Origin of the sequence: Membranihabitans marinus (assembly GCF_019802045.1) — a bacterium.
GTDB lineage: Bacteria > Bacteroidota > Bacteroidia > Chitinophagales > Saprospiraceae > Membranihabitans > Membranihabitans marinus_A.
This window is the reverse complement of record NZ_JAHVHU010000025.1, coordinates 1-44,391: the sequence shown is the minus strand read 5'-3', so window position 1 is coordinate 44,391 and position 44,391 is coordinate 1. Positions and strand designations below refer to the sequence as shown.

Annotated in this window: 38 protein-coding genes and 1 pseudogene; 14 read left to right on the top strand and 25 right to left on the bottom strand. The window is 43.1% G+C overall.

Translation table 11 applies throughout. The features are described from left to right. Window positions 1-137: 137 nt before the first annotated feature. Window positions 138-1,253, bottom strand: a complete 1,116-nt coding sequence (locus KUV50_RS18710) for a DUF4221 family protein (RefSeq protein ID WP_222581740.1) — start codon at window positions 1,251-1,253, stop codon at window positions 138-140. A gap of 155 nt (window positions 1,254-1,408) precedes the next feature. On the opposite strand from KUV50_RS18710, the gene KUV50_RS18705 reads away from it, so the two are divergent. Continuing rightward, window positions 1,409-1,612: a hypothetical protein gene (locus KUV50_RS18705; protein ID WP_222581739.1), complete on the top strand. Its 204-nt coding sequence runs from the start codon at window positions 1,409-1,411 to the stop codon at window positions 1,610-1,612. A gap of 41 nt (window positions 1,613-1,653) precedes the next feature. On the opposite strand, the gene KUV50_RS18700 is transcribed toward KUV50_RS18705, so the two are convergent. The 7 genes from KUV50_RS18700 to KUV50_RS18670 all read right to left on the bottom strand — a co-directional run bounded on the left by KUV50_RS18700 (window position 1,654) and on the right by KUV50_RS18670 (window position 9,074). Continuing rightward, window positions 1,654-2,589, bottom strand: a complete 936-nt coding sequence (locus KUV50_RS18700; RefSeq protein ID WP_222581738.1) for an aspartate carbamoyltransferase catalytic subunit — start codon at window positions 2,587-2,589, stop codon at window positions 1,654-1,656. After that, complete coding sequence (gene pyrR, locus KUV50_RS18695) at window positions 2,589-3,140, bottom strand: bifunctional pyr operon transcriptional regulator/uracil phosphoribosyltransferase PyrR (RefSeq protein WP_222581737.1); 552 nt, start codon at window positions 3,138-3,140, stop codon at window positions 2,589-2,591. Before pyrR ends, KUV50_RS18700 begins: the two co-directional genes overlap by 1 nt. Window positions 3,141-3,445: 305 nt before the next feature. Further along, window positions 3,446-5,119: a glutamine--tRNA ligase/YqeY domain fusion protein gene (locus tag KUV50_RS18690; protein ID WP_222581736.1), complete on the bottom strand. Its 1,674-nt coding sequence runs from the start codon at window positions 5,117-5,119 to the stop codon at window positions 3,446-3,448. 7 nt (window positions 5,120-5,126) lie between these two features. Next, window positions 5,127-6,965: an arginine--tRNA ligase gene (gene argS, locus KUV50_RS18685; RefSeq protein WP_222581735.1), complete on the bottom strand. Its 1,839-nt coding sequence runs from the start codon at window positions 6,963-6,965 to the stop codon at window positions 5,127-5,129. A gap of 241 nt (window positions 6,966-7,206) precedes the next feature. Next, window positions 7,207-7,755: an RsmD family RNA methyltransferase gene (locus tag KUV50_RS18680; protein WP_222581734.1), complete on the bottom strand. Its 549-nt coding sequence runs from the start codon at window positions 7,753-7,755 to the stop codon at window positions 7,207-7,209. 4 nt (window positions 7,756-7,759) lie between these two features. After that, window positions 7,760-8,476, bottom strand: coding sequence for a hypothetical protein (locus KUV50_RS18675; RefSeq protein WP_222581733.1), 717 nt, complete (start codon window positions 8,474-8,476; stop codon window positions 7,760-7,762). Window positions 8,477-8,483: 7 nt separating this feature from the next. Further along, window positions 8,484-9,074 (bottom strand): hypothetical protein, encoded by a 591-nt coding sequence (locus KUV50_RS18670; protein WP_222581732.1) that lies wholly within the window; start codon window positions 9,072-9,074, stop codon window positions 8,484-8,486. 133 nt (window positions 9,075-9,207) lie between these two features. On the opposite strand from KUV50_RS18670, the gene tsaD reads away from it, so the two are divergent. The 4 genes from tsaD to cysM all read left to right on the top strand — a co-directional run bounded on the left by tsaD (window position 9,208) and on the right by cysM (window position 12,683). Further along, complete coding sequence (gene tsaD / locus KUV50_RS18665; RefSeq protein WP_222581731.1) at window positions 9,208-10,209, top strand: tRNA (adenosine(37)-N6)-threonylcarbamoyltransferase complex transferase subunit TsaD; 1,002 nt, start codon at window positions 9,208-9,210, stop codon at window positions 10,207-10,209. A 183-nt stretch (window positions 10,210-10,392) separates the two neighbouring features. Beyond that, complete coding sequence (locus KUV50_RS18660; RefSeq protein WP_222581730.1) at window positions 10,393-10,815, top strand: hypothetical protein; 423 nt, start codon at window positions 10,393-10,395, stop codon at window positions 10,813-10,815. A gap of 179 nt (window positions 10,816-10,994) precedes the next feature. Next, a complete protein-coding gene (locus KUV50_RS18655; protein ID WP_222581729.1) occupies window positions 10,995-11,792 on the top strand; it encodes a serine O-acetyltransferase in 798 nt (265 codons plus the stop codon). 3 nt (window positions 11,793-11,795) lie between these two features. Then, on the top strand, window positions 11,796-12,683 hold the full coding sequence (gene cysM / locus KUV50_RS18650) for a cysteine synthase CysM (RefSeq protein WP_222581728.1): 888 nt from the start codon (window positions 11,796-11,798) through the stop codon (window positions 12,681-12,683). Between the two features lie 14 nt (window positions 12,684-12,697). Here the strand turns inward: cysM and KUV50_RS18645 are convergent, their stop codons facing one another. From KUV50_RS18645 to KUV50_RS18620, 6 genes are all read right to left on the bottom strand, one after another. Next, a complete protein-coding gene (locus tag KUV50_RS18645; protein WP_222581727.1) occupies window positions 12,698-13,138 on the bottom strand; it encodes a hypothetical protein in 441 nt (146 codons plus the stop codon). A 12-nt stretch (window positions 13,139-13,150) separates the two neighbouring features. Next, window positions 13,151-13,501 (bottom strand): hypothetical protein, encoded by a 351-nt coding sequence (locus KUV50_RS18640; protein WP_222581726.1) that lies wholly within the window; start codon window positions 13,499-13,501, stop codon window positions 13,151-13,153. Window positions 13,502-13,557: 56 nt separating this feature from the next. Then, window positions 13,558-13,950: a YtxH domain-containing protein gene (locus tag KUV50_RS18635; RefSeq protein WP_222581725.1), complete on the bottom strand. Its 393-nt coding sequence runs from the start codon at window positions 13,948-13,950 to the stop codon at window positions 13,558-13,560. Window positions 13,951-14,306: 356 nt separating this feature from the next. Then, window positions 14,307-15,116, bottom strand: coding sequence for an orotidine-5'-phosphate decarboxylase (pyrF, locus tag KUV50_RS18630; protein WP_222581724.1), 810 nt, complete (start codon window positions 15,114-15,116; stop codon window positions 14,307-14,309). Beyond that, window positions 15,113-15,367, bottom strand: coding sequence for a NifU family protein (locus KUV50_RS18625; RefSeq protein WP_261395433.1), 255 nt, complete (start codon window positions 15,365-15,367; stop codon window positions 15,113-15,115). Before KUV50_RS18625 ends, pyrF begins: the two co-directional genes overlap by 4 nt. A gap of 23 nt (window positions 15,368-15,390) precedes the next feature. Continuing rightward, window positions 15,391-16,470, bottom strand: coding sequence for a P-loop NTPase (locus tag KUV50_RS18620; RefSeq protein ID WP_222581722.1), 1,080 nt, complete (start codon window positions 16,468-16,470; stop codon window positions 15,391-15,393). A gap of 111 nt (window positions 16,471-16,581) precedes the next feature. Between KUV50_RS18620 and KUV50_RS18615 the strand changes: the two genes are divergently transcribed. The 4 genes from KUV50_RS18615 (at window position 16,582) to lepB (ending at window position 20,681) form a co-directional block, all read left to right on the top strand. Then, window positions 16,582-17,541: a bifunctional riboflavin kinase/FAD synthetase gene (locus KUV50_RS18615; RefSeq protein WP_222581721.1), complete on the top strand. Its 960-nt coding sequence runs from the start codon at window positions 16,582-16,584 to the stop codon at window positions 17,539-17,541. Further along, a complete protein-coding gene (locus KUV50_RS18610; RefSeq protein ID WP_222581720.1) occupies window positions 17,513-18,607 on the top strand; it encodes a glycosyltransferase family 2 protein in 1,095 nt (364 codons plus the stop codon). Before KUV50_RS18615 ends, KUV50_RS18610 begins: the two co-directional genes overlap by 29 nt. Beyond that, the gene (locus KUV50_RS18605) at window positions 18,570-19,304 is read left to right on the top strand and encodes an RluA family pseudouridine synthase (protein ID WP_222581719.1); all 735 of its coding nucleotides are present in this window, start codon (window positions 18,570-18,572) and stop codon (window positions 19,302-19,304) included. The genes KUV50_RS18610 and KUV50_RS18605 overlap by 38 nt, the downstream gene beginning before the upstream one ends. Before the next feature lie 279 nt (window positions 19,305-19,583). After that, a complete protein-coding gene (lepB, locus tag KUV50_RS18600) occupies window positions 19,584-20,681 on the top strand; it encodes a signal peptidase I (protein WP_222581718.1) in 1,098 nt (365 codons plus the stop codon). 306 nt (window positions 20,682-20,987) lie between these two features. Here the strand turns inward: lepB and KUV50_RS18595 are convergent, their stop codons facing one another. From KUV50_RS18595 to KUV50_RS18565, 7 genes are all read right to left on the bottom strand, one after another. Continuing rightward, window positions 20,988-21,308 carry a heavy metal-binding domain-containing protein gene (locus KUV50_RS18595; protein WP_222581741.1) on the bottom strand — a complete coding sequence of 107 codons (321 nt, stop codon included), beginning with the start codon at window positions 21,306-21,308 and terminating at the stop codon, window positions 20,988-20,990. A 56-nt stretch (window positions 21,309-21,364) separates the two neighbouring features. After that, a complete protein-coding gene (locus tag KUV50_RS18590; protein ID WP_222581717.1) occupies window positions 21,365-22,081 on the bottom strand; it encodes a hypothetical protein in 717 nt (238 codons plus the stop codon). 210 nt (window positions 22,082-22,291) lie between these two features. Then, window positions 22,292-23,366 (bottom strand): peptide chain release factor 2 gene (gene prfB, locus KUV50_RS18585; protein WP_222581716.1). Its coding sequence is split into 2 segments (ribosomal slippage): window positions 22,292-23,305 and window positions 23,307-23,366, totalling 1,074 coding nucleotides; the frame shifts between segments, so codons are not numbered across the junction. Window position 23,367: 1 nt separating this feature from the next. Then, the gene (locus tag KUV50_RS18580; RefSeq protein WP_222581715.1) at window positions 23,368-24,279 is read right to left on the bottom strand and encodes an FKBP-type peptidyl-prolyl cis-trans isomerase; all 912 of its coding nucleotides are present in this window, start codon (window positions 24,277-24,279) and stop codon (window positions 23,368-23,370) included. Further along, a complete protein-coding gene (locus KUV50_RS18575) occupies window positions 24,272-25,288 on the bottom strand; it encodes a DHH family phosphoesterase (RefSeq protein WP_222581714.1) in 1,017 nt (338 codons plus the stop codon). The genes KUV50_RS18580 and KUV50_RS18575 overlap by 8 nt, the downstream gene beginning before the upstream one ends. Window positions 25,289-25,297: 9 nt before the next feature. Then, window positions 25,298-25,720, bottom strand: coding sequence for a nucleoside-diphosphate kinase (locus KUV50_RS18570; RefSeq protein ID WP_222581713.1), 423 nt, complete (start codon window positions 25,718-25,720; stop codon window positions 25,298-25,300). A 307-nt stretch (window positions 25,721-26,027) separates the two neighbouring features. After that, window positions 26,028-28,421, bottom strand: a complete 2,394-nt coding sequence (locus KUV50_RS18565) for an endonuclease MutS2 (protein ID WP_222581712.1) — start codon at window positions 28,419-28,421, stop codon at window positions 26,028-26,030. Window positions 28,422-28,842: 421 nt separating this feature from the next. Here KUV50_RS18565 and aroC point away from each other — a divergent pair, with 421 nt between their 5' ends. Continuing rightward, window positions 28,843-29,925 carry a chorismate synthase gene (aroC, locus tag KUV50_RS18560; protein WP_222581711.1) on the top strand — a complete coding sequence of 361 codons (1,083 nt, stop codon included), beginning with the start codon at window positions 28,843-28,845 and terminating at the stop codon, window positions 29,923-29,925. Between the two features lie 271 nt (window positions 29,926-30,196). Continuing rightward, window positions 30,197-31,861: an amidohydrolase family protein gene (locus tag KUV50_RS18555; protein WP_222581710.1), complete on the top strand. Its 1,665-nt coding sequence runs from the start codon at window positions 30,197-30,199 to the stop codon at window positions 31,859-31,861. Between the two features lie 108 nt (window positions 31,862-31,969). On the opposite strand, the gene KUV50_RS18550 is transcribed toward KUV50_RS18555, so the two are convergent. The 4 genes from KUV50_RS18550 to folP all read right to left on the bottom strand — a co-directional run bounded on the left by KUV50_RS18550 (window position 31,970) and on the right by folP (window position 40,771). Beyond that, window positions 31,970-34,387 (bottom strand): TonB-dependent receptor, encoded by a 2,418-nt coding sequence (locus KUV50_RS18550; RefSeq protein ID WP_222581709.1) that lies wholly within the window; start codon window positions 34,385-34,387, stop codon window positions 31,970-31,972. A gap of 107 nt (window positions 34,388-34,494) precedes the next feature. Then, the gene (locus tag KUV50_RS18545; RefSeq protein WP_222581708.1) at window positions 34,495-34,893 is read right to left on the bottom strand and encodes a hypothetical protein; all 399 of its coding nucleotides are present in this window, start codon (window positions 34,891-34,893) and stop codon (window positions 34,495-34,497) included. Window positions 34,894-35,152: 259 nt separating this feature from the next. Further along, window positions 35,153-39,931 (bottom strand): translocation/assembly module TamB domain-containing protein, encoded by a 4,779-nt coding sequence (locus KUV50_RS19620; RefSeq protein ID WP_222581707.1) that lies wholly within the window; start codon window positions 39,929-39,931, stop codon window positions 35,153-35,155. 9 nt (window positions 39,932-39,940) lie between these two features. Beyond that, complete coding sequence (folP, locus tag KUV50_RS18535; protein WP_222581706.1) at window positions 39,941-40,771, bottom strand: dihydropteroate synthase; 831 nt, start codon at window positions 40,769-40,771, stop codon at window positions 39,941-39,943. Between the two features lie 86 nt (window positions 40,772-40,857). Between folP and KUV50_RS18530 the strand changes: the two genes are divergently transcribed. The 3 genes and pseudogenes from KUV50_RS18530 to KUV50_RS18520 all read left to right on the top strand — a co-directional run. Beyond that, window positions 40,858-41,436, top strand: coding sequence for a methyltransferase domain-containing protein (locus tag KUV50_RS18530; RefSeq protein WP_222581705.1), 579 nt, complete (start codon window positions 40,858-40,860; stop codon window positions 41,434-41,436). 16 nt (window positions 41,437-41,452) lie between these two features. Then, on the top strand, window positions 41,453-42,754 hold the full coding sequence (locus tag KUV50_RS18525) for a peptidoglycan DD-metalloendopeptidase family protein (RefSeq protein ID WP_222581704.1): 1,302 nt from the start codon (window positions 41,453-41,455) through the stop codon (window positions 42,752-42,754). Window positions 42,755-43,018: 264 nt separating this feature from the next. Further along, window positions 43,019-43,441: pseudogene (locus tag KUV50_RS18520) on the top strand (1,4-beta-xylanase); the annotation flags it as partial. Window positions 43,442-44,391 lie beyond the last annotated feature (950 nt).

Sequence of the window (44,391 nt, the reverse complement as noted above, 5' to 3'; positions counted from 1 at the left end):
GAAGTGGCTGGAATAAAATTTATAACCAATTGTACATTTATTTTGAAGATCGAATAAAATAAATCATTTTTGAAACTATTGATTCCCTATGATTCATACACAAAATTCTGCATAGGCTCTGAAATCTGAAATCTCCTTCACTCCATCTCCACTTTATACCGCTCCATCGATTGATATTCAGTCTCTTCTTGAGGGATGGGATAATAGAAATACTCCCCTCCAAATGATATGGGAGCCTCATTTTTATCGATGACATGGTATTTTGTGAAATCGTGATTGTAGATAATCGTAAAGTTAAAAATTTCACTTTTCGGATCTTCCGGAAGCGGTTCACGTCCGAGCTGAACATAATAACTCCCGTTCTTCAATGGCTGTACGTTATAATAATAAGGATTGCTCATCGCATGTGCTCTTCTACCTTGAGCGGGTTCCGCAGCCTTCCCTACCTCAAACCTGGAGGGGCTTTGGATGGTTTTTAGAAGGTTTATATTCTGATCATAGACAAAAGTTTCAGTAGAATAGGGATAGGTGATCAAGAAGTTATTCTCGTAAAATTGGATACCCGGAAATCCATAGGTACCGACGTTCTCATTCTTGGTGTAAAACGCCGGGTAATGAATATCCAGGGTTTTGATATGATCTGATCTAAAATCATAATACCCAATCATCGGCGTCAGAAAATCTTGTTCTGCCTGTTCTTGGCGTATGGCAAAGTATAATTTATCATTTTCATAATACGTTCCAATGCGGTCAAACCAACCAACCGGCATTAAACCATCTGGAAGCGAATCCCGTTTAAATGCCTCCGTCACATCCACCTGCCACTGAATCACCGCATCATGATCTATTAATAACAGCCGCTTGGGAATATGCTGCAATATGAATATAGAATCTTGATTATGATAATAAATGGCACCGACCATATTCTTTTGAATGGTATTGGGCCCTTCCTGATAAAGCTGTATAGTATCGATTAATTCCAACTCCGGCAGCTTAAAAACATTGATCTTGCCGGTCCGTTCATCCAATCCTGCAAAGGTATTACCTGAAAAATCAAGTGAAGGAAAGTAATAAGGAAATTCACGGGTAGTGCCCGGTGTGTTGACTCGAATGGTATCAATGGTGATAGATATTTCGTCGGTTTCTTCAGGCATTACGGTTCTTACCTCATTATCCGGTGGATTCGTGCAGGCAAGCAAAATTAGGATCGAAGGAAATAAGTAGAATAAAGGCTTCATAAGGTTGATACTCATCTATCTTAATTGTTAGTTATATTCTCATAGATGTACGTTGTAATGGTTTTGGTGTATGCTGTTCGCATATAATAAGGACTTCTATAACAGTACCTTATCTTGGAAATTATTTCGTTTATCTAATTGATTTATTTGATGAAGATAAAAGAACATTTATGAAACACATTGAAACACTGGAACCACCTACCCGGGATAAAACTAAAAATTTCCTTCTGCAAATGATTGAAGAAGGTCGGGATGAACAATTATATCAAGTAGCTATGAAAATGGTGATCAGAGGGGATAGTAATGAAGAGATCTGTGATCTGCTTGAAGTGAGTGAAGACTATGTGAATCATTTACGAGATGAAATCAAATAGTCATCGAAGAGGGAGTAGATTTGACTTAAATCATTTTTTGACTACATCGGACTATTTCCGGCCAACAAATAAAGTACTGCCATCCGGACTGCCACCCCATTCTCTACCTGCTCCAGGATAATGGACTGACTGGAATCCGCCACATCACTATCCAGTTCCACGCCTCGATTGATGGGCCCGGGATGCATGATCACTACTTCCTTCTTGAGACTGTCGAGCAGTTCCCGGTGAATCCCATAATACAGCGCATATTCCCGCAAAGACGGGATATACTTCACGTCCTGACGTTCTAGTTGGATCCGGAGCACATTGGCGACATCGCACCATTCCAGGGCTTCCTTTACCCGGTAAAACACCTTCACGCCGAGGTCATCCAAAAACTTAGGAATCAACGTTGGCGGTCCACATACGGCCACCTTAGCGCCCAGTTTCTGCAGGCAGAATATATTACTCAGTGCGACCCGACTGTGGGCGATATCCCCGAAAATACAAACGTGGAGACCTTGAAAACTGTTGAATTTTTCTCGTATGGAGTAGGCATCCAGTAATGCCTGTGTGGGGTGTTCGTGGGTCCCATCACCGGCATTGACAATATTGGCATCGATGTGCTGTGATAAAAACGAAGGCGTACCCGCTATAGAATGTCGGACAACGACCATGTCCACTTTCATCGAAAGTATATTGTTGACTGTGTCAAGCAGCGATTCGCCTTTTTTGACACTGGAGCCGCCGGATGAAAAATTCAGTACATCTGCTGATAGTCGCTTTTCGGCGAGTTCAAAGGAGATTTTCGTCCGGGTTGAATTTTCAAAAAACAAATTGGCAATCGTCACATCCCGCAGTGTGGGAACTTTCTTTATCGGACGATTGATCACTTCCTTGAAGTTGTCCGCGGTCTGAAGAATTAATTCAATGTCTTCTTTGGTGATGTATTTGATTCCCAGGAGGTGCGGCTGACTCAGGTAGGAATTGATCATTATTTTTCAGGTTTTGAATCAAACAATAAGACCTGGTGATCTTTCGCCGCTCCCCAGTTCACCTGGACGTAGGCATTGTCTACAGCGTCCACCTCCATGCCTTTGTAATCACATTGTATGGGCAGATGACGATTAAATCGACGATCAATCAATGTCATAAGCTTTATCGTAGCCGGTCGCCCATAGTGCTGCAGCGCATTGAGTGCCGCTTGAATCGTACGACCGGTATACAAGACGTCATCGATCAGAACCACATCCCTGCCTTCGATAAGAAAATCCATTTTGTTGTAATCCGGCATTAACATCTTCTCGCGACGTCGAAAATCATCGCGGTAAAAAGTAATATCCAGATGGCCTTCAAAGATTTTGAATTTGACTTTTTCCGTATCAATGAGTTGAAGAATATGCTTCATCAAAATCGTACCACGAGGCTGAATCCCAATCAGACATACCTCCTCATTTTCACCGAAGTCTTCGATAAGTTGTTCTTTCAGGCGTCGGAGGGTCAACCCAAATCGTACTGGTGACATTATTTCACGTCCTTTCTTCATGGCATCGCAAAGATATACTAATTCACTTGAAAATTGAAAGGGTAAAATTGAAAATTGAAAAGAGTAAATTGCAAGCTCATAGACGGAAGGATAATTTGTATTAAATGTTGGTTTTATACAAAGTAATCATGGCCTTCCGAGGGAGTGTTTTAACATGAAATCAGTACCCCGGAAAATTGCGTCACCGCCATACCACCTTTGTCATAAATCCAAATAATGCAACCCAGATCCAACCAAAGAAGGACCGGGGTTGCGGGCTTCATTTAGATTTTTCGATATGAGCTTAATAAAGAAACTCGGGCTTATTACTTCTTCTTTTTTTGCATTTTAGCCCAAGAGTCACGCAAAGCTACAGCCTGGTTAAAAATGAGATGTTCGTCTGTTGAATCCGGATCCAATATAAAATATCCTTTACGGAAAAACTGGAATATCTCACCTGGTTGGGCATTTGCTAATTCAGGCTCGACCATCACCTCAGTTAATACTTTCCGGGATTCGGGGTTGATGTGAGTGGTGTAATCCACGTCCGGGTTTTCATCCGGAATCGGCACATTGAACAGACGGTCGTACAAGCGAACTTCTACCTGGCGTGCATGGGTGGCTTCTACATAATGCAAAGTCCCCCTAACTTTGATACCTGAAGTATCTTCACCGCTTTTACTATCGGGTGCATAGGTGCAATGCACTTCAACCACCTCCCCGTTTTCATCTTTGATGGCTTTCTCACAGAATAAAATATATCCATGTTTCAAACGGACATGCTTACCGGGAGTCATGCGAAAATACTTCTTCGGAGGATCTTCCATAAAATCTTCCCGTTCGATATAAAGCTCTCGTGAAAAAGGCATCTTTCGAATTCCAGCTGCTTCGTTTTCCGGATTATTCTCGGCCTCCATCCATTCTACCTTGTCTTCCGGATAATTGGTGATGACTACCTTAAGCGGATGAAGAATAGCCATCATTCGGTTGGCCTTGGCATTCAGATCATCCCGGAGACAGTGCTCCAGCAGAGAAATATCAATTACGTTATCTCTTTTCGCTACCCCTACCTTACCTGCAAACTGACGTATGGATGCAGGCGTAAATCCACGTCGTCGCATTCCACTCAAAGTAGGCATCCTCGGATCATCCCATCCATCTACAAAACATTCTTCCACCAACCGGCGTAATTTCCGTTTACTGGTGATCGTGTAATTGACATTGAGTCGGGCAAACTCGATCTGCCGGGAAGGAAAGGTTCCCAACTTTTCCAAAAACCAATCATAAATGGGTCGATGATTCTCAAATTCCAACGTACACAGAGAGTGTGTAATGTTCTCTATCGAATCTGATACGGGATGCGCAAAATCATACATCGGATAAATATGCCAGGTGTCTCCGGACTGATGATGCGGCACATTTTTAATTCTATAAATCAAAGGATCCCGCATATTCATATTCGGATGGGCCATATCAATCCTGGCTCGAAGTACCCGGCTTCCTTCCTCAAATTCACCGTTCTTCATACGCTGGAATAAGTCCCGGTTTTCTTCAATCGTTCGTTCCCGGTAAGGGCTGTTTATCCCGGGCGTCGTGACGGTTCCTTTCTGTGCTGCAATTTCTTCCGAAGAAGAGTCATCAACATATGCATCCCCTTGTTCGACCAATTGCATCCCATAATCATACAACTGCTGGAAATAATCGGAAGCAAAATAAAGCCGATCATCCCAATCGTACCCCAGCCATTGGATATCCTTTTTTATACTTTCTACATAGTGTTCCTCTTCGGTGGCAGGATTTGTATCATCGAAGCGAAGATTGGTTGTTCCATTATAGTCATTTGCTACGCCGAAATTCAAACAAATGGCTTTCGCATGACCGATATGCAGGTATCCGTTTGGTTCTGGAGGGAATCGCGTCCGGACTGCACCGCCGTGTTTGCCTTTCTGAATATCCCCTTCAATAATTTGTTCGATAAAATTTTTAGACTTTTCTGACATATAGATGTTACATTTTGTCAGGCATTTGAATGCCTAGTAAATTCATAGAACTTGATAACACATTGGCCACGCCTTGACTCAAACCAAGTCGAAATTCTTTTGCTTCGTCTGATTCGGCAGAAAGCACTCGGTGCTCATTATAAAATTTGTGATACAATTTTGCTAGTCGGTATGCAAAGTTAGCAATTATGGACGGATCATAAGCTTCTGCAGCCTTGCCGATCTCCTCAGGATATTCTGAAAGCTGAACCAGCAGGTCCATTTCGTGTTTCGACGGACTATACTTGTAATAATCAACCCGGTCCTCAGAGGCACTTCGTCGAAGAATAGATTGAATTCGCACATAGGCATTTTGGATATAAGGTCCTGTTTGACCCTGCATATCCACAGATTCTTCCGGATCAAATACCATGCGCCGCTGAGGTTGCACCCGTACCATATGATATTTCAATGCGGCCATACCTATTTTTTCTACAATGGATTGCTGCTCGGTCTTAGACAGGCTGTTAACTTCACCTTTTTCTAATGCAATTGCACGGGCTTCAGAAATCACCTCATCCATCAAATCATCTGCATCAACAACGGTTCCCTCCCGTGACTTCATCTTACCATGGGGCAGCTCGACCATCCCATAGGACAAATGGTGCATACCACCTGCATAGGGTCTTTTTAACAACTCGCTTATAGCAAACAACACATCGAAATGATAGTTTTGTTCATCAGCCACCACGTAAACCATTCGATCTGCATCGTGATCTTCATAGCGTTGCTCGGCCGTACCAAGATCCTGGGTAATGTATACAGAGGTTCCATCACTCCGTTGAAGAATTTTATGATCCATTTTTTGCTCTTCTAAATCTACCCACACAGAACCATCGTCTTTTTTATAAAAAAGATTTTGATCCAGGCCTTTCGCAACAATGGATTTACCCAAAAGATAGGTCTCAGATTCATAATAAATATGGTCAAAAGAAACGCCCAGGCGTTCATACGTCTTTTCAAAGCCGTCGTATACCCATTGGTTCATCCTTCGCCACAATTCCACCACATAGGGATCATCTTCTTCCCACTTACGCAGCATTTGCCGAGCTTCTGCGCCCAAAGTACTATGGCTGTTAAAATATTGGTTTTTATATCGTCCAAAAAATGCTTCCGCGCTCTCGCCTTTGTCCGAATCAATTTCAAATATCCTCTGCGATTCCCTGGTTTCCTGCCAACTCATATACTCTTTCCGGAATTCGGTTTCGAACAATACATAGAACTCACCGACGAGGTGATCCCCTTTCATATTTGCACTTTCGGGTGTCTTACCGTTTCCCCATTTTTCCCAGGCGAGCATAGACTTACATATGGCTATCCCCCGATCATTGATGATCTGGGTTCGGAGAACCTGGTAACCGGCTGCCCTTAATATTTCATACATGGACCATCCCAGTAATATATTACGTACGTGCCCCAGATGCAGGGGTTTGTTCGTATTGGGCGACGAAAATTCTACCATAACAGTTTCTTTCCGACTACTTAATTGCCCATAGTCTTTAGTGTACCTTACCTCTTCCAGCAGTTCCATCCACAGCGTTGAATCGATAGTCAGGTTAAGAAAACCTTTTACCACATTATAAGCGGTAAATCTATAGTCTGCTAACAGGGCCGCTCCGATTTTTTCCGCTGCCGTCGGTGGAGGCATTCTCATACGACCCGCCAACGGAAAAACAACCAAAGTATAGTGACCCGCAAATTCTGGTCTGGTTACATTAATCTGAAGTTCATCGATTCCTACCTCCAGAGAGAAAACCTCGGACAGAACCTTCTGAATACTTTCTTCTAAATAGTGTCTTATCTTCATAAATCAATCCGCATTCTGCTATTTCTATTAACATAAAGGTCAAACTTTATCTTTATTTGACTATCAGTTCCAGTTCCAACTAATCTTAGGTTAGCTAAATCTGCATCATCAAATAGTTGGAATATTTATATCCCGGTCTGACCATTTCTTCAATACTGCACACCACCCACCTACGACTTCATCTCACGTCCTATATATATATATGATTATTTACCGAGCCAAAGGTAAGATAATCCGTCGGCTAAATGGAATTTTTAGTAAAAAACGAAAACCAGGTATCGCCATAATTGCGACTTTCTGTACACTTTGGATGATGAGAAAAAGTATGCTCACTATTGTGTTCCAAAATAAACAATCCATCCTCCCGGAGTAACGACCCAGCAAGCACTAAATCGGGTATCTCCGGGATTCGCTGCAACGGATACGGAGGGCCGGCAAAAATAACAGAGAAGGTCTCCGTGGACTTTTTTATGAATCTGAACACATCATCCCGATAGATTTTCAAATATGTGTCAATTGCTAATTCGACAGCCATTGATCGAACATAACCAACTGCCGGCCCATGGCGATCAACGTAGGTCGCATTGGTGCATCCTCTTGAAATAAATTCATAGCAATGATTCCCAGTGCCCCCAAACAAATCCAGAAAAACAGCCGATTCGAAGTTAATTTTATTCTGAAGCATATTGTACAATCCCTCTTTTGCCATGTCCGTCGTCGGCCGGGTAGGCCATTTTTTAGCTGGCGGAGAAAATCGTCTTCCTTTGAATCGTCCACTAATGATACGCATAATCTTAGATATTGACCTCGGGGAGATACTGATTGAATAAAGGATGTGGTCGTCCCAACAATCCTTTCCATTGCCAGAACGTCATCAATTCCATGTCATTTATATTTTCCGAGAAAAAATTGTGCATTTTATCCAGGTTCAAAAGTTCTCCACTCACCGTAATTTGGCGAAGGTCCGGAATGACGGGACGAAGTGTCTGGACGTTGAACAAGATATAATAATGTACATCCAGTGTTTTTCGAACTTCAAAGGCTGAAATTGAACTATCCCCTTCTGCAGTACTAAACAGAACATATAAGACTTTTTCACGCAAATGAAACCACAATACCGGTTCAGCGTGATTTCTTTGCCATTCCGACATATGAAAAGTGAGTCGATGCGCGATGTGATCATGACCAACAGGTACATCAAAAAATTCATTGTGGTACAACAGAAATGCGGGCAATCTGTTTTTAAACGTTTCCAGCTTGCCATGCCCCGTTTTATGGAAAATAGAGTTTACGAACATCAACTCTACGCTTTCAACTCTGGACTGATCAATTTGATTTTGATTGTAAAATTGATCCAACGTAGACTGCACCTCATTTTCATTACTGCTTATACTTCCAAAGGAAAGGGAAGCCACGGAATGTACAGTCCGATCTTTAGTAAGAACTTTACACAAGCCGTCCATGTATATAAGCAGCGTTAGTTTTGCACTGCCCAATTCAGACTGGTTCATCTGCATACTATCGATCCCAACTTCCTGCTGTCGAAGGTTTGGTCAAATCACCGAACTGAATCCGCTTATTTGGATCGTATCTTTTATCGTACTTCGCATAGGCGGGATCACCGAACTTACCCATGAAAACCTTATAATCCGTTCCGACTTCGACCACATTGACTAGAGTAGACTGATAGGTCAGTGTGTCTGCAGCAATGTCAAACTTTGCGCCTTGGGAATAAGGTACATACTCCAGTGAATCCAGATTAATTCCCATCGCATGAATGGTATCAATTGCGGGTTTGTATGTGGTATCGCGGCTTAGGTTTTTGGGATCAAAATTGGGATCATCCGGATCCCCAACTATACTGATAAACATGAGGTTCTCATTTTCAAGCACAGTCTTTAATGTATCCCAGGATCCGGCGAATTCACCACCAGTAACATCACGGTAGATCGATTGGGCATCCCGGACTTTGTTTAGCTTTTGAATGACAGCGCGTTCCCGCTTATCAAGTTCCTGCTTGAAATTAATGGGTGCTTTAATACTGGCATAAGTCATGTAACCCAATGCCAATATGGCCAGAAAAAGAAGTAGATTAATAACAATTCTCATTACAGATAATTTTTAGACGGTTTATACGTATGCAATAATAACATTTTTATTAAAAGTATCTAAAAATGTTTCGATCCATTGTAATTTTATTTTCTTGAGATCCGTTTTGCAACACGCTATAAATTCATTACATATGTCTGAAACACTCCTGGCCATTGAATCTTCATGCGATGACACTGGTGCTTCTATTATCATAGATGCAGAAATAGCATCAAATGTTGTATCCAGTCAAATAGATCATCAAAATCTTGGCGGCGTAGTTCCAGAACTGGCCTCCAGAAAGCACATGGAATCAATTGGATGGGTGGTCGAGGAAGCTGTAAAAAATGCCCGGATCGAAAAGAAAGATATCGACGCCATCGCTTTTACCAGAGGCCCCGGACTTATGGGGTCGTTATTGGTTGGTGTTTCATTTGCAAAATCTATGGCTCAAGCGCTGGACATCCCCATCATTGAGGTCAATCACATGGAAGCGCATATTCTATCTCATTTCATCGATGATCCGGTACCTGATTTCCCATTTCTATGTCTTACCGTGTCCGGCGGTCATACCCAGATTGTAAAGGTTTTTGATTACAACAAAATGGAGGTACTTGGTCAGACGTTGGACGATGCTGCGGGAGAAGCTTTTGATAAAGCAGGGAAAATCATGGGATTGCCCTACCCTGCTGGTCCGCACATAGATCGGTTAGCCCAAAAAGGTCAGGCCGTTTTCCCATTACCTCACCCGACCGTTGATAAATATCATTTTAGCTTTAGCGGGTTGAAAACAGCATTTTTATACTTCCTCCAGAAAGAGATGAAAAAAGACCCCGGTTTTATCGATAACAATATTCACGATCTGGCTGCCAGTCTTCAATCTACAATAGTCCACATCTTATTGAAAGAACTCAAGCAGACAAGTCAGGATACCTCTATAAATGAAATAGCTATTGCCGGCGGAGTAAGCGCAAACAGCGCACTTAGGAGTCAATTATCCAAAGTCGGTGCAGAATTGGGATGGAATGTATATATTCCCAAACTCGAATATTGTATTGACAACGCAGCTATGATTGCCCAGGCTGCTTGGTTCAAATACCTTCATCAGGAATTTTCTTCCTTCAACATCACAGCAGATCCCCGACTTAAAGTCTAAAAGGGGAGCAAAACACGCGTTTTTACATCGTAACCAGGCAATTCTTAATTCAAACGAAACATTTTTTACTCTTATCCAGTCATTAACAATAATTTAAATCGAACAACTTCATTATTCAGAGTCAATAAACTATATTAATGTTCTTATTAACGGATAACCGAATAAATAAAATTAAATTTAGTTATGAAAAAGAATGCATTAATGTTAGTCAGTATGTTCGTAGTGTTATTCACGTTGAGCTTTAGTTGCAACAATGCCAACGATGCAGACACCACCAGTGAAGAGTTCGAACAAGAGCGGATGGACCTTAGAGCGGATCTAAATGATGCCAGAGCAAATATCAATGCCAAAATTGATGAGGTTCAGACGGAACTTGACAATTTAAGAGATCAGATGGCAAACAATATGGAAAATGCCAATGATGAACTCAAAGAAAAGTGGAACAATGCCGAGGATGAGCTGGAAGATCAGCTCGATGAACTTGAAGATGAACGAGATGATATCTCAGAACGTCTGGATGAAATCGGAGATGCCACCGAAGAAAACTGGGAACAGTTTAAAAATAATGTCAGGGATCTGCTCGATGATATAGATGATAACTTCTAAGCAGGCCCTTTGCATGAACGAGGGTTTCAAAAGGCATGTCGTCTTAGGGCGGTATGCCTTTTTTTATGACAGGTAAATTGATTACACGACGGTTTTTTTAAACCAAATCCTAAACAAATTAGCTGATGTGGTGTAATTTTTGTATTCTTTCTCATTGAATTACAACAATCGCCCCCAATATGCAAGATGAATTTTTAAGAGCATTGTATCAAGAACATCAGAAAGCACCGTTTTTACCAGCTACTGATCATGTTTGCCAGTTATTTCACCGACATCTTGAAATGCTGTTTCCGGAATTTACACTGGATAAATTTCATAGTTTGCAGGGTTTTAAAATCCAGTGGAACAAGCTCAAACAGGATTATATTGATCTTTTTCAAAAACTGGACCTAAAAAACAAACCGGTGCACGTGGTTAATCAATTCTTTGACCAAATCCCGGAAGTAAAACGTAAACTGGAACTGGATGCACAGGCTATTTATTCTGGCGATCCGGCGGCTGTGAATATTTACGAAGTAAAGCGCTCCTATCCCGGCTTTCTGGCAATTGCTTATTATCGGTTTGCCCATCTGATGCACCACCTTGGTGTGCCATATTGCCCACGAATTCTGACGGAAGAGGCACACAGCAGAACAGGAATTGATATTCACCCCAATGCCAAAATCGGTCTTCATTTTTGCATCGATCATGGAACTGGCGTGGTCATTGGAGAAACAACCCAGATCGGGGATCATGTCAAAATATATCAAGGGGTTACATTAGGGGCACTCAGTGTAGATAAAGAAATGGCTTCTATAAAACGGCACCCTACCATCGAAGATCATGTGGTCATTTACTCCGGCGCAACCATCTTGGGTGGTGGAACCATCATAGGCCAATCCAGCGTCATTGGAGGAAATGTGTGGCTTACAAAGAGCGTTCCTTCAAATTCAAAAATTTATTATCAACCATCTATTTCCGAATTAAAAGAAATCTGAACTATGCAAGATATATTGGACCTGATAGGCCAGACTCCTCTGGTGCAAATCCACGACGATCAAATCCCTGCTGAGGTTAATCTATTGGCAAAGCTGGAATCAGCCAATCCAGGGGGAAGTGTAAAAGATCGCACAGCATTGGGGATGATTCGTGGAGCTATGGAAAGAGGAGCACTTCACGAAGGCGATAAAATCATAGAAGCTACCTCAGGAAATACGGGTATAGCACTAGCAATGATTGCTCGTCAATTCGGACTATCTATGACGCTGGTCATGCCCGAAAACTCTACCCAAGAACGAATCGATACCATGAAAGCTTATGGTGGACGAGTCATACTTACGCCAGCTGAGAAAACCATTGAATACAGTAGGAAGCTGGCTGAAGAAATGGCCGAGGAGGAGGGTTACTATATTTTGAATCAGTTTAACAACCCCGACAACTATAAGATTCATTATCAAACGACCGGACCCGAAATATGGGAGGCCACCAGCGGGGACGTCACACATTTTGTAAGCAGCATGGGCACCACCGGTACGATTATGGGGGTGTCCCGTTACCTTAAAGAAAAAAACAAGGCTGTGAAAATTATTGGAGCACAACCTTCTGAAGGAAGTAACATTCCTGGGATTCGCAGATGGTCGCCGGAGTATCTTCCAAAGATTTTTGAACCAGACCGAGTCGATTATACGCGCGAAGTCAGCAGAAGGAATGCCATCGAACATATGAAAACCCTCGCCAGAGATCATGGAATCTTTGCCGGAATGAGCTCCGGGGGTGCATTTTCTATTGCACGGGATCTGGCACTCACTTTAACCAACCCGGCCACTATTGTATTTATAGTCTGCGATTTAGGAGACCGGTATTTATCAAGCGGGATTTACTCTGAATAACCGGATTTCACCGTTTACTTGTGATCTGAGGGTGGTTCCAGAAATGGGAGGTGCCCTTCTTCATAAAGCTTTTTACCGACACTCAAAACAAAAGGCAGCATTTTTAATGCGGTTGCAGACCAATCCACATTTGATAAAAAGCCATTCTTAGATTGAGCTTCAGTCGCTGCCGGCCGATGATAAACAGGCGGATCATGATCCGGTCCGGCCATAGGTAATACATCGTGCGTAGACTGATCATCTGATTGAAACGTATCGATTAATTTTTTAACCCCGTATCCCACAAGTATTGCTGTTCCCACCGGAATCAGAATCTTATTTAGAAGGACATTTTTACTCTCTATTTTCACTGATTTTAGGTTGGATTTCATCGCTTTGAGTTGTTCTTCACCAAGTTGCTTCAGTTTGTCCTTTTCTTCCTGGAGTTCTTTAACTGTATTAATTCTATTTGCCATTTGTCTTCTCTTTTATTCATTGATATCCTTAAGTATTACATCGATTAACGGACGCATGATCAGTAATTTCCGGAAAACAATAACCAGAATGATCAATATTAAATATATGCCTGATACAATTCCAAAACCTGCGAGAAACGAGCTAAAATACATCGATAGGCCGATCGCCAATGTCAGCGAAGCAAACAAAATAAAAAATATGACAAATATAAAGATCACTACGCGGCTAATCAATTTGGATAAAATACCCGCTGCGCGTTCGGTCAGATCCAGTTTAAGAATTTGTTTCTTACCGTGTATATAATGCCGGGCGTATTCGCTTAGCTGTCCCAGGGCATATAGTAAACTGTCAAAGTGTTTCATTCAATATAATACATAAAAAGGGCTTGCTACAAAGCAAACCCTTAGCCATAAGCTAATTAACCTTTCTTTGTTTCCAGTAAGTCTTCGATTTCAGAGGCTTTCTGATTGATACGAGACCGGGCTTCTTCAGCACCTCTCTGGTATGCATTTTCTGCTGTTTCCAATATATTTTCGGATTTACCTTCGAGTCTGGCTAGTCGCTCTTTTACTGTTTCGGATGCTTCAGAGATAGCTTCTTTACTTTTCTCTACTGCAGAATCAAAACCTGATTTGAATTGGTGAATTCCTTCTTTGGTTCTGGCTTCCGCTTTTTCAGCCAATTCATTGGCTTTGTTGGAGGTCTCTGTCCGAAGCTTTCGTCCACTTTCAGAGTTGAGGTAATAGCCTGCAGCTGCTCCTACAGCAGCTCCCAATAAAAACAAAATTCCTGATTTTTTCTTCTGTGCCATAATGGTAAGATTTTAATAGTTAGATTTTCAAAGTTATGATCCAAAGTCGACGGATATCTTCTATTAATATAACCACGCACCATAAAAATGGTTCGTGGATGATACAATCAATCTATCGATGATCAATAATATTAATATAAGTAATAGAACGGACATTATCTAATTAACATCATCAAAGCGCTGTTAAACTAGCATTAAAGAATAAAAATATAGTGTTATTCAGTGTATTGTCATCAATTCCGTTAATAATAATGTGAAAATTGATCTTTGAAATCAACAAGACTTTGGGTGATTAGAAAACACCAATATCAAAAGGAAGTCATGGCCAGACGAAATTGGTCCAGATCAATTTTTCATCATAGATAGGCTGCCATTTCTTGCTGTAGTTCCATAGCAGCTGCTCTGGATTTTTTAGCAAAATCCTCATCATCGCCCGCATAAATCACCCCTCTGGAACTATTGATCAGAAGTCCACATGCGTCAGGAACATGTGCGTTCTTCATGACTTCGTCAACCGTGCCCCCCTGGGCACCCACGCCCGGGATCAACAAAAAATGATGCGGAACCAATGCCCGAATTTCTTTTAATTTCTCAGGATGAGTTGCACCCACCACATACATCATCCGGTCTGACTCCGCCCAGGTCTGGGATTCACGTATTACCTTTTGATATAAAGCTTCACCTTTTCGATCCGTATGATGCTGGAAATCCCGGGATCCTACGTTGGATGTCAGCGCCAATAAAATAACCCATTTCTCCTTGAATTCTAAAAAGGGCGCCACACTATCTACCCCCATATATGGTGCCACAGTAATCGAATCAAAGTCCATGTGATCAAAAAATGTACGGGCGTACATTTTCGAAGTATTGCCGATATCTCCGCGTTTGGCATCTGCAATGGTGAAAATATCTGCTGGAATATATTCCAGTGTTTTGGCTAAGGAGGACCACCCTTCCACACCAATAGATTCATAAAATGCAATATTGAGTTTGTAGCACACACATAAATCCATGGTGTGATCGATGATCTGTTTGTTGAATTCAAAAACCGGATCATCATATTTCTCGATCAGATGTGAAGGGATGCGATTAATATCCACATCCAATCCAATAGACAGACAGGATTTTTTCCGGTAAATCTGATTGATCAGCTCTTGCCTGGTCATGCTATATTCACTCCGTTTACTGCAACAATAGATTTGATTTGTGGCACTTTGGAGATCACAGATCGTTCGATCCCTGCTTTCATGGTCATGGCAGACATGGAACACCACTCGCAATTCCCCAACCATTTGACATATACTGTAAAATCGTCCGTGATTTCAACCACTTCGACATCGCCTCCGTCAGCCTTTAGATGGGGTCGGACGGAGTCCAGTGCACTTTCCACCTGCTGCATTAATTCCTCTTTGTTCATAACCATTCGATTTAAGGGTAAAATTACGATTTTATTTTAACTATACGGGTAGGATCGGATTGCTTATTTCTTAACTGCGTATAGTACACTGTTCGTTCGATGATATTGTCCAGATAGGAGGACAATATCTTATCTTCGGCCTGCCAGGCAGGTTTTCCTTCATCCGCTAATTCACCGACACTGGCTATCAAAGGGAGTTGCCCCAGCAAAGGTACTTCCAGGTAGGCTGCCAGTTTCTGACCACCGCCATTTCCAAACAGATAATACTTATTCTCCGGCAATTCAATCGGACTAAACCAGGCCATATTTTCGACCACACCAATAATAGGTACATCAATGCTTTCCAGACGAAACATATTGGAAGCTTTGATCGCATCATCCACAGCGACCGCCTGTGGGGTTGTTACGATCACTGCACCCGTAATCGGCGCCGTCTGAACCATCGTAAGCTGAATATCTCCAGTACTGGGCGGCAGGTCTATGATCAGGTAATCCAACTCAGGCCACAACACATCATTTAAAAACTGTTTGATCACGCCCGATAATCTGGGGCCACGCAAGACAACAGCCTGTTCCGGATCCAGTATAAACCCGATCGACATCAACGGAATATCATAGGCAGTCAATGGGACCAACAGTTGCCGACCATGAATTTCTTTGACCCGGGGCCGCTTGTTTTTCAATCCAAACATGGTGGGTATGGACGGTCCATACAGATCCGCATCCAATAATCCAACGCTGTGTCCCTTTTTCTGCAATCCAACCGCCAGGTTAGCGGCTACCGTTGATTTACCAACACCACCCTTTCCCGAGGCCACCGCGATGATATTTTTGATGTGCGGGTAGGGATTCTCTGGTTTTGGTGCCTGATTTTCAAAGTGGATATTCACATTAGCTTCAGGAATAATCTCATACAGCGCTTCCAATATCGTAAAGTTCAGCTTATTCTTTATGTCCGGATCCAGGTTGTTGTATGCCAATACAATATTTACCTCATTATCGCCTATTTCCAACTTCTGCAGATGCGGTGTATTTACAATAGACTGGCCATTAACAGGGTCCTTTATTTGTGAAAGTGTTTCTTTAATCTGCTTTTCATTCATATCATCATGATGTTTTTGTAAATTTGCTGTTCTTAGACTAACAAAAGTAGTACATCTTCGTTTAGTAAACGAGAGACTTCAGTCGAATTAAATAGTATTTTATCCTTTTCTATGAAAATATACCGGTCGATTCAAGCATTTCGAAAGGAGCACATCCCCCACCCAGTCATCACTTTCGGTTCTTTTGACGGCGTTCATCGGGGCCATGCATTTATTTTTGAAAAAATGGCTGAATATGCACAATCCATAAACGGTGAAACCATTGTGACCACGTTTCATCCGCATCCCCGAAAAGTTATTTATCCCAATGACAAATCCATGAAGTTGCTGACGCCCATCGATGAAAAGATTGCGCTTCTCCAAAAACTTAACATTGACCATTTGCTCATTATCCCATTTTCTATTGAGTTCTCACAGATGTCACCCAAGGAATACATTGAATCTTTTATCATACGGTATTACAAACCACACACCGTAATGATCGGATATGATCATCGGTTTGGCCTGAACCGCTCCGGGGATATCAACACCTTGCGTATGTATCAGGACGAGGGCGAATTTCTGGTCACAGAACTTCCACAAAAGAAGATCGAATCGATGAAAATAAGTTCAACCCGGATACGACAAGCCCTCAACAATAAAAACGTCAGTGAAGCCAACAAATTGCTGGGCTATTCCTACCGACTTAAAGGGCAAGTAATTCATGGTAAGAAAATTGGTGGTCAGATAGGGTTCAAAACAGCCAATATAGCGATTAATGATCCGGATAAATTAATCCCCGGCACTGGAATTTATGCGGCATGGGTTTATGTACATGGCCAGAAGTATCAGGGCATGCTTTACATTGGCACCAAACCATCAGTGCCTTCCGATGGAGAAATAGCCATCGAGGTCCATCTTTTTGATTTTAACAAAGACATCTACCACGAAGAAATTATCATCGAGTTGGTCGCTTTTGTACGTAAAGATGCTACTTTTGAGTCGCTGGAAGAATTGACACAAAACATTCAGGCGGATCAGGAAAAGACATTGAAAATACTCGATGGAGAAAAGGCCGACATACAATCTTAAAGTCGCCGTTGTCATACTCAATTACAACGGTCTGGAACACCTTCAAAATTACCTGTCTTCGATTATTGATTACCTTCCCCCTTATGCCCGATTGTTCATCGCGGACAATGGAAGTACGGATCAATCCGTACTATACCTTGAAAACCATTTTAAAGAAGTCACACTGATCCGACTGGACCAAAACACGGGTTATGCCGGGGGATACAATAATGCATTGGACCAAATCAAAGCGGAATATTACTATCTTCTAAATTCGGATGTAGAACAGGAAAGCGACGGATTAACTGCCTTGGTTGATTTTTTGGACACGCACCCCAAATACGCTGCTTGCCAACCGAAAGTTCGTTCTCTGACCCGGCGAAATGAATTTGAATATGCCGGGGCAGCCGGCGGATGGCTGGATCAACTAGGATACCCATTGTGTAGAGGCCGCATTCTGGGAACCAATGAAGTGGACCACGGACAGTATGATCAAGTAGAAAAAGTTTTTTGGGGAACCGGTGCTGCTCTATTAATACGATCTGAAGATTTTCATTTTGCCGGCGGATTTGACGCTGATTTTTTCGCCCATATGGAAGAAATTGATCTTTCCTGGCGGTTGCAGCGGATGGGAAAACACATCGCCGTTATTCCGCAATCAGTCATCTACCACCTTGGAGGCGGCACGCTGAATTATTCCAGCCCGAGAAAAACATACCTCAATTTTCGCAACAGTCTTTTTATTTTACTTAAAAACGAACGAGGTCATGTCCTGCTCTGGTTGTTGGTAGTCCGTTTTTTCCTAGATGGGGTTGCGGCTTTACGATTTATTGCTTTGAGAGATACCGGCAACTTTATGGCGGTTTGGAAGGCGCATATGAGTTTTTACAAATCATTTCAAAAAATGTGGAAAAAACGAAAAAGTTTTTTACAATTACTAAAAGACCACCACATTCAAGAACGAATTGCCCTGGACGGTCGTTATCGGGGAAGTATTGTGTGGGATTATTACATCATGGGCCGTAGACGGTTCAGCGAACTCAACATTAATGAAAAAAGGGAAAAAAAGCTATCAAAAAATCTTTGAGCATTCGGAATACGTCATCGTATCAAAATCAGCGGGGGTATTGTCCGTACCCGAACGATTTACGGATGAAACCAGCTTAAAACGTATGCTGCGGGACAAATATGGCGAGATCTATACAGTTCATCGGCTGGATCAGTATACATCCGGTCTGATCATATTTGCGCGTAATATGGAAAGCCACCGCATTTGGAATCAAATGTTTGAAGAACGACGAATAACTAAAAAATATCTGGCGATCGTGGAAGGAAGATTATATGAAACAGAAGGTGAGATCGATCACCCCATTTTGAGATTACCAAATCAAAACCGCGTGGTCATCCACAAGCAAGGCAAAGAATCACTGACTTCCTACAAAGTAAAAGAACAATTTGGATCTCATGCCTTGCTGGAACTCGAACTCCACACAGGCCGAACGCATCAGATCAGAATTCATCTCAAAGCATTGGGTTTCCCCCTGATGGTGGATCCCGTCTATGGTCGTCACGAAGAGTTTATGGTTTCCTCAGTGAAAGGAAAAAATAAATTCCACCTGGAAAAAGGAACCGTTGAGCGTCCGCTCTTGACACGGACCCCGCTTCATGCGAGTTATCTCAGTTTTGAAGATCCTTTCGATAAAGAACACAGGGTATTTGAATCACCCGTACCCAAAGATATGCGGGCTACCTTACATCAATTGCGGAAATGGGATAAGTATTAATTATTCATGGTGAATGATGAATTGTGAATGGAAGATGGTAGGAGCCTGGCCTTGTGGGAAACTTAAGGTGGGTGCGTTACACCTGATGAATTATTGATCGTTTGCAGAATCTTATCGGGTGCGTAAGGGTTGATGGAGTTTAGAGGGTTTAGAGGGTTTAGAGGGTTTAGGAAGATCTGAAACTAAGAGATTACGTAATAAATAAATGTTGTGCGGATTTTCGTTAAGTTGGTGAGCCAACTCAGTAACGAATAACCCAACAACGAATAACAAATATCCATGGCCGGTGCGGATAAAAAAGAGAAAAGCAATAAATTGACCTGGAAGGATTTTCTGCCGATCATCCTTGCTTTTCCTATGGCTTTGTTGGTTAAGATATTTATTTTCACCACATACCACGTCCCTACAGCTTCTATGGTTCCTTCGATTATTCCTGGCGATCACATTCTGGTTGAAAAGTGGGTTTTCGGCCCCCGAATATTCATCAAAGGGAAGAGCTACCGGCTGCCGGGGTGGCGATCGATCCGCCGAAATGATATTTTGGTCTTTAATGTGCCCAAAGAAGACAGCATTTTTCAACATCATCGGGAGATCAATTATTACAACTGGAAGCAAAGCCAGGCAGCTTCACAATCCCTGGAAGTTCAAAAAGACAGCTTTCAGTTTATGCCTATCCCGGGCAGAACTCCATTCGTAAAAAGAGTGATCGGATTACCGGGAGACACCCTTTTGTACACATCCAATATGATATATATTAACGGTCACCCCATGGAAACAGGTTCCAGCTCTTACCAGCATTTTGAGATCACTTTTAACCATACCTCAGACTACGATCACCATAAGGATTCGCTCTATAGCCTGGGAGAAAACATTCAAATGATTCGTTCTCAAAACCAATTAACAGGAATTTTCAAATCCAGTGATCTGGGATTTTTAGATTCGATCCAAGCAACAATCCAGCCGCGTTGGCATCTGCCTAAATTCAACCATATCCCTGAAGATTTCCGATGGGCGCGTACGCTGGCCCGATCATCACAACCGGTTCGCATCCCTTATAAAGGGTGGACCGCTCCCGTAGACAGCTTATTTTTGGATCGCTACAGTCAGATTATTCGCCGATTTGAAGGATTTAAGGGGGTAGCAGACCTCAATCAATTATTAGACAGGGAAGGACACGAAATCGAGGAATATACCTTTTCCAAAAATTATTATTGGGCACTGGGTGACAATCGGCCCTATTCTGTCGACTCCCGCGCTTGGGGAATCATTCCTGAAGATCACGTTATCGGAATCACACGACGTACTTTCTGGTCCAAAATACCCGAGAAGTCATTCAAAGAGGGATTTCGATGGGAACGTTTTTGGGAGCGTCTATAAAGCATTAATGAGCTAAATACAGAATATTTTATTGCCCGCTAATCTCGTAGATTTTTACAGAACTTGTGCATATGTATTGTCTTGATAATTTAACCAAGCCGTGGTACCTTATTAAGGGAGAAAGTAATTCTTGATTCATCAGTCTGCCAGGACACATCATGTTAACCCGATTCATTCACCACGTTAATCTATTATGATGTGTAACATGCAGTGCATCAATTGTTTAAACTCTTAAATTGGACAAATCATCTAGCCCTAGTTTGGGGGACGTTTGACTTTTCCGGGGTAACTTACCATTGAGTCATTTCACTCCACAATCACCGCTGTACCACTTGCAGAGACCATCAGCATTCCGTTGGACTCACCAAGCACCTCATAGTCGAGATCAATGCCCACTATAGCATTAGCACCCAATTCAAGTGCACGATCCTCTAGCTCTTGCAGTGCAATCTCCCGGGCGCGCCCAAGTTCATTTTCATAGGCTGCAGATCTTCCACCAACCAGATCCCGAATACCTGCAAAGAAATCTTTAAAAATATTGGCTCCAAGAATCGCTTCACCTGATATTATACCACAATATTTGGTGATCTGCTTACCCTCAATGTTTGGTGTCGTTGTTAATTCCATTTCTATTTGACTTTTATCGAAATACTTCAAATAAAGTATCTAATAGGGGAATGAAATCAATACTCCGTCTCCTTGCTCCACACCTCATAGATCGGATCCCCTTTGGAGCTTTTACCGCTGTGGTGCCAGTCGCCACCTTTTAGTTCCCCATCAAAAGAAAGGGACACCCCCACCCGACTGTCATCGCGCGAGAAGAACTCAATATGTTCGGTGTATTTTCCATTCTTAAAGGTATAAGAGCCTCCTCCGGTGCCAAAAAACTCACCAGTGTCTTCATTCATAGCAATCCACTGAAAATGGCCCGGTGTGAGTAACTTGTATGTTTTCCGAGGAGAACGGCCGATACTATTCATCTTACCATCAACTTTTCGTCCGGAGATACGCCACACACCTGCCAACCCCTGATCTTTCTCTGGTATTCGTTCCCAAATCAAGTCATATCCCTGCGGATGCCGAGTGGTCAGGACATTTCCCTCCAATGTAAACGGTGTAGTAATTGATTCCCCAACGAGGTATCGGTCTCCTGAATTGAATTCGATTTCTATATCCAGTTCATCTCCGTCTACTTCCATTTCTCCGCCCAACGTATTGACAAACTTGTCATCGTCTGTGGTTTCTGTCCAGGAAAAGTAGTCGTCCTGAATAAGAAGCAAATGGTTGTCAGAACCCTTCAGCGACCAGGCGCCATCTAGTTTTTGGGCCGTGACCATCGACTGGATATTGATCGTGAAAAATAAAGTAATGAGTAGTGAGAAAAATTTGAATTTTATCATCGTAATAAAACTTAGAGGGTGATTCGAAAATACTTGATCATTCTAAAGATAATCAAATATTTGAATTTTCAAATCTGCAATTGGCAATACTCAGGCTATCGTAAGAATTTAAAGAACAGCTGTTTTCAAACCGATCGGTTTTCTAACTAAAAAAGCGCAGCGTTGCAAAGCGAAGTTTACCTCCTGCCGTGAAACAGGGGGGCGACCTTACTAATTGTTCATCAGGAAGGCTTTGATAAAACCATCGAGCTCACCATCCAACACCGTTTCCGGGTGGCGGGTTTCATAACCGGTCCGGTGATCTTTCACCCGGCGGTCATCAAGTACATAGCTTCGGATCTGTGATCCCCACTCATTTTTTTGCTTTCCGGACTCGATCTTGTCTTTCTCTGCCCGTTGCTTTTCCAGTTCCTGTTCATAGATCCGGGACCGGAGCATCTGCAAGGCTTTCTCCCGGTTCATATGCTGAGATCGTTCCTGCTGACACTCGGCGACTATCCCCGTAGGCAAGTGCCGCACCCGAACCGCAGATTCGGTCTTGTTGACGTGCTGCCCTCCGGCGCCACTGGCCCGAAAGGTATCCCACTCCAGATCGGCTGGATTGATTTCGACCTCGATATCATTATCAACCATGGGATGAACAAATACCGAAGCAAATGAGGTCATCCGTTTTCCCTGAGAGTTGAACGGACTCACGCGAACCAAACGATGGACCCCATTTTCACTTTTAAGCATCCCAAACGCATAATCTCCGGTAATTTCCAGGGAAGCTGATTTTATGCCGACCACATCCCCATCCTGACGGTTGAGTTCGGTGACTTTATACCCGTGTTTCTCGGCATACATCACGAACATACGCATCAACATATCGGCCCAGTCATTGGCCTCCGTACCACCGGCACCGGCATTGATCTCCATAATCGCAGACATTTCATCTTCCGGCTGATTGAGCGTGGTCCGAAATTCGATGTCTTCAAAGATTTCAAGCGTTTTTTCATATCGCTCTTCAAGCTCTTCTTCGGAAACCTCCCCTTCATCGTAAAACTCGTACAGCACTTCCAGTTCTTCATAGGAAGTCCTGGCTTTATCGTACAACTCCACCCAAAACTTGAGTGAGTTGATTTCCTTCATGATTTTCTCTGCGCGATCCGAATCATCCCAAAAGGAAGGATCGTAGGTAGCCTGTTGTTTTTCTTCTATCTGTATTTGACGGTTAGAGACGTCAAAGATATTGTTTTAGAAGAGTCAGTCGCTCTTGCAGTTCCTGTAATTGATCGCTATTCATATTACGATTCTTTTTTGAGTACTTCTACAAAAAATACGAGGTCAGCATTGGCAGGAATATCTCCACCAGCACCTTGTTCACCGTACCCCAACTCTGAAGGGATAAAAAGCAAAGCTTCTTCACCCGGGTGCAGCTTAGCGACACCTTCATCCCAGCCCTTGATCACTGAGCCAGCTCCTACCGTAAGCGGGAATGGCATCCCCCGGTCATAGGAATTATCAAACATTTTACCATCTTCCTCCAGGACGCCCCAGTAATGAACCTCCACCTGGTTGTTCCCTACGGGGTCACCACTACCCGGTTCGATCGTATAAATTTCCAATCCACTTTCAAGCTTTTGCAGATCACTATCCAATTCACCTTTTTTGTATTTATCCAGATAAAGACCAACCAGACTGTCCACTTTTCCGGACTTTTCCTTGGCTTTCTGCATTTTTATCATGTTCTCCTCTTTTTCTTTGGCAATGGCATCCAATGCGGTTTCTTCATCTACGATATCCTGAACCAGGAAATAGTTGTTGATGTATTTATTATCCGGAAACTGCATTTTCGCTTGAGGAATGGAATCCAGATCTACATAGACATTCGCCGAATCACCGACAGACATTTGCTGCAGTATATTCACGATGGGGTTGACTTGATCGACGGGAGTCGTATCTGCGGGTATTTGAAATCGAACGATATCAGATAAGGGCTGAAGGACAGAGGTGTCATCCAGCAATACGCCGGCCTTAAAATAAACATATTGGGTCGGCTGGGGCAGATCGTTCGAAGAACCGGTTTTGTAAATATTGTACCGGAAACCATCTTCTGTGGTTCCTTCGACTGTTGGTTCGCTTTGATCTGTCCCGCAGGCCATCATCAGCGCTATCGCTGAAAATAAAAGAGAAAATAATTTCACTTGCTTATTCATTAGTGTGTTGTTTTACGAATTCTGGTAATACTTTTTTAAATAATTCTAAAGCCGATTTGAGTCCTTTGTAATGACTTCCACCGGCTGCATTTTTGTGTCCGCCGCCATTGTAATATTTGCGTGCGAGATCAGCGACGTTGTAATCTTCTACAGATCGCAGTGATAGTTTCACAATCGTAGGTTGCTGTGTAAAAAACGCAGCTATTTTAATATTGTTGATTTTCAATATGTTATTAACGATTCCTTCGGTATCGCCCCGCTCAATTTCAAACTTGCTATAATCAGCCTTGTTGAGGTATATAATTCCTGTCTTTTGTTCGGGAATGAGCGTAAACCGGTGATACAGGCAGTACCCCAATAACCGAAGTTGCTTTTCTGTGAGGCTGTTGTTGATCCGGTTTTGGATGGCGATGTGGTCGATCGAACTTTCCAATAGATTGCTAACCTTACCAAACAAGCGACTATTCGTGTTGTGTGCAAACGTTCCCGTATCTGTGATGATCCCGGTATACAGGCAAGTACTGATCAATTCATCTTTGAGGTAGTTCGTATTCTCCCATCGGGTCAATACATCAAACAACAGATCTGCGGTCGAACTGGCCGTGGAGTCCACATAATAATATTCATGAGACAAATCGGGTTCCAGATGGTGGTCGATCAATAGTACCGGTGTATCTTTCTCCGCCATGGGCTCCCCCATCTTATCAATGCGAGACACATGATTGAAGTCGAGATAGACAAAAAGTTCGGCATCGTTGATTTTCTCGACCACCTCCTCTTCCTGATCATCAAATATCAGAACATCTTTGATTCCCGGCAGCCAGTCAAAATTAGCTGGATAAGCGGAGGGAACCGCTACGGTGACCGAATGGCCTCGTAGCTGACAATACCGGGCCAGTGCCAACGACGAACCGAGTGCATCACCATCAGGATTCCGATGCGAGGCAATTAAGATCTTGCGGGGACTACTCAGAAACTCATGTACGTCTTGAAGGCCTTTTTCCGGCATAAATGGTTTTTAACGGTATATTTCTGTTTGTGCAAAATGGAAAGATGCTTCCCGTTCGGCGTTGTCATCCGAGTCCGCACCATGCACGGCATTCTCGCCGATACTAGTTGCAAATTTGGCCCGAATGGTTCCTTCTTCTGCCTCCGCTGGATTGGTCGCACCGATCAGTTTTCGAAAATCTTCGACCGCATTTTCTTTCTCGAGGACAGCCGCTACGATGGGACCGGAAGACATAAAATCAACCAACTCACCATAAAACGGACGTTCTTTGTGTACTTCATAGAACTCACCGGCTTTTTCGGCGGACAACTTCGTATATTTCATAGCCAGAATTTTAAATCCGGCCTGGTTTATATCAGCCAATATAGCACCGATGTGTCCGTTCTTCACCGCATCGGGCTTTATCATGGTAAATGTGATCTTTCCTGCCATTTTAGTTTGTAGTTTGTAGTTTGTAGTTTGTGGTTATTTGATTCGGGCATTTTTGGCTCGCCTCTATAGCACAAGTGCTCCTTTACGTTAAACAAGCTGCAAAAGTACAGCCATTTTCTGGTTTATCAAAGCATGATGGAATATAAATATATAGCAATTGATGCAAGGCACTTGTTACATAGTGATCCCGATGGGGCAGCGGGAGGAGGTGTGGGTGCGGAGTGGCTGTCATCTGGAAAAAATGGTTGGATCTTGAGGTGTATCAAATGTGTAAGCCACATTTGAAAGTGTCTTCCACCAGTGCCACCTAAAACTTCACCAGCGTCACCCCATCACCGCCCTGTTCACGCGGCGGGTGGCTGACCTCGCGGACATGGCTGTATTCCCGCAGCTTGTCCTTAACCAGGGTACGAAGTACCCCACTCCCCTTCCCATGAAGAATACGCAGTTCCGACACATTGGCGATCGTGGCTTCATCCAGAAAATTTTGCAATTCCTTCTCAGCTTCCATCATGGAATACCCCCGGATATCAATTTTGTGTTGAACTTCCGTTTTCTTTTTACGCAGATCGGTCCCGATGGATTTTCCCGTTTGTACCGGCAACGGTTCTTTTCCGGGACGGACATCCTTCTTCTTCACATTCATCCGAATCCCCCCCACCTGAAGCTCCACTTTATTCTTCTGGACCGAAGTGATCTTACCCGTAATATCACCTTCTTTGTATTTCACAAAATCACCCACCTTTAATGTCTTAAAGAAGTCCTTCGGAATCTTTTCCATCCGGGTCAGATTCTGATCTATTTGATCGATCTCGCTGGCCAGTTCCTTCTTTTCTTCCTGCATATCTGCTTCGAGCTTTCGGGCTTGAGCAAGCGCTTCTTTGTCTTCCAGTTCCCGGATTTTTTCCCGCAACCACTTCCGATCCGATTCCTTCCGATTATGCGACTCCAGTTTTTTATTCTTCTTCCATTTTTTACGCTGATAGGTTAATTCATCGGATAGGACCTTATTGTTTTTCATCATCTGATCGAGCTGCTTCCGGGTATTTTGCAATTCTTTCTCTTTCTTCCGGAGCTCATTTTTCTCATTCTCCAGATTAACCAGCATCTCTTCGATCGCCCATTTGTTTTTGCCGGCCTTGTTCCGTGCGTATTGAATCACCTTGTTGGGCAACCCTGACTTTCGCGCAATCTCAAAAGCAAAAGAACTCCCCGGCTTCCCGGGTATAAAACGATAGGTTGGCTCCAGGTTTTTCTTATCAAAACTCATCGCTGCATTACCGATCCTGGGATGTTTGTCTGCAAACATTTTCAAGTTAAAGTAATGGGTCGTCACCACACCCCACACCCCCCTGTCTGTCAGTCGCTTAAGTATGGACTCTGAAATCGCTCCTCCATACTGCGGATCCGTTCCGCCCCCCAGTTCGTCCATAAAGACCAAAGATTTATGATCCGCACGATCCAGGAACACCTTCATATTCAGCAAGTGGGAACTGTAGGTACTCAAATCTTCTTCCAGGGACTGTTGGTCGCCAATATCCGCGAAAAAACCCTGGAACATACCGGACACGGATCCCGGATCCACCGGAATAAGAAACCCGCTCTGTAGCATCAATTGATTGATTGCCACGGCTTTAAGCAACACTGATTTACCACCTGCATTAGGTCCGGAAACCATCATCAGAGGCTGGGATTTATCCAAGGTTAGGTCAAACGGAACCACCTTTTTGCCCACTCGTTCATGCTGGATTTTAAGGAGGGGATGATAAGCCTGCTTCCAGTCCAGATGCGGAACTTCCCGCAATCCCGGGAGCTGCCCCTCGATCAGCAGAGCCAATTCTGCTTTGGCATTCCACACATCATAGCCGGAAAGAATCAGGAATCCTTCCTGTATTTCAAACTTGAGTCGCCGGATATCGGCACTCACAGACTGGATTAACCGATTGATTTCCTGACGGATATCACTCTTTACCTCAGCCATGACATGATACAATGGAGACATCTCGTCGGGCTCGATGTAGACCGTCTGTCCCGTTCCGGATTCATCCTGAATAAGGCCTTTGACATTCCGTTTGTTTTCTGCAGCCACGCACAGCACCTGCTTGCCATTCTTATAACTCTCAAAAGGTTCTGTCAACAGATTCCTGGAACGGTACTTTTGCATGACCTGCTGAAAGGCAGCACTGATGTTTTTTTCCTGACTACCGAGCCGTTTGAACAATCGCTTCAAATCCGGGCTGGCATCCTCCCGGATGTTCCCGTCGGGATAAAATAGCCGATCCAAATCCTGTTTTAGGCGGTCAATCTCCGGGGCAATCCGTGATGTAAAATGAATATACAAGGAAGAATCCAATAGCTCTTTTTGGCCCGACCATTTACGGAGCGCTACGACTTCATCCAGAACATATCGGATTTTCAGCACCTCTTCAATATCGAGGCTGTAATTGGCTATTTTCACCTTGTCGAGAATGGGTAAGATGTCTTCATATTCAGCCGGTTTGTGGGTCACTCCTTCCCGTTTCCATTGGGTCAGGTCATGAACCCTATTCAATTCTTCCTCCCATAAAGAGAATTTCCGGTAAGGGACCGAATTGAGTATGCGGCGTCGGGCTATGGGTCCGCGCGTATAAGACGCTGCCAATTCCAGGATCTGATCAAATTCCAGATCAGTGTATAGTGTGTCGGGATAAATAGTCATCATGGGTATTGTAACGCAAAGATAAGGAGAGGTGTTGAGGAAAGTAAATTATTTTATGTTTCTCGCAGGGTCGATATCCTTCCGGCTACTGGGCACAGAACTATTATCTTGCAGGAACGCTATGTAATCTGGAGGACGAAAAAGCAATCTTTAGCCCTTACAAGTTATTGACGATTCTTGTGATATCATCCTCAAGTTACAACCTGCTTTTTATAGACACGAGCAAATGACTCTATGGATATTATTTCAATAAGATCTTTGCCATTTTCGATCAGATCTGCTCGAAAGCTCCTGTATGATTTGAAAATATCCTTGGCATCTTAGCGTCATAGCGAGAGATTTTTTACTTAAAAGGTACTATATTATAAATCTGAAAATGCATCTTTGCGTCTTACCGAATTTGCGAGTTTAAAAACCGATAATCATGGCAGGAAATACTTTTGGTCACCTATTTACTATCACCACCTTTGGTGAATCTCACGGGAAAGGACTGGGCGTCACCATCGACGGTTGTCCGTCTGGAATCCGAATTAGTGAAGAAGAGATCCAACACGATCTGGACCGTCGTCGGCCCGGCCAATCGCGGATTGTCACCCAACGAAAAGAAAAAGATCGCATTCAAATTATTAGTGGTGTATTTGAAGGTGTGACCACCGGTACTCCCATTGGTATGATAATTCTCAACGAAGATCAAAAATCACGGGATTATGATCACATCAAAGATTCATTCCGGCCTTCCCATGCGGACTATACCTATCAGTCTAAATACGGGTTTCGGGATTACCGTGGCGGAGGTCGGTCTTCTGCCCGGGAAACGGCCATGCGGGTTGCTGCGGGAAGTGTCGCAAAAGCTATTCTAAAACGGATTGGCATCACGATACAAGCATATGTCAGCCAAGTCGGTCCCATCCGCATCGATGACAATCCGGAAAACCATGATCTCTCGCTCACCGAAGAAAATATCGTGCGTTGCCCCGATCCGAAAAAGGCTGCCGAAATGGAGGAGCTCATCATGGCCACTCGTAAAAAAGGAGATACTGTAGGAGGTGTGGTAACTTGCGTGATCGAAAACGCACCGGTTGGTCTTGGAGAACCGGTTTTTGACAAATTACACTCCGATCTGGCCCGGGCTGTGATGAGTATCAATGCCTGCAAAGGATTTGAAATAGGCAGTGGCTTTGAGGGAGTTAAAATGAATGGCTCAGAGCACAATGATAAGTTCTACACTACAAAGGATGGCGAAGTTCGAACAGAAACCAACTATTCCGGAGGGATACAGGGCGGCATTTCCAATGGTATGCCCATCTACTTCCGGGCTGCCTTTAAGCCGGTAGCTACCATCATTCAATCCCAGGAAACCATCAACAAGGAAGGCAAGGACGTGACCATCGAAGGAAGGGGTCGTCACGATCCTTGTGTTGTTCCACGTGCTGTACCCATCGTCGAAGCCATGGCTGCTCTGACCCTAGTAGATCATTACTTGATGCAACAACGGATGAAGATATAGTGATTTTGTTTGTTTGATTCTCGGGTGTGGAGGAAGTTCTCGAATTAATGGTGTGGACTCGGTCTGCACGCGCTTGATGAACGATAATGGTTTCATTTTCAGATATTAGAATATTCAACTGCATGAAGGGATAAATAAATCGCGGTAAAAACACTTCCTACCAAATATAAAACTGTCATGCAACCGTTTTAATTCTAATAAAAAGCATAAATTAATGCGTTGTTGAAATAAATAATTCGTACTTTCCAGACATACACAATACCTTCATCCTATGGTTAATCATTCAAAAAGCACCACAGGGTACGTAAAAGTGGTTTGGATATTGGTTTATTTCACTTTCATGCATCCTTTGTATAATCAGGAAGCCGACATCATTTTTCACAATGGTTCCATTATTACAATGGAAGAAGATTTTGTTCCGGTAGAAGCTCTTGCGGTATCAAATGGTCAAGTTTTGAGTTTTGGAACGTTCAAAGAAATGACCAAATTTATATCATCCGCTACCGACTTGGTAGATCTGCATGGTCGGACCGTCATACCGGGCATCGTAGATCCGCACAACCATTTTTTCACCGATGCGGCTCATATCCTTGATTCCACCTATTCGATGGAAGATCGACAGGATTTAATGCTTGCCCAAGGAATTACGACCATCGGAGATCCGAACACGGAATCCTGGACGTTCCCACCCATTCAGGATTTTGAGAGGTCTGGCAAGATGAAAATCAAAACAAACGTCTACGTGATCCGAAATCATGCTTGCAATTGGGATGTAAATCTAAACCACAACGACTATCCAGCCCACCAGAATAAAGATGCACTCCTTCGGCTAGCCGGAGTAAAAATCTTTTGTGACGGCGGATCATGCGGCACACGTCCGGCAACCACTTTTGAGTATCCTGGCGGCGGAAAGGGAGACCTGTTTCTGACAGACCAACAACTTGAAACCTGGATCAAAGAGGCGGATCAAAAAGGCTATCAACTGGTCATACATGCGCAGGGCGACCGAGCCATTGCTCAAGCTCAAAAGGGATTAGAATCTGTCATTAAGAACAAAAGAAATCCACTCCGCCATCGTATTGATCACAACGCATTTTTAAATTCAAAAATCCTGTCGCAATACAATAATATCGGGATTCCGGTAGCTTGCTTTGCCTGGTTTCCGACTTGTTTAAGTTCAGAATCTTCGATTTTGGAGAACACCTATGGTACGGAAAATCTACCCAACCTGGAGGATTGGCGGTCTTTGATCGATGCCAATCCGGACATTCGAATAGCCTGGCATAGTGATGGCCCACTCCTTGAATACAGGTTGCCTCAGGTTATGTACTCATATGTTACCAGAAAAGAAGTTCAAGCCACCGGAAATGTATGCGATCCGCCTACCTGGCTTGCTGAACACAAAATTACGATCAAGGAGGTTCTAAGGATGATGACCATCGACGCTGCATATATACTACACAGAGACGAGCAGGTCGGTAGTCTGAAGCCTGGTAAGTCTGCAGATCTGGTTGTGCTGTCAGGTAATCCACTAACCCTTCCATCGGACAAATTAATCCATCTGAAGGTATTGATGACCATGGTCGATGGTCAAGCCGTGTTTTGCCATTCAGAGTTTGAGTCAGAATGCAATCAAATATTGACTTCCAAAACACAAGAGATAATAACTGATTTTCAGCTTGGTAACCCGTTTCCCAATCCCGCCAACGCAGGAGATGATTGGCAGATGAATCTGCAATTGAAAAATCCTGTAAAATTACAATACACCGTGTATGACTTCTATGGAAAAGCGGTGTTTCATGCACCTTCAAAAAACTATTCCACGGGTACTCATATTTTGAACATAAGGAGTCAACAATTTTTTAAAAATGGCCTATATTTCGTAAAATTTCAAATAGGAAAATCCATACTGTTTAAAAAATTTATGGTAATATAATAATGGATTTACACCTTCTTATACCCCATTGGCAATAACCGAATAGTAAGTCGTCCATCCACCTCATGCGATGAACCTCTTCACCTTTATTTATTATTTAATCAATGATTAATTCATTCCCAAGGGGATGGCCAATCGTAAACTAATATTCCGCCCCATATTATATACACCACGTCGTCCGGTGGCCAAGTTCTCCGGAGCGTATTTTAAACGACTTAAGTGACTTTGATAGGTCCTGTCCAATAAATTACTGCCGGACAAGGATATTGAAAACAACTTGGTCCCACTTTTCCCTTCTACGTCACCACCTATTCCGGCGTTGAGTAATGCATATCCTTCCGTTGGTGTTTCTGTACCATAGGCAGCAAATATTTTATCCTGTCGGAATACATAATCCATTTCTACTCTGAGAAAGATATTATGCAAATAATGTCCCACCTTCCTAAAATTTGCACGCAATTCAGACTGCCAGTTCGGTGCTGGCATAAAAGGCAGATACTTTGTACTGTCCGGTTGGTTTCTTTGTGCTCCGCGAACATATGAAAATGAGTTTTCAAAATGCAACCAATCCAATGGGTGTGGATGAATATCAATTGTAAATTCCCCACCGTATAATCGGGCATCACCCTGTACATAACCAAAAACAGGGACCGGGTTCGATACATCCACGATACTATCTTCTCCGGATGCACTGTGAAGTTTTTGCAAGTAAATATAGTTTTGTATGGAATTATGAAACAGACCCAATTCAAATGAAACGTGCTCGTTGTTGTAAATCACTCCAGCATCTACCTGTAAACTGGTTTCTGGTTTGAGCTGTGAGTTCCCCATTTCATAACGGAAGGTTCCTTCATGGATGCCATTGGATCCCAGTTCGGCCATATTGGGTGACCGGAATCCCCGCGAGACATTGACCTTGCCGGTCAATTCTTTATTGAACTCATAGCTGGCACCGACACTCGCTGAGATATTTGAAAACGTGGATTGAAAGTCTTTAAACTTTGTGATGGCATTGGGAGCAGTCCCATCGGTAGGTTCATCATCGGCATCCAGGTACAATGGTTTCGACGAGACTTGACGTACATCCCCTCGCAATCCACCACTTACATGCAGTTCATCGAACGATCTTTGCACAAATGCAAAAATACCGCCATCAAATAAATCGTACTCCGGAATCAAAAATTCTTCGCCTTTATTGAGGCTGTGCTGAATCATTCCACTCAACCCCACGGACGGTTGCCATTCCCTAAATTCGGGCAATAGGTACTTTACATCATAATTGAATGTATTGAGTAAAAAATAAAGTTCCGCTTCCGTTTCATCCAGGGGGTTCGCAAATTCCTGGCGGTTGTTTTGTTGGAAGGCCAGATTTAGAGAGAGTACTGACCGTTTAAAAAAGACTTTACTGTTGGAGCTCAACTTCTGATGCAAAATATGCTGACTGGGAACATCGATTCCATACCCGGATAAATCGTTATCCGTCACCGTTTGTTCCTGAATCATCGTATCGTTGACTACCTTTTGTCTGATAAAATTTCCATGATCATCCCGTTCGCCCTCCACCAGACCAATCGCCTGATCGAAACGACTGAAATGAAGTTGTGAATAACCCCACTTTTTATTTAAGCCCACGGATCCATTGAAGTTCAATTCATTAAATCCGGAATTATAGACTGGACCATCGAATTTATTTTCAAAATTACCAGCTGTCTTGCTGGTCACCCGAGCTAGCCAATTAACCCCGTTCAGATTTCCCGCAGTCATCGCAGAATAACCTTGCAACTGGTTATTGGACTGGTAATTGGCAGACACATGACCGAGAACTTCTCCTTCCGAAACCGGCTTGGGTGCCAGAAAATGAATCACACCGGCCATCGCATCGGAGCCATACATCAGGCTACCTGGTCCTTTGATGATTTCTACCCGGTCTATCGAATATTCATCGATTTCCACACCGTGTTCATCCCCCCACTGCTGTCCCTCCTGCCGGATGTTGTTATTGAGGACCACCACGCGGTTATACCCCAGTCCCCGGATTACAGGTTTGGATACCGCTCCTCCGGTGGTAATCTGTGACACCCCGGGTTGCTTGGCGATCGCATCAATCACATTTTCTGAAGGTGTTTTGTTGGATGCCAGATCATCGATCACCAAAGTAGGAATAGGATTCAGGTCCCTTTTCGTGGAGGCGGAAGGTCCAGAGACTACGACTTCTGACATTTCAATCACCGAAGGCTCCAGTTCCACCATCAATTCCACCGATCCGTCAAGTTGTACCTTGACCACTTGCGTAGAATAACTCAGATATCTGATTTCGACTAAAAAGGAGCCTTTGGGGAGGTTTTCCATTTCAAAATTGCCATCAAAATTGGTAGTAGTCCCTTTTTGAAGATCAGGAATATAAATATGCGCTTCTATAAGCGGTTCTTTGGATTCGTGGTCGAGAACTTTCCCGAATAAGCTGTTTTGGGTGTACGCTTCTAAACTAACTAAAAGAATCAATGAGAAGATAATGAGTGATCTCATAATAAGATGTAATTTTTACAATACAGATAAATAATATACGGAATTCGTCACCTCACAGATCTGTACGGCGACAACTAGTAGAAAGGGCTAGGATAACATGGGATCCCTCACCCGCAATAAGCCGGAGGGCCTCTGTTATAAATTACATCTGAAGTAAAATTAGTAGAAAAAAACGGCTCGAAATAACCATTTTTTTCTACGACATCAATCTCATGGAAAGTAAAAATTTGAGGAACAACATAGTTGTTGTGCCGGGAGGTAATAAATTTACAAAACTCACAATGATCTTGTTCCCGGTCGATATGGGTTTGATGATCGCAGTGATTGTCCTGAAGTTCATTCGTATGGAATATTTTCTGATGACAGAGGTCATTTTCCAGGTCTTCTTCCAGGTTTTCACAGCTGATTTCTTCTTCGTGGTGGTGAAGAATATCCCACGGGAAGGCCGATACTGCGATACACAGTAGTAAAAGATACGCTAATATCTGTTTTCCCAAAGATTTCATAACTGCGCGCTAAGATAACACTTTATTACATTTCTGATATGGATGACCATAAAACAGACCCCATTCCACCCATAATCCCAAAATAGTACACGGACAAATTGAGTGCGAAATTTCCATATCGAATCCGGTATTACAATTCCAAAATAAGTTTATTGTTCAATATATAATGTTCTGATGCAGGATACTAAGTCGGGTGTTAATGACCTGTGATCAATCACAGGTTGATGACAGGTGTTTAGACGCGGGAACATCCGCACATTTACTGCACCGCCTCTGCTCTTCGTTTCCCCCGCAAGAATTCATAAAATGAATCAAACTCCTGCTGATAGGATAACCCAATTCCCAACTTAGAAGTCTTTTCAAACACATACGGTTCAGTTCGTTGGTAGAGTTTAGCTTTTAAACGATTATCTTTCGTGATAGAATATTCCAATATAAAATCATGCGTAATCAGGGTGTTCGCGGTAACCGCAGAACCAGTTTGTAAATTGGCCTCCGTAGTAACTTGAAGTCGGTCTTCCAAAAATCCAAATTCGGGCTGTACCAAAAACTCATTACCCGTCCGTACTACATTCTGTGCCTCGACATTGTAGTTGTTTCGATAGACATTGTATCCGATGTTAAGTTCCACACTGGAGATAAACGGGACCTCATCAATCGATTCCTGCAGGTACTGTGTCAGGAAAAATGAGATTTGATTCGTGATCACCTCTGATACCGTATTGACGACCGTACCATCGATGTTCACCACGGATGAAACACTCGGAATAAACGATCTGGCAACAAGCAAACCAAATACCTGTTTATTGATTTCATTTTGATCATCGGCGATCACACGCAACCGATCCTCCACATAATTTTTAACCTGACCGGTTAATTCCGGAAACTCCATATCAAAGGTAATCTCCGGGGAAAACAGATCGCCCCTTAGATGCAAGAACAAATCTACATCGGTGGCGTTTTGAGCCAGATCTGCCAAGCGGTCGTTTTGACCAATGTATTCCAGAATAAAATTATATGGTGGCGTCCGTACTGAATAGGAGGCATCGATATCGATCTTGGCATTCAGTGGATCACCGGTCCAGGTGATGGTCCCGCCTTGATTAATCTTAAACATTTTCCGTGTAAAATTCAACTGAGCAAACTGGTATTCTCCGGTGACCACTTCATAGGTTCCCCGCATGGTAAAATTACCGGCCCGGGTCAGCTCAATGTGCAGCTCACTATTTCCTCTCGCTCGTAGAATATCACCTGTGGATTCATCCAGGATGATTGACACTTCACAATCAGGGGTCAGGGTAAGATCGACTTCTAGGTTCAGTCCCTCGATCTGAACAAAGGAGTCGTCATCCGCTTCTCCCACTTCTTCAAAAGAATCATCGGATACAAAATCAATAAAAAAGGCCTCTTCATCGCTGACTGAAATGGTCGAAGAAATAGGGATCGATATCTTGGATGTTGGGCCAGTCTTAGCTTGAATATCCATATTGAGCTGTGTAAACGGCCCCCGAATGTCTATGACTGCACTTCCCAGTCCCCGTCCATAGAAAGGCATACCTGCTGATTTCCCAGTATTGAGTAATAAAAATTTTTCAGTGGTTACCCGTGTATCCATATAAAAATTTGTCAAATGATCATGACGGATACCACCAGAAGCATTAGCCAGATTCCCCTCTTTGTCCATCATATTGATTTCGCCGAAGCTGATCAACTCATTGTCGATGTTTACGCTTGAATTTATAAACTCATAAGTTGTACCCAAAAGAGAGATATCTGTCTGACCGTTTATCAATACCCGACCATTAATATTGGGTTTGTCCCCCGTACTGTTTAATTCTACTTTTGCATTTGCATACCCTTTTGTATTCTCAATAATATTCCCCAGGAAAAATTCCAGGACTAAAATTGGAAATTGATTCGCTCGCACATCAAAATCAAATACAGGGACCGGATGATTGGCTTTGTTGAATAGATCATAGTGTCCATCAATATCCAAACTCTTTTTATTCTGGTCTTCCACCTCAATGGACACGGTTGCTAATTCGTCACTACTCAACGTATAAAATAAAGAATGGAGATCGCCAAAAGGTTGATTATTAATAGTTAAATTATCAATAATGGTCTCCACCTCCAGCCCGGTCAGATCAAATACATTTTCCACACTCAGGACAACATTGGCTGTACCGTCGAAAGTGTATTTTTCATTTGGAAAAAATTCATTTAAAAACTCAATATCAATATCGCGTAAACCGGCGATCAAAGATTGGTCTGTTGCGCTCTGTATATATAAATTCCGGGTACCGGATTGGAAAACAAAATTATCAAAGAATAATTTTTCTTCACCCACTGCAATATTGTTGTTGGGGTTTAATACCCACGATCGGTTTAAAAGATCAAAAGAAGAAGAATCCAAGGTAAGCTTCATTTCATCGGCTTCGAAAAGATTGGCTCCTGCTAAGTGAATATTGTTCAGCACATTGTTTATCGTTCGGGTTTGAATCGCAAAATCAAGTTGATCTCCGACCAAGGTCGTATTAAGCTGCAAAGCACCCACCCGAACATCACCAGCGGTCAGGCTATCCAGATAGACGATCCATTCATTGTCTGTATTACTCCCACTGGCATTGACGTTCAACGATTCTACATTAATGTCACGAAATTGGATTTTCGGAGCGGAAGTCTGAAAATAGTACTCAAAATAGTCCCGGCCGCGATTCCGGTACGTCAGCGAAAGATTGAGATTTCGTATGGTATCAAGATCCGGATTGAGCAGGTTCGAAAATTCTTCCGTATCATTCACATCAATAATCATCGTGAAATCATTGTTGTAGATCGTATCCGTGCGAAGTTCCATATCCGGCAGATATTTTACAATCCGGGGATGCCGACTGGAAATAATTCCATAGGTCGTACCCAAAATATTTTCGATATTAAACTGCCCGTCAATATCGACCGATAAAATATCAGAAACCAGCTTCCAGTCCTTAAAGTTGTCTCCCCACGAACGCGCATCAAAAGTAATGACGTTCATGCTGTACTGTACACTGTCTCCCCGTTCAATTTGCAAATCATTGATCCGGGCATAACCGTTTAAACTATCAATGGGATACATGGTCATATCCACATCGACTTCCCCGGACAATTCGATGTCGTCCCGGCTCAAGTTTAGCGCTTCAAGATCGGCATGATGGATGTGTCCGAAAGCGACTACATCTGAAATCCGTTCAAAATCAATTTTAGTATCCAGATCAAATGCAATTTCTGGTTGCTTCATGGCCACATGGCCGAGGAATCCATTGTTTCCAAAAAAGCCGTTCAGCGAGACCCCTGAATAGTTATATCCTTTAAAATAAAAGGAATCCACCGTGGTCTGGAGATGACCGCTCAGTTCACTGAGGTCAAAGTCGGCCCCTTCTTCCAAAGTGACCGTCATCGACAAGTCTCCAATGTTTGGATTGGCAATAAACCGACCAAGATCAAACTCTTTCAAAGCCAAATTTCCCCGGTATTTTTTCTGAAGCAAATCCACGCCAGCCACAATACCTACTTGTCCCAGTTTGGTTCTGGCATTTGCATCGATGTCAAGCTGTTTTCCGTCTACATCAATTCTTCCGGTGATGCTGACATAGCTCAGAGAGTCCACTCCGTTGGGTAAATTAATATCGGGGAATTTTCTTCGGATAAATGACACTGGTATTGAGCTACCCCCTATCCGGGCGTTAATCTGTCTATTTTCTTGAGTAAGGACTTCACGCAAACGACCTCGTCCTTTGGCGTATGTTCTACCTTGTTGTATGCGCCAATTGGATAATGTGAGATCATTGAAGACCCCGTGGCCGGAAACTGCCAGTTTGTAAGAATCCGACCGGTTATTTTTTACATACTCCGTAGTTCCCAGTGCGGGCAATAATTTTTCCAAATCTGCTAAAAACACTTCACTGGATGAAATATCAAAATCCAGTTGAACCTTATTGAGAAAATCCCGGAAATCAGGCAAAGAATCATATTGCATGGTCACCTTTCCGGCCACATCCGACTGACCATAACGGAGGACCAGGTCTTCAGTACGCAGTTGATTATCGGTTAGCTCCATTTCATCGAAAGAAAGTTCTTTGACCACTAAGGAATCTCCAATAGTAAACCTCGAAGTAAAATACCGGGCGTTGATCAAATTGGGAGCTGTTTCGACGGAGTTGATCTGTCCGGACAAGTGACTGATTCGGAGGGGAGAACCATACCGTTGAGTTACCGTATCATACGCATGAACCTCAACCTGCCCATTGTTAACCTCCAATCCATTGACATCGAAATCCAAAGCCCAAAACAACGAGTCACTTTCTACCGTGGCCACCGTATCCAATCCGTTTGCTACTCTAAAATCGTGCCACAGTTTGCGGATATATGGGTTTTCACCAGAACCTGTTTTCGCCCCGAACACGGTGATATTGGGCTCATTTAACTGTACATCTTCCAGTGAGAATTGATCTTTCAAATTACTTGATCTGACCTTTCCGCTGACTCGGTTGGATTCTGCAAAAACCTGCATATGTCGGACCGTGTCAGTAAGATTAAAATCCACATGGTTTACATGAATGTCCGTGGGTGAAAAGTAAAAGTTAAAACTTCTTTTACTGGCTGTATCAGGTAAAGTGGGGGTATAATTCGACAACAACCGGAGAACCAGAGAATCTGCATCCAAACCAGATAATGTCAATTCACCACGCAAAAGTCGAAGTGGGTTCGCGTTAAAAGACAGATCGCCTTCAGATATATAAATCATACTGTCTACTTCTCCACGTCCCAATAATAATTTTTTAACGTGTAGTTGATTAAAAGGCTTAAAATGAATGGATTCTACTGACAAGCCTATGTCATACCGGTCCTTCAGAAAAGTAGAAGACCAATCCACTACTTTTTTCTGAACCACAGCGGAATTAAATAGTAGTGTAATGAATACTATCAACACAACAATCAAAGACAGCAAGGTCCACCCTGCCGTCCGAAGTAATCTTTTATATATGTTGGATTGATCTGTCACACAAAATTCTTAACTGATAATATACGATCCATGATCCGAATCACCCTGGTCAGGGGTCTTAAACTTTTCCCAAATGTGAATGCATTGAACCGCTTCCTGCACATCGTGAACGCGCAATATCCGTACACCCTTCATTAACGCCAGCATATGCACGGCTGTTGTTCCATTCAAGGCATTATCGGCGTCCACCCCAAGTATTTTTTGAATCATTCCTTTTCTGGACACGCCGGCCAATACCGGATAACGCAATATCTCAAACGCATGAAGATCGTGCAGCAGTTGGTAATTATGGGTCAGTGTTTTACCAAAACCAAAGCCCGGGTCCAGTATAAGATCCACAATCCCAGCATTTTCCGCGGCTGCAATCTGTCGCACGAAAAAATCAAAAACTTTGGTGACCACGTTGTCATAGCTGGGGTTATCCTGCATATTTTCAGGCAGTCCCTGCATATGCATGATTACAAAAGGAACGTCAAATCGGCCGACCGTAGTCAACATTTTAGCATCAAACGTACCGCCCGAGATATCATTGATCATGTCGGCGCCACAATCCAGGGCTTTTTGAGCAGTCGCACTGTGCAGCGTGTCTACGGACAGCAACAAATCTGGAAATCGCTTGTGAAAAGCCGAAACAATATGAGACAGTCGTCGCCATTCGACTTCATGTGGGATAATTTCAGCTCCCGGACGACTACTCATGGCACCGATATCAATGATAAGAGCTCCTTGGACTTGCATAGCTTCGATGCGTTCGAAAACCTCTTTTTCATCGACTCTGGAGCCCACATAAAAAGAATCGTTGGTTACATTGACAATGCCCATCACCGCGGGCTTCTCCAAAGAAATTAATTGGCCGTTACAGTTTAAAGTTCGATATTGCATCATGACGAATACAAAGAAAATCAAATTATAAGACTTTTATACAGATGCTCCATAAAGATTACTGGAATGAACGTTGGATGGAAAATAATACCGGTTGGGATATCGGGCAGGCATCACCCCCATTAATGGAGTACCTTCAGCAGATACCAAACCGTGACATAGAAATCCTGATCCCTGGTTCGGGAAGTGGATATGAAGCAGAACAAGCATACCGCATGGGATTCCATCGTGTCCATTACAATGACATCGCACCGGAGGCAAAGATTCGGTTTCAAAAGAGGGTTCCCGATTTTCCGGCAGAGCAAATAATTATGCAAGATATTTTCAAACTGAACGGTCGCTATGATCTGATTCTGGAACAGACCTCATTTTGTGCGCAGCCACCAGAACGACGTAATGAATATATTAGTAAGATTCATGACCTGTTAAATCCCAACGGTAAATATGCCGGGGTTTTGTTTGATGTCGAATTTCCAGGAGATGGTCCGCCGTTTGGAGGAAACAGAGAAGAATATGCCCGGCTTTTTGGGAAAAAATTTAAGATCCTCAAAATGGAAAAATGTTATAATTCCATCAATCCTCGGCAGGGAAAAGAACTTTTCGTAATATTGACCCCAATTTAAAGAAAATGCAATTCATATGAAGTTAAGGTTCATGAAGTCTACGCCCGGACAAATTATGATGGGAGTAGCACTTACTTCTTTTATTGTTCTGGGAATCCGAAATTCTAACAGCTCACAAATGAGTCTGCTCCCCGGATTGGCAAAGACAGAAACAATCAGCACATTACCCATTCCAACTCCCGAGTATAAATACAACAACATCAATATGGCCTTCTACGATGCGGAAGAGGGATTAATTAAGCAGGGCGCCGTCCTTTCCGAGATTTTCTCATCACTTGGAATTGGAATATCTACATTGCACAAACTTTTGGAGGCCGGGCAGGATGTTTTTGAGGTAAGAAGTCTTCGAGCGGGCAAAAAGTATAAGCTTCTGACAGAAAAAACCAGTCAGGAACCGGCCTATTTCATTTATGAACAAGATGCGATCAACTATTACATTTTTGATTTGAAAGATATGTCCGGCATTGAAAAAGGTCAAAATCCTGTAGATACCGTTCATCGGGCTTTTGCGGGCCTGATCCAATCTTCGCTTTGGAATGCTTTTTCGGATTATGAAATCGAAAGCAGACAAATCCCCGTTTTAACATCCAAAATGGAAGATGCCATGGCCTGGTCGGTCGATTTTCACCATGTACAGCCCGGTGATCAATTTAAGTTGATCTACGATGAATATTTTGTCGAAGGCGAATCAGTGGGTATTGGAGAAATGAAAGCCGCTTATTTCCAGACATCCGGAAAAGATTACTATGCGTTCAAGTACAACAATGGAACCTATGACGGTTATTTTAGCGCAGACGGCCGCCCTATGAAAAAGGCTTTCCTAAAAGCACCTGTCAAATTCTCAAGAATATCCTCCCGGTACAATCTGAACCGGTTCCATCCCATACTCAAAAGAACCAAGGCCCACCTCGGAACGGACTACGCCGCACCCTATAATACTGAAATACTCGCCACCGCAGACGGAGTCATCGAACGAATCGGACGGACGCGTGGGAATGGAAACTTTATTAAAATCAAGCACGACAAGACCTATTCGACACAATACCTGCATATGAATAAGTTTGCCTCCAATATGAAAAAGGGCGTGCATGTAAAGCAAGGTGAAGTCATCGGTTATGTAGGATCAACGGGGCTGGCAACCGGACCACACGTATGCTACCGTTTCTGGAAAAACGGGAAGCAGGTCGATCCACTCCGGCAGAACTTACCCGAACCCGAACCGATGGATCCAGCCATGATGCCTGAGTTTAATCTAGCTAAAGAAGCACTTCAAAAGCAATTGGAAGCGATCGATGTAGAAGTTCCGGCGCAGACGTGAATTAGTTGAAAATGGAAAGTTGAAAATGGAAATTGCCAATCACCATTAAAAGCACTGGTGTGTGAAGCTTGTCACAGGGTGATCCCCATGGGTCCGGGCAAGCCGGTGCGGATGCGAGCGTCCCACACCTTCCATGCCAGCATGTTCATGTGAAGACAACCTCCACAAACACTTCTCCCTGGCGGCAGCCTTCTTCCGCAATCGATCCATGAACAAATTTTCCGTATATTTAGTCGAGTATAAGTAACCGTAAAATACCGGGAGATGAAACACCTGCACAAATCCTTGTTAATTCTTTTTTATCTGTTCCTCATCATTCCAGCCTCTTCACAGGATACCGAGCAGCGCACCTATTGCAATCCGGTTAACTTGGACTATACCTATATGATCTACAATGCACACAACGACCTGTCGTACCGGTCGGGAGCCGATCCCGCCATTGTAGAATTTCGGAACGAATACTACCTATTTATTACCAGATCCATGGGGTATTGGCATTCCACGGACCTGCTGCACTGGAATTTTATCGAGCCGGAGCAATGGTTTTTTATGGGTTCCAATGCACCTGCCGCGCACAACTACAAGGATTCCGTGATCTATCTGGTAGCCGATCCCTCCGGCTCCAACAGTGTGCTCTATTCCGATGACCCCAAAAATGGCATCTGGAAGGCCACGCCCGCCTTGTTGGGGTCAAGACTATCTTCTAATTGGTGGTTTTTACTTTTCAATTTAGCTTGAATCCACTTATTCCTAGAGAGTATCCATCCCAGAAAACTAACAATTAATAATGGCACAAGAATTACGCCATCGACCACAGGCTGCTTTTGCTGCCTAATGGTCACACCTTTGGTGGGACCATTCCCGAGCGCGAAATGTGATCCTGTAACTAAACTGGTTTTTAAACATAAATTAGACGTATAATTTTATCCTGAAGAATAAAATTATCGGCAGCTGAAGCAGCCGCTACTGTGGGTGTAGTGGTACTGTAAGTCTTCTGTGGGTTTCATTCTTAGCTAGGAAGATCAGCCAGAAAAAGTTCTATAGTTTTAGGCTTACCTCTCGTGCCGGACAAAGACCTGCCCCCCTGTATAGGCTGCTTTAGCTGCCTAATGGCCACACCTTTGGTGGGGCCATTCCCGAGCACGAAATGTGACTCTGCAACGAAACTGGTTTTTAAACATAAATTAGACGTATAATTTTATCCTGGAGAATAAAATTATCGGCAGCTAGGCAGCCGCTACTGTGGGTGTAGTGGTACTGTAAGTCTTCTGTGGGTTTCATTCTTAGCTAGGAAGATCAGCCAGAAAAAGTTCTATGGGTTAAGCTTACCTCCGGTGCCGGACAAAAACCAGATTGCCCCTGTACAGGCTGCTTTAGCTGCCTAATCGTCACACCTTTGGTGGAGCCATTCCCGAGCGCGAAATGTGGCTCTGCAACGAAACTAGTTTATAAACACAAATGAAACGTATATTTTCATTTTAAAAATGAAAATATCGGCAGCTAAAGCAGCCGCTACTGGGGCTTGTTTAAAATTTTGTGTATTCGCTCAAAATTGATTCTGATTTCATGAGTAAAGTTAAATAATCATTTTATGACTTTCACCCGATCCGGGAATAAGATAGTCAGTTGGTTAAAAA

Excerpts from the sequence above, each read along its gene's own strand:
- KUV50_RS18555 (WP_222581710.1), top strand. The coding sequence starts at position 30,197 with ATGGTTAATCATTCAAAAAGCACCACAGGGTACGTAAAAGTGGTTTGG.
- pyrR (WP_222581737.1), bottom strand. The coding sequence starts at position 3,140 with ATGAAGAAAGGACGTGAAATAATGTCACCAGTACGATTTGGGTTGACC.
- KUV50_RS18700 (WP_222581738.1), bottom strand. The coding sequence starts at position 2,589 with ATGATCAATTCCTACCTGAGTCAGCCGCACCTCCTGGGAATCAAATAC.
- KUV50_RS18645 (WP_222581727.1), bottom strand. The coding sequence starts at position 13,138 with ATGGCAAATAGAATTAATACAGTTAAAGAACTCCAGGAAGAAAAGGAC.
- KUV50_RS18565 (WP_222581712.1), bottom strand. The coding sequence starts at position 28,421 with ATGATGACTATTTATCCCGACACACTATACACTGATCTGGAATTTGAT.
- KUV50_RS18625 (WP_261395433.1), bottom strand. The coding sequence starts at position 15,367 with ATGAACAAAGAGGAATTAATGCAGCAGGTGGAAAGTGCACTGGACTCC.
- KUV50_RS18680 (WP_222581734.1), bottom strand. The coding sequence starts at position 7,755 with ATGCGTATCATTAGTGGACGATTCAAAGGAAGACGATTTTCTCCGCCA.
- KUV50_RS18525 (WP_222581704.1), top strand. The coding sequence starts at position 41,453 with ATGAAGTTAAGGTTCATGAAGTCTACGCCCGGACAAATTATGATGGGA.
- KUV50_RS18575 (WP_222581714.1), bottom strand. The coding sequence starts at position 25,288 with ATGCCGGAAAAAGGCCTTCAAGACGTACATGAGTTTCTGAGTAGTCCC.
- KUV50_RS18570 (WP_222581713.1), bottom strand. The coding sequence starts at position 25,720 with ATGGCAGGAAAGATCACATTTACCATGATAAAGCCCGATGCGGTGAAG.
- KUV50_RS18595 (WP_222581741.1), bottom strand. The coding sequence starts at position 21,308 with ATGGAATTAACAACGACACCAAACATTGAGGGTAAGCAGATCACCAAA.
- KUV50_RS18620 (WP_222581722.1), bottom strand. The coding sequence starts at position 16,470 with ATGAATGAAAAGCAGATTAAAGAAACACTTTCACAAATAAAGGACCCT.
- KUV50_RS18705 (WP_222581739.1), top strand. The coding sequence starts at position 1,409 with ATGAAACACATTGAAACACTGGAACCACCTACCCGGGATAAAACTAAA.
- KUV50_RS18710 (WP_222581740.1), bottom strand. The coding sequence starts at position 1,253 with ATGAGTATCAACCTTATGAAGCCTTTATTCTACTTATTTCCTTCGATC.
- tsaD (WP_222581731.1), top strand. The coding sequence starts at position 9,208 with ATGTCTGAAACACTCCTGGCCATTGAATCTTCATGCGATGACACTGGT.
- KUV50_RS18640 (WP_222581726.1), bottom strand. The coding sequence starts at position 13,501 with ATGAAACACTTTGACAGTTTACTATATGCCCTGGGACAGCTAAGCGAA.
- KUV50_RS18660 (WP_222581730.1), top strand. The coding sequence starts at position 10,393 with ATGAAAAAGAATGCATTAATGTTAGTCAGTATGTTCGTAGTGTTATTC.
- KUV50_RS18545 (WP_222581708.1), bottom strand. The coding sequence starts at position 34,893 with ATGAAATCTTTGGGAAAACAGATATTAGCGTATCTTTTACTACTGTGT.
- lepB (WP_222581718.1), top strand. The coding sequence starts at position 19,584 with ATGGCCGGTGCGGATAAAAAAGAGAAAAGCAATAAATTGACCTGGAAG.
- KUV50_RS18670 (WP_222581732.1), bottom strand. The coding sequence starts at position 9,074 with ATGAGAATTGTTATTAATCTACTTCTTTTTCTGGCCATATTGGCATTG.
- KUV50_RS18530 (WP_222581705.1), top strand. The coding sequence starts at position 40,858 with ATGCTCCATAAAGATTACTGGAATGAACGTTGGATGGAAAATAATACC.
- KUV50_RS18610 (WP_222581720.1), top strand. The coding sequence starts at position 17,513 with ATGGAGAAAAGGCCGACATACAATCTTAAAGTCGCCGTTGTCATACTC.
- KUV50_RS18590 (WP_222581717.1), bottom strand. The coding sequence starts at position 22,081 with ATGATAAAATTCAAATTTTTCTCACTACTCATTACTTTATTTTTCACG.
- KUV50_RS18635 (WP_222581725.1), bottom strand. The coding sequence starts at position 13,950 with ATGGCACAGAAGAAAAAATCAGGAATTTTGTTTTTATTGGGAGCTGCT.
- cysM (WP_222581728.1), top strand. The coding sequence starts at position 11,796 with ATGCAAGATATATTGGACCTGATAGGCCAGACTCCTCTGGTGCAAATC.
- pyrF (WP_222581724.1), bottom strand. The coding sequence starts at position 15,116 with ATGACCAGGCAAGAGCTGATCAATCAGATTTACCGGAAAAAATCCTGT.
- KUV50_RS18615 (WP_222581721.1), top strand. The coding sequence starts at position 16,582 with ATGAAAATATACCGGTCGATTCAAGCATTTCGAAAGGAGCACATCCCC.
- KUV50_RS18655 (WP_222581729.1), top strand. The coding sequence starts at position 10,995 with ATGCAAGATGAATTTTTAAGAGCATTGTATCAAGAACATCAGAAAGCA.
- KUV50_RS18550 (WP_222581709.1), bottom strand. The coding sequence starts at position 34,387 with ATGAGATCACTCATTATCTTCTCATTGATTCTTTTAGTTAGTTTAGAA.
- KUV50_RS18580 (WP_222581715.1), bottom strand. The coding sequence starts at position 24,279 with ATGAATAAGCAAGTGAAATTATTTTCTCTTTTATTTTCAGCGATAGCG.
- KUV50_RS18605 (WP_222581719.1), top strand. The coding sequence starts at position 18,570 with ATGAAAAAAGGGAAAAAAAGCTATCAAAAAATCTTTGAGCATTCGGAA.
- aroC (WP_222581711.1), top strand. The coding sequence starts at position 28,843 with ATGGCAGGAAATACTTTTGGTCACCTATTTACTATCACCACCTTTGGT.
- argS (WP_222581735.1), bottom strand. The coding sequence starts at position 6,965 with ATGAAGATAAGACACTATTTAGAAGAAAGTATTCAGAAGGTTCTGTCC.
- KUV50_RS18675 (WP_222581733.1), bottom strand. The coding sequence starts at position 8,476 with ATGAACCAGTCTGAATTGGGCAGTGCAAAACTAACGCTGCTTATATAC.
- KUV50_RS18690 (WP_222581736.1), bottom strand. The coding sequence starts at position 5,119 with ATGTCAGAAAAGTCTAAAAATTTTATCGAACAAATTATTGAAGGGGAT.